At 70.9% G+C, this 55,971-nt stretch carries 53 protein-coding genes (2 of these 53 cut by a window edge); 13 read left to right on the top strand and 40 right to left on the bottom strand.

Annotation, left to right across the window (positions count from 1 at the left end; genetic code table 11):
• The 3 genes from VGB24_RS12310 to VGB24_RS12300 form a co-directional block, all read right to left on the bottom strand.
• A protein-coding gene (locus tag VGB24_RS12310) for an amidohydrolase family protein (protein ID WP_331073242.1) crosses the window boundary here: on the bottom strand, positions 1–1,240 show its 5' portion. It extends 155 nt beyond the left edge of the window; only the first 1,240 of its 1,395 coding nucleotides appear in the window; it begins with the start codon at positions 1,238–1,240; the stop codon falls past the left edge of the window.
• A gap of 234 nt (positions 1,241–1,474) precedes the next feature.
• Positions 1,475–3,085 carry a M56 family metallopeptidase gene (locus tag VGB24_RS12305; protein ID WP_331073241.1) on the bottom strand — a complete coding sequence of 537 codons (1,611 nt, stop codon included), beginning with the start codon at positions 3,083–3,085 and terminating at the stop codon, positions 1,475–1,477.
• Positions 3,082–3,480 (bottom strand): BlaI/MecI/CopY family transcriptional regulator, encoded by a 399-nt coding sequence (locus tag VGB24_RS12300; RefSeq protein WP_331073240.1) that lies wholly within the window; start codon positions 3,478–3,480, stop codon positions 3,082–3,084. The genes VGB24_RS12305 and VGB24_RS12300 overlap by 4 nt, the downstream gene beginning before the upstream one ends.
• A gap of 215 nt (positions 3,481–3,695) precedes the next feature.
• On the opposite strand from VGB24_RS12300, the gene VGB24_RS12295 reads away from it, so the two are divergent.
• From VGB24_RS12295 to VGB24_RS12285, 3 genes are read left to right on the top strand one after another with little or no spacing between them, the layout of a single operon-like run.
• Positions 3,696–4,667: an ABC transporter ATP-binding protein gene (locus VGB24_RS12295; protein ID WP_331073239.1), complete on the top strand. Its 972-nt coding sequence runs from the start codon at positions 3,696–3,698 to the stop codon at positions 4,665–4,667.
• The gene (locus tag VGB24_RS12290; protein ID WP_331073238.1) at positions 4,657–6,375 is read left to right on the top strand and encodes an ABC transporter permease; all 1,719 of its coding nucleotides are present in this window, start codon (positions 4,657–4,659) and stop codon (positions 6,373–6,375) included. The genes VGB24_RS12295 and VGB24_RS12290 overlap by 11 nt, the downstream gene beginning before the upstream one ends.
• Positions 6,376–6,432: 57 nt before the next feature.
• Positions 6,433–8,247 (top strand): hypothetical protein, encoded by a 1,815-nt coding sequence (locus VGB24_RS12285; protein ID WP_331073260.1) that lies wholly within the window; start codon positions 6,433–6,435, stop codon positions 8,245–8,247.
• Between the two features lie 623 nt (positions 8,248–8,870).
• Here the strand turns inward: VGB24_RS12285 and VGB24_RS12280 are convergent.
• The 5 genes from VGB24_RS12280 to VGB24_RS12260 all read right to left on the bottom strand — a co-directional run bounded on the left by VGB24_RS12280 (position 8,871) and on the right by VGB24_RS12260 (position 13,000).
• The gene (locus tag VGB24_RS12280; protein WP_331073237.1) at positions 8,871–9,656 is read right to left on the bottom strand and encodes a hypothetical protein; all 786 of its coding nucleotides are present in this window, start codon (positions 9,654–9,656) and stop codon (positions 8,871–8,873) included.
• Positions 9,643–10,566 carry an ABC transporter ATP-binding protein gene (locus tag VGB24_RS12275; RefSeq protein WP_331073236.1) on the bottom strand — a complete coding sequence of 308 codons (924 nt, stop codon included), beginning with the start codon at positions 10,564–10,566 and terminating at the stop codon, positions 9,643–9,645. Before VGB24_RS12275 ends, VGB24_RS12280 begins: the two co-directional genes overlap by 14 nt.
• Positions 10,563–10,979, bottom strand: a complete 417-nt coding sequence (locus tag VGB24_RS12270; protein WP_331073235.1) for a GntR family transcriptional regulator — start codon at positions 10,977–10,979, stop codon at positions 10,563–10,565. The genes VGB24_RS12275 and VGB24_RS12270 overlap by 4 nt, the downstream gene beginning before the upstream one ends.
• A gap of 99 nt (positions 10,980–11,078) precedes the next feature.
• A complete protein-coding gene (locus tag VGB24_RS12265; RefSeq protein WP_331073234.1) occupies positions 11,079–11,864 on the bottom strand; it encodes a LytTR family DNA-binding domain-containing protein in 786 nt (261 codons plus the stop codon).
• Positions 11,861–13,000, bottom strand: coding sequence for a sensor histidine kinase (locus VGB24_RS12260; RefSeq protein ID WP_331073233.1), 1,140 nt, complete (start codon positions 12,998–13,000; stop codon positions 11,861–11,863). The genes VGB24_RS12265 and VGB24_RS12260 overlap by 4 nt, the downstream gene beginning before the upstream one ends.
• A 233-nt stretch (positions 13,001–13,233) precedes the next feature.
• On the opposite strand from VGB24_RS12260, the gene VGB24_RS12255 reads away from it, so the two are divergent.
• Together VGB24_RS12255 and VGB24_RS12250 are read left to right on the top strand one after the other, a co-directional pair.
• Complete coding sequence (locus VGB24_RS12255; RefSeq protein WP_331073232.1) at positions 13,234–14,175, top strand: retropepsin-like aspartic protease; 942 nt, start codon at positions 13,234–13,236, stop codon at positions 14,173–14,175.
• The gene (locus VGB24_RS12250; protein WP_331073231.1) at positions 14,172–15,350 is read left to right on the top strand and encodes a PDZ domain-containing protein; all 1,179 of its coding nucleotides are present in this window, start codon (positions 14,172–14,174) and stop codon (positions 15,348–15,350) included. Before VGB24_RS12255 ends, VGB24_RS12250 begins: the two co-directional genes overlap by 4 nt.
• Before the next feature lie 476 nt (positions 15,351–15,826).
• Here VGB24_RS12250 and VGB24_RS12245 read toward each other — a convergent pair whose 3' ends face one another.
• The 4 genes from VGB24_RS12245 to VGB24_RS12230 form a co-directional block, all read right to left on the bottom strand.
• Positions 15,827–17,947, bottom strand: coding sequence for an ABC transporter ATP-binding protein (locus tag VGB24_RS12245; RefSeq protein WP_331073230.1), 2,121 nt, complete (start codon positions 17,945–17,947; stop codon positions 15,827–15,829).
• Positions 17,944–20,628, bottom strand: coding sequence for an ATP-binding cassette domain-containing protein (locus VGB24_RS12240; protein WP_331073229.1), 2,685 nt, complete (start codon positions 20,626–20,628; stop codon positions 17,944–17,946). Before VGB24_RS12240 ends, VGB24_RS12245 begins: the two co-directional genes overlap by 4 nt.
• A complete protein-coding gene (locus VGB24_RS12235) occupies positions 20,625–21,803 on the bottom strand; it encodes an HlyD family secretion protein (RefSeq protein WP_331073228.1) in 1,179 nt (392 codons plus the stop codon). The genes VGB24_RS12240 and VGB24_RS12235 overlap by 4 nt, the downstream gene beginning before the upstream one ends.
• Before the next feature lie 1,170 nt (positions 21,804–22,973).
• Positions 22,974–24,134, bottom strand: a complete 1,161-nt coding sequence (locus VGB24_RS12230; RefSeq protein ID WP_331073227.1) for a serine hydrolase domain-containing protein — start codon at positions 24,132–24,134, stop codon at positions 22,974–22,976.
• A 203-nt stretch (positions 24,135–24,337) separates the two neighbouring features.
• On the opposite strand from VGB24_RS12230, the gene VGB24_RS12225 reads away from it, so the two are divergent.
• Positions 24,338–25,453, top strand: coding sequence for a S41 family peptidase (locus tag VGB24_RS12225; RefSeq protein WP_331073226.1), 1,116 nt, complete (start codon positions 24,338–24,340; stop codon positions 25,451–25,453).
• A 45-nt stretch (positions 25,454–25,498) separates the two neighbouring features.
• Here VGB24_RS12225 and VGB24_RS12220 read toward each other — a convergent pair whose 3' ends face one another.
• The 7 genes from VGB24_RS12220 to VGB24_RS12190 all read right to left on the bottom strand — a co-directional run bounded on the left by VGB24_RS12220 (position 25,499) and on the right by VGB24_RS12190 (position 33,944).
• The gene (locus tag VGB24_RS12220) at positions 25,499–26,794 is read right to left on the bottom strand and encodes a M23 family metallopeptidase (protein ID WP_331073225.1); all 1,296 of its coding nucleotides are present in this window, start codon (positions 26,792–26,794) and stop codon (positions 25,499–25,501) included.
• Between the two features lie 220 nt (positions 26,795–27,014).
• Positions 27,015–27,644 (bottom strand): class I SAM-dependent methyltransferase, encoded by a 630-nt coding sequence (locus VGB24_RS12215; RefSeq protein ID WP_331073224.1) that lies wholly within the window; start codon positions 27,642–27,644, stop codon positions 27,015–27,017.
• 197 nt (positions 27,645–27,841) lie between these two features.
• Positions 27,842–29,044, bottom strand: coding sequence for a type II secretion system F family protein (locus tag VGB24_RS12210; RefSeq protein ID WP_331073223.1), 1,203 nt, complete (start codon positions 29,042–29,044; stop codon positions 27,842–27,844).
• A gap of 130 nt (positions 29,045–29,174) precedes the next feature.
• Complete coding sequence (locus VGB24_RS12205) at positions 29,175–30,299, bottom strand: type IV pilus twitching motility protein PilT (RefSeq protein ID WP_331020800.1); 1,125 nt, start codon at positions 30,297–30,299, stop codon at positions 29,175–29,177.
• A gap of 200 nt (positions 30,300–30,499) precedes the next feature.
• Positions 30,500–32,209, bottom strand: a complete 1,710-nt coding sequence (gene pilB, locus VGB24_RS12200; RefSeq protein WP_331073222.1) for a type IV-A pilus assembly ATPase PilB — start codon at positions 32,207–32,209, stop codon at positions 30,500–30,502.
• A 109-nt stretch (positions 32,210–32,318) separates the two neighbouring features.
• Positions 32,319–33,002, bottom strand: a complete 684-nt coding sequence (locus tag VGB24_RS12195) for a helix-hairpin-helix domain-containing protein (RefSeq protein WP_331073221.1) — start codon at positions 33,000–33,002, stop codon at positions 32,319–32,321.
• 3 nt (positions 33,003–33,005) lie between these two features.
• Complete coding sequence (locus VGB24_RS12190) at positions 33,006–33,944, bottom strand: M28 family peptidase (RefSeq protein ID WP_331073220.1); 939 nt, start codon at positions 33,942–33,944, stop codon at positions 33,006–33,008.
• A 117-nt stretch (positions 33,945–34,061) separates the two neighbouring features.
• On the opposite strand from VGB24_RS12190, the gene VGB24_RS12185 reads away from it, so the two are divergent.
• Both VGB24_RS12185 and VGB24_RS12180 read left to right on the top strand, forming a co-directional pair.
• Positions 34,062–35,459, top strand: a complete 1,398-nt coding sequence (locus tag VGB24_RS12185) for an LptF/LptG family permease (RefSeq protein WP_331073219.1) — start codon at positions 34,062–34,064, stop codon at positions 35,457–35,459.
• Positions 35,456–36,529 (top strand): LptF/LptG family permease, encoded by a 1,074-nt coding sequence (locus tag VGB24_RS12180; protein WP_331073218.1) that lies wholly within the window; start codon positions 35,456–35,458, stop codon positions 36,527–36,529. Before VGB24_RS12185 ends, VGB24_RS12180 begins: the two co-directional genes overlap by 4 nt.
• 62 nt (positions 36,530–36,591) lie before the next feature.
• Here VGB24_RS12180 and VGB24_RS12175 read toward each other — a convergent pair whose 3' ends face one another.
• The 3 genes from VGB24_RS12175 to VGB24_RS12165 are packed head-to-tail and all read right to left on the bottom strand — an operon-like array spanning position 36,592 to position 37,821.
• Positions 36,592–36,921: a hypothetical protein gene (locus VGB24_RS12175; protein WP_331073217.1), complete on the bottom strand. Its 330-nt coding sequence runs from the start codon at positions 36,919–36,921 to the stop codon at positions 36,592–36,594.
• Positions 36,894–37,562, bottom strand: a complete 669-nt coding sequence (locus tag VGB24_RS12170) for a hypothetical protein (protein ID WP_331073216.1) — start codon at positions 37,560–37,562, stop codon at positions 36,894–36,896. The genes VGB24_RS12175 and VGB24_RS12170 overlap by 28 nt, the downstream gene beginning before the upstream one ends.
• Positions 37,540–37,821 (bottom strand): BrnT family toxin, encoded by a 282-nt coding sequence (locus VGB24_RS12165; RefSeq protein WP_331073215.1) that lies wholly within the window; start codon positions 37,819–37,821, stop codon positions 37,540–37,542. The genes VGB24_RS12170 and VGB24_RS12165 overlap by 23 nt, the downstream gene beginning before the upstream one ends.
• A gap of 288 nt (positions 37,822–38,109) precedes the next feature.
• Here VGB24_RS12165 and VGB24_RS12160 point away from each other — a divergent pair, with 288 nt between their 5' ends.
• The gene (locus tag VGB24_RS12160; RefSeq protein WP_414676726.1) at positions 38,110–39,894 is read left to right on the top strand and encodes a gamma-glutamyltransferase family protein; all 1,785 of its coding nucleotides are present in this window, start codon (positions 38,110–38,112) and stop codon (positions 39,892–39,894) included.
• 11 nt (positions 39,895–39,905) lie between these two features.
• A complete protein-coding gene (locus tag VGB24_RS12155; RefSeq protein ID WP_331073213.1) occupies positions 39,906–40,349 on the top strand; it encodes an MOSC domain-containing protein in 444 nt (147 codons plus the stop codon).
• Between the two features lie 374 nt (positions 40,350–40,723).
• Here VGB24_RS12155 and VGB24_RS12150 read toward each other — a convergent pair whose 3' ends face one another.
• Together VGB24_RS12150 and VGB24_RS12145 are read right to left on the bottom strand one after the other, a co-directional pair.
• Positions 40,724–41,563, bottom strand: coding sequence for a hypothetical protein (locus tag VGB24_RS12150; RefSeq protein ID WP_331073212.1), 840 nt, complete (start codon positions 41,561–41,563; stop codon positions 40,724–40,726).
• Positions 41,560–41,958 (bottom strand): hypothetical protein, encoded by a 399-nt coding sequence (locus tag VGB24_RS12145; RefSeq protein WP_331073211.1) that lies wholly within the window; start codon positions 41,956–41,958, stop codon positions 41,560–41,562. Before VGB24_RS12145 ends, VGB24_RS12150 begins: the two co-directional genes overlap by 4 nt.
• Positions 41,959–41,978: 20 nt before the next feature.
• On the opposite strand from VGB24_RS12145, the gene VGB24_RS12140 reads away from it, so the two are divergent.
• A complete protein-coding gene (locus VGB24_RS12140; RefSeq protein WP_331073210.1) occupies positions 41,979–42,149 on the top strand; it encodes a hypothetical protein in 171 nt (56 codons plus the stop codon).
• On the opposite strand, the gene VGB24_RS12135 is transcribed toward VGB24_RS12140, so the two are convergent.
• The 3 genes from VGB24_RS12135 to VGB24_RS12125 all read right to left on the bottom strand — a co-directional run bounded on the left by VGB24_RS12135 (position 42,121) and on the right by VGB24_RS12125 (position 43,977).
• Positions 42,121–42,705: a hypothetical protein gene (locus VGB24_RS12135; RefSeq protein ID WP_331073209.1), complete on the bottom strand. Its 585-nt coding sequence runs from the start codon at positions 42,703–42,705 to the stop codon at positions 42,121–42,123. The two genes, VGB24_RS12140 and VGB24_RS12135, sit on opposite strands and share 29 nt — an antisense overlap.
• The gene (locus tag VGB24_RS12130) at positions 42,702–43,229 is read right to left on the bottom strand and encodes a restriction endonuclease (protein WP_331073208.1); all 528 of its coding nucleotides are present in this window, start codon (positions 43,227–43,229) and stop codon (positions 42,702–42,704) included. The genes VGB24_RS12135 and VGB24_RS12130 overlap by 4 nt, the downstream gene beginning before the upstream one ends.
• 274 nt (positions 43,230–43,503) lie before the next feature.
• Positions 43,504–43,977, bottom strand: coding sequence for a hypothetical protein (locus VGB24_RS12125; RefSeq protein WP_331073207.1), 474 nt, complete (start codon positions 43,975–43,977; stop codon positions 43,504–43,506).
• A 236-nt stretch (positions 43,978–44,213) separates the two neighbouring features.
• Here VGB24_RS12125 and VGB24_RS12120 point away from each other — a divergent pair, with 236 nt between their 5' ends.
• Entirely contained in the window at positions 44,214–45,497 is a 1,284-nt protein-coding gene (locus VGB24_RS12120; RefSeq protein ID WP_331073206.1) for a tetratricopeptide repeat protein, read from the top strand.
• Between the two features lie 5 nt (positions 45,498–45,502).
• On the opposite strand, the gene VGB24_RS12115 is transcribed toward VGB24_RS12120, so the two are convergent.
• A complete protein-coding gene (locus tag VGB24_RS12115) occupies positions 45,503–45,760 on the bottom strand; it encodes a hypothetical protein (RefSeq protein WP_331073205.1) in 258 nt (85 codons plus the stop codon).
• 91 nt (positions 45,761–45,851) lie between these two features.
• Between VGB24_RS12115 and VGB24_RS12110 the strand changes: the two genes are divergently transcribed.
• Positions 45,852–46,715 (top strand): helix-turn-helix domain-containing protein, encoded by an 864-nt coding sequence (locus VGB24_RS12110; protein ID WP_331073204.1) that lies wholly within the window; start codon positions 45,852–45,854, stop codon positions 46,713–46,715.
• Positions 46,716–46,800: 85 nt separating this feature from the next.
• Here the strand turns inward: VGB24_RS12110 and VGB24_RS12105 are convergent, their stop codons facing one another.
• The 12 genes from VGB24_RS12105 to VGB24_RS12050 all read right to left on the bottom strand — a co-directional run.
• Positions 46,801–47,160 (bottom strand): hypothetical protein, encoded by a 360-nt coding sequence (locus VGB24_RS12105; RefSeq protein ID WP_331020819.1) that lies wholly within the window; start codon positions 47,158–47,160, stop codon positions 46,801–46,803.
• Between the two features lie 167 nt (positions 47,161–47,327).
• Positions 47,328–47,738 (bottom strand): peptide-methionine (R)-S-oxide reductase MsrB, encoded by a 411-nt coding sequence (gene msrB / locus VGB24_RS12100; protein ID WP_331073203.1) that lies wholly within the window; start codon positions 47,736–47,738, stop codon positions 47,328–47,330.
• 76 nt (positions 47,739–47,814) lie between these two features.
• Positions 47,815–48,159, bottom strand: coding sequence for a TfoX/Sxy family protein (locus tag VGB24_RS12095; RefSeq protein ID WP_331073202.1), 345 nt, complete (start codon positions 48,157–48,159; stop codon positions 47,815–47,817).
• A gap of 16 nt (positions 48,160–48,175) precedes the next feature.
• Complete coding sequence (locus VGB24_RS12090; RefSeq protein WP_331073201.1) at positions 48,176–48,703, bottom strand: hypothetical protein; 528 nt, start codon at positions 48,701–48,703, stop codon at positions 48,176–48,178.
• A 166-nt stretch (positions 48,704–48,869) separates the two neighbouring features.
• Positions 48,870–49,232, bottom strand: coding sequence for a hypothetical protein (locus VGB24_RS12085; protein ID WP_331073200.1), 363 nt, complete (start codon positions 49,230–49,232; stop codon positions 48,870–48,872).
• Between the two features lie 145 nt (positions 49,233–49,377).
• Positions 49,378–49,962 carry a hypothetical protein gene (locus tag VGB24_RS12080; RefSeq protein ID WP_331073199.1) on the bottom strand — a complete coding sequence of 195 codons (585 nt, stop codon included), beginning with the start codon at positions 49,960–49,962 and terminating at the stop codon, positions 49,378–49,380.
• A 244-nt stretch (positions 49,963–50,206) separates the two neighbouring features.
• Positions 50,207–50,956, bottom strand: coding sequence for an SDR family oxidoreductase (locus VGB24_RS12075; protein WP_331073198.1), 750 nt, complete (start codon positions 50,954–50,956; stop codon positions 50,207–50,209).
• Between the two features lie 81 nt (positions 50,957–51,037).
• Positions 51,038–53,095, bottom strand: a complete 2,058-nt coding sequence (locus tag VGB24_RS12070; protein ID WP_331073197.1) for an NAD(+) synthase — start codon at positions 53,093–53,095, stop codon at positions 51,038–51,040.
• 190 nt (positions 53,096–53,285) lie between these two features.
• The gene (locus VGB24_RS12065) at positions 53,286–54,602 is read right to left on the bottom strand and encodes a HipA domain-containing protein (RefSeq protein ID WP_331073196.1); all 1,317 of its coding nucleotides are present in this window, start codon (positions 54,600–54,602) and stop codon (positions 53,286–53,288) included.
• Positions 54,599–54,826 carry a helix-turn-helix transcriptional regulator gene (locus VGB24_RS12060; protein WP_331073195.1) on the bottom strand — a complete coding sequence of 76 codons (228 nt, stop codon included), beginning with the start codon at positions 54,824–54,826 and terminating at the stop codon, positions 54,599–54,601. Before VGB24_RS12060 ends, VGB24_RS12065 begins: the two co-directional genes overlap by 4 nt.
• A gap of 164 nt (positions 54,827–54,990) precedes the next feature.
• On the bottom strand, positions 54,991–55,443 hold the full coding sequence (locus VGB24_RS12055; protein ID WP_331073194.1) for a c-type cytochrome: 453 nt from the start codon (positions 55,441–55,443) through the stop codon (positions 54,991–54,993).
• A gap of 76 nt (positions 55,444–55,519) precedes the next feature.
• Positions 55,520–55,971: the 3' portion of a zinc ribbon domain-containing protein gene (locus VGB24_RS12050; RefSeq protein WP_331073193.1), read on the bottom strand. It continues 211 nt past the right edge of the window; the window shows 452 of its 663 coding nt (coding positions 212–663); its start codon lies off the right edge, out of view; the stop codon is at positions 55,520–55,522.

The raw sequence follows: 55,971 nt of genomic DNA, 5'->3' as shown, positions 1-55,971 counted from the left end.
CCACTTTTCCGGGCTCCACCGTGCCATGGTCCCGTTCCATCCCCAGCACGGCCGCGTTCACCGACGTCGCCGAGCGGATCGCCTGCAGGGGGCTGAGCCGCGCGCGGGTGACCAGGAGCTCCAGCTCGTCGTGCAGGTAGGGGAGCGAATCGGTCGCGGGCCAGCCCATCAGGTCGGTGCCCGCGACGATGGGGATGCCCATTTCGTGTGCGCGCCGGATGAGCGCGTAGCTCCATTCCCGCATCTTCCACAGGTGCCGCCTGGCCGAGTCCTGCTCTACCCGCCGGCCGGTCTTTTCCGTCCAGTACAGGGTGGGCTCGAAGGTGGTCCCGGCCGCCAGCATGGCGGCCAGGAGCCGGGTGATCTCGCCCGCGTCCACCGAAAGCGAAGAAAAATCGAGCGACCTCGGGGCCGCCGCGTAGGTGAGGGGGAACGGCGACGCGGGTTCCAGCCCGAGCAGGTGCACGTGCGACAGCCCGTCGACACCCGCGGCAACCGCGTCCATCGCCTGCGCGGGAAAGATCTCGGCGTGCCCCCATACCTTCATTCCCTGCCGGTGCGCCTCGCGGGTGATGCCCGCAACGAGATCGGGACCGAGGTCCGCGTACAGCTTCAGCCCGGTCGCGCCGGTCCACCGGGCGGCCTCGACCGCCAGCCGGAGGTCGGTTTCTCCGGAGATGGTGCGGATCCAGGGCGCCTGCCCCGGGGTGAGTCCGTGTGCGATCGACGCCAGCCTGGGGTCGGCCTCGATGAAGCTGGCCCCCGCCATCATCGCCGAGAAGCGGATGCGGGGCGAGGGCACGGTGGCGTTCTCCGCGGCCCCCGCCCGGCGGCTCAACACCACTGCGTCGCCCGCCATGTCGCGAACGGCGGTGACCCCGCCCTGGAAGAGCAGCGCCGAGATCGAGTCCTGCTGGGCCGCGGAGACGAACGGGTTGGTGAGGTGCACGTGCGCGTCGATCAGCCCGGGGATCACGTAGTGCCCCGGCAGATCGAGGACGTACGCCCCCCGCGGGATCGCCGACGACGACGGAGTGATGCTGGCGACCCGGCCCCCGGCGATCAGGACGCTGCGGTCCGCCATCGGGGGAGCGCCTGTCCCGTCGATCACCGTGACGTGGCGCAGCACCAGCGGCACGTCGCCGGCCGGCTGCTGGGCCGAGAGTGTTCCACGCGTGCAGAGCGCCATGAGGGCGCAGGCCACCAGCCGAAGTCCGGCCCATCGTGTCATCGTTTTCATCACTTCTCGATATCCTTGGTCCTGGTTGCGGCGTAGTCATCCGACTCCGCCGGTGGAGGCCGGGGTACCCGGCTCCGATTCGTGTTGCAATGTCAAAAAAATGACATGCTTCGGCGCGCATTGCGGCGCGCAGCAGGCGCTCCACGCCTCTCCGGGGTGACGTACCGGCCGGCTGGATATGTCATTTTTTTGACACACCAGGGCGGCCCCAACGGCCGGCCCAGGTGGTCCGGCCTATCGTTTCGTCGCGAGGAACGACGAGGCAGCGTGGCGAACGGCGACGTGGCGGTCGTTCAGGAACGGCCGCACCAGCTTGCGTCCTTCGCCGCCGCCCCAGTGCCCCATGTACTCCACCGCGCCCACCCGCACCTGCCAGGCGGGATCACGAAGCGCCCGGGCCATGGCGGCGAACGCGCGCGGGTCGCCCAGCCTGGAAAGCGCCGTGCCGGCGATCGCGCGCAGCCGCCAGTTCGGGTCGTCCGCGGCCGCCAGCAGGGCCGGCACGGCCCGCGGGTCGCCGGCGCGCCCGAGGGCCCAGGCGGCATACGCCCGGACCCGCCAGTCGGGCGAGGCCATGTGGGCGATCAGCGGCTCGACGAGACGGCCGCCGTCCGCCTGCGCCAGCGCCCATCGCGCCCGTTCCGGAACCAGGTCCGTCTCGTGCCGGGACGGCCGCGCCGCGGCGTCGGCCAGCATCCGCGCCAGGGCCGAGTCCGGCCCCGCCAGCAGCGTTCGCGACGCCGCGGCGCCCGGCGGCACGTCCGCCAGGCGCTCGCTCTCCGGGCGGGCCAGCAGGTCGCCGGCCAGGCCCGGCTCCGGCGGGAGCGGAGCGGGCCCGCTCCCCACCTGCGCCCCGGCCACCGTGGCCAGGAGCGCGGCTGCCACCACGTACGAGAGCGCGCGAAGGCGCGGCATGCGGCGGGCAAAGCGGCGGCCGGCGCTCGCGGCCAGGATGCGGCGCACCCGGCGCTCCAGCCCGGACGACTGGGCCATGCTCACGAGGGCGGCGGAGGGCCGGATGCGGCTGGCCTGGCGAACGGCCTCCAGCAGGATCGTGGCGTAGGCGGTGGGCGGAGTACCGGCGGCAAGCACCACGTCGTCGCAGGCCACCTCGCACTCCTCCCCCATCCGCCGCAGGGCCAGGTGCACCAGGGGGTTGAACCAGTACACCGCGCGGGAAAGCTCGCCCAGAAGCGCCGTCAGGCAGTCCCCGCGGCGAACGTGGGCGAGCTCGTGCGCCAGGATGGCCCGCGCCTCCACCGGCCCGTACCGCTCCGGGCCGGCGGGAAGGACGATCGCGGGACGGAAGACGCCGTACACCGCGGGAGAGTTCACCTCGGGGCTCTCGACCAGCGCGACGCGCGCCTTGACGGGGCGCATCCGCTCGAACTCCACGCGGATCGCGGACGGGCCCACCACCGTGCCGCGGCGAACCGCTTTCCATGCGCTCGCATGGGCGCGCGCCGTCCGCGCGGCGAGCAGCAGGGCCCCCGCCAGCCAGGCGGCGACGAGCGCGCCGGGGCCCGGCCGCGGCCACCCCCGCCGCGCGGCTCCGGCCTGCGTCCCGGCGAGCGGGTCCGCGGACGGCTCCCCCGCGGTGACGGCGCCCGCATGCGCCGGTTGCGGGGGAACGGCGGCCGGCGCCAGGCGGGGCACCCGCAGCGTCACTCCGGGGAGCGTGGCTCCCAGCAGCGGGAGCGCCAGCGCGCCGATCACCCCCCAGGCCAGGATGGCGTGGCGCATCGCGGGCCTCGGCGCGAGCCGCGCGGCCACCAGGGCCGCGCCCAGGATCAGGGTGGCCTTCGCCGCGCAGACCACCACGGCGTACAGGATGGCGCCGCTCACGGCCCCTCCTCCCCGGCGCCCCGGCGCGCCCGCTCGATCAGCGCGGCGATCCGGTCCAGCTCGGCACCGCTCGCCACTTCGCCCCGCCCGATCAGCGCCGCCACCGCACGCGAGGGAGACCCGTCGAAGAAGGTGCGAATCACGTGCGAAAGGTGGGAGCCGCCCGCCTCGTCGGGCTGCGTGGAGGGGTAATAGACGAAGCGCGGGCCATCCTCCTCGTGACGCAGGTGGCCCTTTGCCTCCAGCACCCGCAGCAGCCCGCGCACGGTGGTGTGCGTCGGCGCGTCCTCCAGCCGCTCGTGGACCTCGAGCGAAGTGGCGCATCCCAGGTGGTAGACCACGTCCATGATCTGCCGCTCACGGCGGGACAGGGGAGGCGGGGCGGAGCGGCTCATCGTTTCGTCCTGCAAGGGCCCGGCGGTGCGCGATGTCAAATTTCTGACATGTCAATTTTATGACACACGCCCGGGAGTGTCAAGTCCGCCGAAGGACATCGGCCCGGCCGGAAACTCCGGCTCGCGGGGCGACGTATCTCCTGCATCCCGTACACGCATTCGCCGTCCGCGGCCGGTCGCGCGCCGGCGCTCCTCTCCCCCGCACCCCCCCGGACATGACTGTCGCCGTACCGCACGCGCAGGCGGACACGCCGCGCCCGCACGCACCGCCGGCACTCACCCTGGCCGCGGTGACGTACCGGTACCCCGGCTCGCGTTCCGGCGTGAGCGACATCGACCTGCAGGTTCCCGGCGGAACCATCTACGGGCTCCTGGGCGCCAACGGCGCGGGCAAGACCACCCTCATGCGGCTGATGCTGGGGCTGCTGCCTCCCGACCGCGGCCAGGTGAGGTGCTTCGGCGAGGAGATCACGCGCGGATCGCGCGCCGTGCTCGCGCGGGTGGGAAGCCTGATCGAAACCCCGTCGCTGTACCAGCACCTTACCGCGCGGGAGCACCTGGGGGTGTTCTGCGCCTATACCGGCGCGCCCGCCGCCCGCGTCGGCGAGGTCCTGGGAATCGTCGGCCTGTCGGAATCCGCGGCGATCGTGGTCAACCGCTTCTCCCTGGGGATGAAGCAGCGCCTTTCGCTGGCCACGGCGCTCCTGCACGATCCCGCGCTCCTGGTGCTCGACGAGCCCACCAACGGGCTGGACCCCGTCGGCATCGTGGGGATGCGGGAGCTCCTGGTTCGCCTGTGCCGGGAGCACGGGAAAACCGTGATCGTCTCCAGCCACCTGCTGGCGGAGGTGGAAAAGACGGTCACCCACGTGGCCGTGGTTCACCAGGGCCGCATCCGCTTCGACGGCCCCGCCTCGGATCTCTCGTCCGCGGCCGGGGGCGCGGGGCGGGTGCGGCTCAGGGTCGCTTCGCCGCCGCGGGCCCTCGGGGTGCTGGCCGGGGAGGCGCATGCGGTGGACGACGCGGAAGGGTGGATCGAGCTCGCGCAGGGCGCCGACGCCGACGTGGCGCGGGCGATCCGCTCCCTCGCCACCTCGGGGGTGGACGTGTACGAAACCGCCCGCCGCGGCGGCACCCTGGAAGACGACTTTCTCCACCTTCTCGAGGAGGGCGGCGATGCGCGCTAGCCTGCTCGCGGAATGGCGGAAGGTCCGGCGCCTTCACCTGGCGCTGATCTCCGTGGCGTGCGGCGTCGCGTTCTCGGCGCTGGTGTGGATGAGCGTACGGGGGGCGCTGGTGCGCCTCGCGAACGAGCGCCGGGTGGAGATGCGGTGGCAGGACGGCGTCGTCGGCGACGCCACGGTGCTGGTTTCGCTCGCCTTCCCCACGCTGGTCATCATGATCACCGCCATGGTGTTCTTCGTGGAGCACCGGACCGACATGTGGAAGCAGCTGCGCGCCCTCCTCCGCCCCATCTCCAGCGTCTACGCCGCCAAGTTCCTCGTGGTGCAGCTTTGCGTGGCGCTCGCGGTGGCCGCGGCGCTGGCGGCGGGGCTCGTCGGGTGGGAGCTGATGCCGGCCGACGCCCACACGGTGTGGCCGGTGGCCGACGCCACCGTGAGGGCGACGCTGTCGCGGCTGGCGCTGCTGACCTACCTGGCGCTGGTCCCCGCGTCGCTGGTGCAGTTCGCGGTGTCGGCCCGCTTCCGGAACGTCCTCGTGCCCGTCGGCGTGGGGCTGCTGGCCACCTTCGCCTGCCTGCTGATGATGGGGCCGGGCCGCAACCGGTGGCTTCCGTACGCCTACCCCGGAGGCGTGGTCATGGCCGAGTTCACGGCCCCGCGCGCCGGCGGCGGAGACCACGTCACCGACGCACGGTACCGTCCGCCGGCCGGCGCGTTCGGCGAGGTGGCCACCCGCCCCACCACCATCCTGGTAGACGAGGCGCACGGGAACCGCCACGGGCTGGGCAACGTCGCGGAACCGGGAACGCTCCGCTGGATCGTGCAGCCCGCCGAAGAAGCGCGAATCCAGGTCTACGGGTCGTACGTCGCCCTGCGGCCCCAGGCGCTGGCCGACGTACGGCTCCTGGTGATCGCCGGGGCCACCACCGACCTGGACGGAAAGGGTGCGTTCTCGGACGCCGAGATCCGCGTGGTCCAGGCGTGGGTGCGCGCGGGGGGATCCCTGCTGCTGCTGACGGACCACGAGCCGTTCGCCGGGCGTGTCCGGCGGCTGGCCGAAGCCTTCGGCGTCCGCTCCAGCCTGGACGTGGTGGCAGACCCGGCGCACGGAGATCCCCGCGCGCCGAACAAGGTGCGCACCCTGTTCGGGACGGGGGGCGTTCCGCTGGGAGCCCATGCCATCACCACCGGCGTGGGGCGGGTGGTCACGTACGGAGGGCAGGCGCTTGCCCGGCCGGACCCCAGTACCACCGTGCTCCTTCCGCTGGCTCCGTCGGCGCGCCTGCTCACCGGACGCCCGCTCTTCCCCGGCGTACCGCGCGAGCGCCAGGGGCAGCTCCTGGCCTTTCCGTACGGCCGGGGGCGGGTGGTGGCCAGCGGAGAGACGGCGCTGTTCACCGCGCAGCGCAAGCTGAGCGACGGCACCATCTTCGGCGTGGGAGACGCCGGGACCGACAACGCCCGGCTGGCCCTGAACGTGTTTTCCTGGCTGCTGGGCCGCCCCGTCGCGGGAGCGAAGATCGACGGCACTCGGCCCCAGGCCACCGCCGCACGCCCGGGCGTCGGGCGCCGCGAACCCGTCCGGGGAGGCCGCAGCCTGGTGCACCGGGGATCCCGCACGGTTGGCGCGGGCCCGTCCGGCCACGGCGCCTCGCCGCCGGGCCAGCACGTCGCCGGTGCCTCTTGCGCCGCCGCGGCCCCGGCGGAATAGTGCAGCATCCCACGTGCAGCCCGGCGCGCAGTCCCTCCCAGGGGAGATCCCGTGACCATGATGGCCCTCCTGCTCGGCCTTGCCCTGCCGGCGCAGCTGCCCGCGATCGAGTACCAGCTCGAGGTCGTGGATGATTCGACCATCGAGGTCCGTGTTTCCTTCGAGCCGCGGGGCCGCGAGAGCACGCTCTCCATATCGGCGGAGTGGGACGGCCACGCCAACCTCGGGGCCGGCATCTCGTCGCTGCGCGTGGACCCCGGCGCGGCGGACGTGCAGCGGAGCATGGACGGGGCGCGGGTACGGATCGCCGCGCCTCCTGGCCAGCGCGTGCACCTCACCTATCGGCTGAAATCGACCGCGGCCGGCACCCCCGGTGAGGGCATGGGACGCCCGCTGATCACGCCCGAGTACACCTTCCTCCTCGCCAACACGGCCCTGCTGGTACCGGACTGGGGGGATACGACCACCATCCGGGCGTCCGTGCAGTGGGGCCGGCGGCCGGCCGCGTGGGTGGCCGATGGAAGCCTGGGCCCGGACGGCACCGGCACCCTGACGATCGCGGAGCTGCGCGCCGCCCTGTTCATCTCCGGCGACTGGTCGCTCACCCCCGCGGCAGGCGGCGGGGTGATGGTGGCCACGCGGTCCCTGTGGACGTTTCCGGTGGAGCGGTGGGCCAACCTGGTATCGCGGATCACCGCCGTGCAGACGGCCACCTGGGGCCAGCCCGCCGCGGACCGCGTTCTCGCCGTGGTGCTGCCGCTGCCCGCGGGCTCCAACCAGGGCGGCGAGGGCCGTACACGCGCGGTGGTGGCGTACGCGCCGGTGACGATCGACGGCCCCGAAGCGGCCGCGCATTCCCTGGCGCACGAGATGTTTCACGGCTGGCTGCCGGGCCGCACGGGGGGAAGCGAAGAGCTGTACTGGTTCACCGAAGGGGTGACGGACTTCTACGCGGCGCTGTCGCTGCTGCGCACCGGAGTCGTCGATTGGGAGGGGTTCGTCTCGCGCCTCAACGAGGTCCTGCGGAGCTATTCCACCTCCCCCGACCGCGAATTGAGCGTCGCCGCCGCGCTCGCCGCGCGGGCGGAACGGCAGAGCGCGCAGCGTCTTCCGTACGAGCAGGGATACCTTTTGGCCGCTTCGTGGTACGGGCAGGGGGGCCGACCCCGGGGTGCCCTGGACCGGGCGCTACGCCAGCTGGCTTTCGGCGGCCCTGCCGCGGCCCTCACCCGCGAACGAATCGTCGCGGCACTCGTCGAAGCCGGAATCCACACGGGCGAGGCCGACGTCCGGCGCGTGTTCCAGGGGCGCACCATCACGCTCCCCGCCGGGGTTTTCGGCGGGTGCGCCGTGGAGCGGCGCCTGACGGTGAAGATCTTCGACGCCGGCTTCGACGTCCGGGAATCGTTCGCCCAGGACCGCGTCACCGGACTCGTGGCGGGGAGCGCCGCCGCCCGCGCGGGGCTGAGGAACGGGCAGCGGGTTCTGGGTGGGGGAATGGTCGCCGACCCGGATGCGCCGGCCGAGCTCGTCGTCGACCGCGGGCACGGCCCCGACACGATCCGCTATTTCCCCGCGCGGAGCATCCCCGGCGTGCCGCAGTTCGAGCCCGCGGGCCGCACCTGCCCGGGGTGGGAGGATACGCGCCCTCCGGGTCCGCCGGACGAGCGGCGCCTCCCACCGCGGCAGGGTTCGTCACTCGCGTGCGCAGAGCCTGGCCCCCCCGGCCTCAGAAGTCCTGCGCCTCCGCGAGCACGGCGGCGCTCCCCAGCATGGCCGCGGCCGCGAGGGTGCTCAGGCCCAGGGCAAGCCATGGAAAGCCGGATTCGAACAGGAGGGTGCCTGGGTTCAGGTACCCGGCCCCGCTCATGAGGTCGAACACGTTCAGCCAGCGCATCGCCGGGATCTCGCCGACGAAGAACCAGGCGCCGGCGACCGCGAACCCCACCGCGGCCGCCGTGTACGCCCCCTCGAAGAAGTGGGGGAGAAGCGCCCCGACCCCCAGGAACACCAGCCCTCCTCCGACCGTGGTGACGGAGAAGAGGAGCGACTGCCCGAACGGGTAGCGTTCTCCTCCGAGCGGGCTGAGGGTGGAGAGGAGGATGGCCGGAATCAGCGCCAAAATGCCCAGTTCGGCGACGCAAACCGCCGAGCGGGTGAGCAGGACCTGGAAGCGGCGCACGGGGAGCGACAGCGTGTGCGCCGCGGTCCCGGCGGCCCGCTCGCGCGGAAGCCCCCCGTTTCCCAGGATCAGCGCGCTGAAGATCCAGACCGCCTGCGAATATCCGGAGTGAAGCTGGAGCCAGATGTACTCGCCGTACGTCAGCCCGCTCGCGGGGTGCGCGAGCGCGTACTCCCGGACCGTCTCCGGTCCGCCGACGACGGTAAAGGTCACCAGGGCCGTGAGCAGCGCGGCTCCGGCCAGGAAGCGGGCCCGCGTCTCGAGCCACGCCTTGTAGATCAGCATGCGGGTTGCTCTTTCAGCCATCACCGCCTCAGTAGTCCCGGGTCAGGGTCAGGTGAAACGAGGCGCCGAGCAGGAGGGTGGCAGCGGCCAGGCTGAGAAGGAGGCCGGCCCACGGCACGTCGCCGGGAGAGGCCAGGTCGGGCGGCCCCGCCATCAGCCCCGGCAGGTCGAGAATGCGCGCCCAGAGCGGGGCCCTGACGGCGTCGTCGGCGTAGGTCTGGAGCACGAAGTACAGGAGCGCGGCGGCCGAGACTCCGATCAGCATCGGCGTATGCTCGTCGCGCAGCACCGACGCAAGCAGAACCGTCAGGCCGAAGAAGCCGAGGCCCCCGCCCACCATGAGCGCGGAGTGCGCGAGGCCCGAACCCAGGGGGTAGGTTCGTCCGGCGAGGGCGGACCCCAGGGGAAGGAGGAACGCGGGCAGAAATCCCAGCACCACGAGTTCCGCGCCCGCCACCACCGTGCGCACGGCCAGCAGCCTGCGGCGGCTGACCGGGAGCGAGAGCGTGAACCCCGCCGTCCCCTGCACCGCTTCCTGGGCGATGCCGCCCAGCCCCAGGAGAACGGCCGAGAGCACCCAGGCGTTCTGCAGCAGCTCCGCGAAGAGGAAGTGCCAGAGGAAGTAGGGGTAGTCGGCCAGCGCGCGGCGAAACCAGTGCGGCTCGGGCCAGTCGGGGTGCAGAACCAGGTCCGACTGCCACTGCCGGATCATGAACGGGTGGGCGGCCACGAAGAAGAGGGTAACCGCGCCGACCAGGACGACGCCCAGCAGGAACCGCGAGCGCGTCTCGAGCCAGGCCTTATACCAGAGCATCGGTCCTCCTCGCCGTCTTCAGGCTTTCGAGAAAGATGTCCTTCAGCCCGATGGGGAGCACGTCCACGGCCGTGGCGTGCAGCGCGCGGCTGCGGTGGACCACGTGGTCCACGTTCCGGCTCACGAACAGCCTCGCGGTCCGCCCCGAAACGCTGACCCGCTCCACGCCCGGCACGGCCAGGCCCGTCCGGATGTCGTCGGGGACGGCGGTGTCGAAGACGAGGTCCACCCGCCGGTACTCCTCCCGCATGCTCTCCAGCGATCCGTCCACCAGCAGGCGGCCGCCGTCGATGATGAACACGTGCTCGGCGATCTGCTCGACCTCGGCGATCTGGTGCGACGAGAAGAAGATGGCGGTGCCGTCCGCCGCGAGCCCCACCAGGACCTCCAGGAGCCGCTCCGCCATGATCGGATCCAGCCCTTCGGTCGGCTCGTCCAGGATCAGGAGCTCGCCCCCGCGGCAGATGGCCAGGAGCAGCGCCAGCTGCGTACGCATTCCCTTCGAGAACTTCTTGATCCGGCGGTCGAGCGGCAGGCGGAAGTCGGAAAGGAGCCGGCGTTCCAGGTCGAGCCGCCAGCCGGGAAAGAACGACCGGGTGAAGCGGATGATCTGCGCGGCCGTCATGTAGTCGTACAGCCGCTTGTCTTCGCCCGCGTAGCCCACGCGCCTGCGGATCTCGAGGCTTTCGCGGGGATCGTCCACCCTGAAGCCGAGGACGGTCGCCGTTCCGCCGGAAGGGCGGACCATCCCCAGCAGCATCCGGATGGTCGTGCTCTTTCCCGCGCCGTTCGGGCCGAGGAAGCCGCTGATGGTGCCGGACGGCACGGAGAGGTTCATGTCCGTCACGGCCGCGAAGCTCCCGTACCGCTTGGCAAGGCCGCGTGTCGCGATCACCGGTGGGGTGTTCATCGATTCCTCGTGGGGCGGGAAAGGGAGGTTCCTACGCCGAACCGCCGGGCCAGCTCCGCTTCCACGAGGCGCCGGATCTCCGCCTCGGCGAAGCCGCGCGACGCGAGCTCGTCGATCAATTCGCGCACGGCTGGCTGAACGATCGCGACGAGGCTGGTGTTCACCGCGTGGGGCGTGGACTCGGCGACGAACGCGCCGGCTCCATGGCGAAGCTCGAGCACGCCCTCGTGCTCCAGCTCGCGGTACGCCTTGGCCACCGTGTTCGCGTTGATGACGAGGGCCTCGGCCAGCACCCGGATGCCCGGCAGCTGGTCGCCGGCCCGCAGTGCCCCCGTTTCGAGCGCGTGCCGGACCTGCTGCATCAGCTGCAGGTAGATCGGAACGCCGGAGCCGGGGGCGGGACGGGTGAACATTCAACGGCCTCGGCGGCGGAGCGATTCAACTGTGTGCTGTGATAGTACAGCAGACACCGTGGGCCGGCAAGGGCTCCGTCCCCCGCGGATCCTCCGGGGTCAGGTTCCCGCGGTGGGAAACCGCTGGATGACGGACTCGCGATACGTCCGGCTCAGCTTGAGATCGGTGCCATCGGCCATCCTCACGTGGTAGTCGCCCCCGAACCACGGACGGAGGTGCCGGACGTGCTGGAAATTTACGATCGTGGAGCGATGGATCCGTACGAACCACTCCGGGTCCAGCTGGGCCTGCATCGCGGCCAGGCCCCCCCGCGAAAGCAGGCGCTCCTGCGCGGTCTGGATGCGGAGGTAGTGGCCGTCGGCTTCGACCCAGAGGATCTCGTCGGCGCGCAGCACCCGCATCTCCTCCCCCACGCGGACCAGCAGGCGCTCCCTGGCCATCGACGGCTCCCGGAGGCCCGGTGCGCCGAGGAGGGAGGAGAGCCGCTCCGCCAGGGCTTCGGCTCGCCCGGACGCGGCACGCGCGCGCACCCGCCGGAGCGCCTCCCGCAGCCGGGGGGCATCGTACGGCTTGACGAGGTAGTCGACGGCGTGCAGCTCGAACGCGGCAACCGCGTGCTGGTCGAACGCCGTTACGAAGACGACCGGCGGCATCCGGTGAGCTCCCACCTCACGGATGACCTCGAAGCCGTCCATCTCGGGCATTGCGACGTCCAGCAGCACCACGTCGGGCTCCAGCTCGCGGATGGCGTCGACCGCCTCGCGGCCGTCGCGGCATTCGCCCACGACGGTGGCGGGACCGGCATCCCGCAGCAGATCGACGGCGCGGCGCCGGGCGATGGCCTCGTCGTCCACCACGAGCACACGGAGGGCCGCGTCCGTCACCCGTCCCCCACCGGTGCATGCAGCGGGATCCGCACGGTCGTACGCGCTCCCCGCTCCTGGCCCTCCAGGCGCAGGTCGCAGTTGGCGCCGTAAAGCTGCCGGAGGCGCATCTCCAGGTTCTCCAGCCCCACGCCGCTTGCTTCCCCGCGGCCCGGGGGGCGCCCGCTGAGTCCCATTCCGTCGTCTTCCACCTGGATTTCCAGGAACCGGCCCTCCGACCGCGCGCCGACACGAACGCGGGTGTTGCGCGACACGCGTTCCGCACCGTGGCGGATCGCGTTCTCCACCAGGGGCTGAAGGATCATCGGAGGCACGAGGCACCTTCGCTCGTCCGCGCCTACTTCCACCTCCACCCGGAGCCGGTCGCCAAAGCGGATGGTCTGGATTTCCAGGTACGCGGAGAGGAACTCCAGCTCCTCCGAAAGGGGAATCTCCGCGCCCGGATCGCCGTAGGTCGCGCGGCGGAGCAGCTCGCCGAGCCGCACGGCCATCGCCTCGGCCTTCGGGGGAGAGTCGCGGATCAGCTGGGCGATGGTGTTCAGCGTGTTGAAGAGGAAGTGGGGCTGCACCTGCCGGCTCAGTGCTTCCAGCCGGGCGTGCGCCAGGTCGGCGCGCAGCTCGGCCCGCGCGGTTTCGCCGGCGCGAACCTCGTCGTAGAACGCCCAGGCGAACCACGCGAAGAGCACCACGCTCAGGATGATCGCGTTGGAGGCGAAGCCGTAGAGGAAGCTCATCCGGAGCGACTCCAGGACGCCGGTGTCCGGCGGGTGCCAGGGACGGAGCATGCGAAGCGCGCCGCCCACGACGCTCTGCAGGACGAGCAGGAGTCCGCCGGCCAGGGCCAGTGCCCTCCAGGTGGGCCCGCGCCCGGGATGTCTCGCGAGCCAGCGGACCAGCACGTTCCCGAGCACGGCCCAGGTACCCCACTCAATGGCGTTGTCCGTCGCGATTCGCCGCAGCGGCACGGCCCCGCCCGTCTCCACCTGGATCATCACCTCCTGCACCGTCGCCAGCGCGAAGAGGGCGAGCCACGGGGCGAATACGGAGGGGGATGCCGCCCACCCGGTGGGTGCAGGCGGCCGCTCCGACGCCCGGCCCATTCGCGCGGGCGCTTCCACGATCGGATGTGCGCTCATCTGCTCTGGTGTGGGGAGCCATTCCCCCGGGAGATAACACTTCGGCAACCGTTTCGCCAACGGCCCGGGATTGCACCCCCGGGCCCGCCGGCGCGGGCCGCTCGCCCCGCGCCGCGAAACGAACGGCCCGCGCCGCGCACGCTCGGATGGTACCATCCGCTGCGGCGGCGGGGAGCGGCGCCGCTATCCTCCTGCGCTCGCATCGATGGGTTTTCACGTTCCCGCGGAGGGTCATGATCCGTTCTTTTGCCTGGGGCGCCCTGATGCTCTCCGGGGCATGCGCGCCGCGCCCGCAGGGGGCGCCCGCCCCGCTCCCCGCGGCGCCGGCGTTCACCGCTCCCCTCACCGTGGACTCTCTGCACATCCCTTTCGTCCGCGGATCCCTGAACGGTACCGAGGCGGGGTGGTGGGTGGTGGACAGCGGGGCGGCGCCGTGTGTGGTGGACAAGGGACGAGCCGAGGACCTGGGCCTGGACGTTCGTGGGCGTACACAGGTGCGCGGCGCGGGCGCGGGACCGGTGGCCGCGGACTCGGTGCGTTCGCGTACGGTGATCCAGGTGGAGGACGTCGAAACGTTCGAGTGCGAGCACCTGCTCGCGCTGGACCTCGCCGGGCTCACTTCCCTGGGCAGGCGCGTGGAGGGGATCCTGGGGTTCGATTTCTTCCGCCGCTGGGTCGTGGAGTTCGACTACGCGGGCGGACGGATGCGCCTGTACGAGCCCCAGGGGTTCCGCTACCAGGGTACGGGGCGCCGCATCCCGCTCCAGTTTCGCGGACGGCGGCCCTACATCACGGTGCGCATGGACCCGGGAGACGGCGGCGGGGCGGTGGAGCGGACGCTTCTCGTCGACACGGGCTCCGGCGACGCGGTCGACGACAGCGTGGTCCTCCGCTCGCCCGCGGCGAAGTCGCGAGCCGAGGGCGGCGTCGGCCTGGGCGCGCGCTACCCCGTCGTGCTCGGGCGGGTGTCCTCCGTCGAGTTGGGCGGGTACGTCCTGCGCGACGTGCCCGGCGTGGCGCCCGGCGTGGCACTGATCGGCGGAAACGCCCTGCGGAGGTTTCGTGTGATCCTGGATTACGGCCGCCAGGAGATGATCCTCGAGCCGGGTCCCGCGTTCGGCGAGCCGTTCGCGGGTTCGGCTCCACCCCCCGCTCCGCGGGAGCCGAAGCCATGAAGGGACCGCTGCGCCGGAGGTGGCGAGCGCTGGTTCCGGCGGTGCTCGCCGCGATGCCCGTGGTTCCGCCGGCGCTCTGCGCGCAAGCGGCGGGAAACGTTCCCGGCCCGCCGAACGGCCTGGTGGCGACCCTTCCCTTCGAGGAGCACCAGTTCTCGCTCGTATTCCTTCGCCTCGACACCGGCGGCGGCAACCTCGCCTGGTTCCTCGTCGACACGGGTACGCGGGGCTGTGTGGTCGACGTGCGCCAGGAGAACGCGCTGCACCCGGCGGGTGATCCCGCGCCGCATTCGGGGCAGCGCGCGGACGGCGCGGCTCGCGAAAAACAGCTTTCCGTGTTCTTCCCGGGGGGCGGGGCCTTGCTGTGCCGGCCGGTTACCATGGGCGACCTGGCTCCGGCGACCGACATCGTCGGCCATCCGGTGGAGGGGGTGCTCGGCTCTGCCCTGTTCGAACGGTACGTCGTGCGGATCGACTACGCGGCCCGGGTGGTCCGGTTGTACGAGCCGGCCCAGTTCGCCTATGGCGGGAACGGGCACGCGGCACGGCTCACCCTGGACGGCGGCATCCCCGCCATCGAAGCGGAGATCCGCGACGGCCCCGGACGGCCGGTCCGGCGGCGGTTCGTGGTGCAGACCGGGTCGGGCGACGCGGTCAACGACAGCGCGGTCCTTGTCTCCACGACGCTCCCCCGGTACCGGGCCGCCGCCGGCACACCTCATTCACGCGACTCCATCCTGATCGGGACCCTCGACACGGTGCGGGTGGGCGGCGTGGTGCTTACGCGCCTTCCCAGCGTCGCGGGGCCCAGCACCATCGGCGGGGCCGTCCTGCGCCGCTTCACGTGCATCTTCGATTACCGCGGCCACAAGCTGATCCTGGAGCCGAACCGCCACGTGGGCGACACGTTCAGCCGCGGCCTTCGGCAATCCAGTGGAATGAGCCTGTACGCTTCGTCCCACCGGGCGCAGCCCACGGTCAACGAGGTCACACCCGGGATGCCTGCCGCGCGCGCGGGCCTGGAACGCGGAGACGTGATCGTCGCCGTCGACGGCGTCCCGGCATCGCACCTTGGGGTCGAACGCCTGGCCGAGATGTTCGACCGGAGTGGAGAGCGGTACCGCGTGGCGGTTCAGCGCGGCCCGGCGGTGATCACCCTGGACCTCGTGCCCTGAGAATCCCCGGGCACCGTCCCTTACCCGATGGCCATGAACGGGTCGCGTTCCGAATCGCTCGCCCTGCGCGCCGTGGCTACGGCTCGGGGCGGAGCGGTGGACAGCCCGCGGGGCTGCCCGCCATCGTTACCCCGGGCAGGCGGCCTTTCCGCTCTCCTGTCCGTTCACCCGAACACGGAGAACGACCATGCGCGTGAAGTCTAGCGTCAAGGCCGGCGGCATCATCTACCCGTGGTGACACCGCGCCCCGTCCATTCGGGGCAGCGGCCACTCCCCTGCCTGCACGCCTCCACCCGCACACGGAGAACGACCATGCGGGTGAAGTGCGGCGTACAGGCCGGCGGGATTCTACACACCGGCTGACCCGGGCGCCTCGGCGTCGGCAGCCGAGCCGAAGCACGGATCGGGGGGTGGGCCCAACGGCTCACTCCCCGCGTTTCGTCGACGGCGCGGCACTCCAAGGCCGCCGCCGTTCGTCACGGATGCGCGATGAGCAGCACCGCCGCGTCACCCTTCAGCAGGTAGTCGACCGAAGACCGGAAGAGCTCCGGGTCCAGCGCCGCCAGGCTCTCGTCCAGGATCAGCAGGTCGGGCTTCTGCAGCACCGCCCGCGCGATGAAGATGCGGCTGCGCTCGCCGTGGCTGAGCTGCCAGCCGGTGTCGCCCACCATCTGGAAGAGCCCGCCCGGCATCCGCTCCAGCAGCGGGCCCAGCCCCAGCCCGCGGCAGACGGCCTCGGCCTCCCGCAGGTCCCCGGGAGCAGGCGGCCAGCCGCGGCCCAGGAGAAGGTTGAAGGCCAGCGAGCCCATCAGCACGTGGTTCTCGTGGAACTGCGGCACCAGCACCACCCGGCGGCGCCAGGCCCGGTGGCCCAGGGTGGGCGCATCCAGCCCGTCCAGCAGAAGGAGCCCCCCCTGGATGGGCCGGCACGAAGCGAGCAGGCCGCCCAGGGTGGACTTGCCCCCGCCCGAGGGCCCCTCCAGCAGGATGCGGTCGCGCCGCAGGATGGTGAGTTCCACGTCGAAGAGGGTGGGATCCGCGCGGCCCGGGTGCCGGTACGTCACCCGGGCCATCTCCACCAGCGGTCCCGGGGCGTGGAGCGCCTCTCCCGCCGGGACCATCGCCGGCGACCCGGGGGCTTCCGGAACGCCCTCCGCGGCCCGGAAGGGGGCGAGGCGCTTCCAGGCCACCAGCGCCCCCGCCAGCTGCTCGGTGCTGGTCACCAGGATCCGGAAGGCGCGGTACGCGACGATCACCCCGCCCACCGCCGCGACGGCCTTCCCCCCCGCGGCCCCCCCCTGCACGAACGCCGGGAGCAGCGCCAGCAGGCCCACCGCGAACCAGCCGCGGGGCACGCCGGTGCCCACGGCCACCTCCAGCCGGTTGAGCCGGCGGGAGCGATGGTCGTAGCGCTCCAGCATGGCTTCGTCGCGGCCGGCCACCCGGCCGGGTCCCTCCTGCGCCACGCGGGTGCGGTGCCCCACGAGCTGCTCCACCAGCGCATCGGTGAGGCCGATGCGCTCGTCCGTCCAGCGCAGCCGCTCGCGGCAGTACGCGGCGCCGGTCACCGCCGCCACCGCGATCCACCCCAGCAGCAGCAGCGCGTGCGCGGTTCCGCCGGAGCCCATCGCCAGCACCACCCCGGCGAACCCGAGCTCCGTGACGCCCATCACCAGGTACATCGCCCCCATGAACGAGAACGTCTCGATCGCCTCCACCTCCAGCGTCCGCCCCAGCAGCTGTCCGGCCCCCAGCCGCCGCACCCGGTCCGGATCGAGCCTGAAGGCGCCCTCCAGCAGGTGGCGCTTGAGGTGCGCGCCCACTTCGATGGAGATGGAGCCCATCGCCGCGTAGATGTGCATCCGCAGGGCGATGAAGGTGGCCAGCAGCAGGAGCCACAGGAAGAGCCAGCCGCGGCCGAAGCGGTCCGTCAGCGCAAGCGTCCCCATCACCCACCACGAGAGGAGGAAGACGGAGTACTGCGTGAGCTGCACCGCCAGGAGCCCCGCCAGGCGCGCCTGGAACCGCCTCCCCCCCAGCCGGTCCAGGAGCGAGCTGCCCGCCCCCGGGCGCAGCACCCACACGCCCGAGACGGCCTGCCGCCCCAGCAGCTGCGCAAGCAGCAGCCGGCGGGAGCGGGGCCGGCCCCGCGCGGGCACCCCCGCCGCTCCCAGGAGCGCCTCCACGGCCTGGGCGTGCGGCTCTTCCAGCGGCCCGCACACCGCGGCCTGCACCTCGCCCAGCGCGACGGCCCCCGTGCGGCCGCCGGGAGTCAGCACCGTGAGCGACCGGCGGCGCCCGCCGCGCACCACCAGGAACCCCGGCCCGCCCGGGGCCGGAACGTGCACGATCGCGGGGCCGCAGCCGCGGAGCATGCCCTCGTGCTCGCCGTACCGCGCCTCGACCGGCTCCGCCTGCAGCCCCAGCCCCCGCGCGGCGAGGTCGATGCACCGGCCCGGCTCGCGGCCGTCCGGGGCGCCGCCCTCCGGCCGCTGGAACCCGGGGCCGCCGGGCCGCCACCCCGCCGCCGCGGCGAGCGCGCCCACCGCCTCCTCCAGCCGCGCCTCGGGCCAGAGCGCCTCGCCCAGCGCGGTCACCGTACCCGCTCCCCGGGGAGCTCCGCGAGGCGCCCCCCCGCCAGGCGCAACCGCCGCCAGACCGGGTTGCTCCACACCGAGCCGTGCGCGTCCCCTTCCGCGCGCAGCAGCGCATGGTACCGCGAGCCCGGCTGCTGCCGGAGCGACCGCGGCGCGCCGTCCTCCACGATGCGCCCGGCCTCGAGCACCACCACCCGGTCGAAGTCGAGCGTCTGGGCGAGGTCGTGGGTCACGCAGACCACCGTGGCGCCCGCCCAGCGCTGGCGTACGGCGGCCATCAGGCGGCGGCGCTGCTCGCCGTCGAGCCCCCGGAACGGCTCGTCCAGGAGAACGAGCCGCGCCGGCCCGCGCAGCATTCCGCGGCCCAGGCGCACCCGCTGCCCCTCGCCTCCCGAGAGCAGGCCGCCCCCCTCTCCCAGCGGGGCCTGGAGCCCGTCCGGCAGCCCCTCGAGCACCGTGTGCAGCTCGGCCGTGCGCAGCGTTTCCCCCAGCGCGCCCGGGGCGGGGGCCGGAGCGCCGTAGCACAGGTTCTCGAGAAGGGGACGGTTCCAGAGCTGGACCGACGGGTCTATCCAGACGGTTTCCGCCCGGAGCGGCTCCAGCATCCCGGGTCCCACGTCGCGCCCGTCCACGACGACCCTGCCGGCCGCCGGCACGTGCCATCCCAGGAAGAGCCCCAGCAGGGTGGATTTCCCCGCCCCCGAGGCGCCGACGACCGCCACGTGCGCTCCCGGCTCCACGTGCAGGTCGATTCCATCGAGGATCGTGTGCCCCGCGGCGGCGACGGACACGCGCCGCAGGGTGAGCGCGGCGCCGGCCGCCGGGGCGGAGAGCGCGGCGGAGCCCGCCGCCGCGTCCGGTGCGGCGGGCGTTCCGAGCGGCTCGAACACGCGCAGCGCGATGTTTCGGAAGGCGGGATACCCCTGCAGCAGGAACACCAGCTCGATCCCGCCGGCCTGCAGCTGGATGGCCCAGTAGGCCACGAGCAGCGCACCTCCCGCGTCGTCGGGCAGCCCCGCCTGCCGCAGGAGGAGCAGGGCCATCACGGTGGTCGTCACCACCGCGTTCACCGTCAGGAAGAGGGTCACGACGGCGAGGCGCTGCCTTGCCGTCCGCACCGTCTCCACGAGAAGCGCCTCATGCTCCCGCCGCACCGCGTCGGTGCCCTCGTGCGAACGCACCGGAAGCAGGCCGAGGAGCGCGTCGAGGTAGAACCGGCCGAGCGCCCCGTTGTGCGTGCGCAGCCGCAGGTCCTGCTCCTGCAGAGGGGGGAGGAACAGCAGCGGAACCCCGAGCGACGTCACGAACATCGCCACCGGCAGCCAGGGTGCGCCCGGCGACAGCCAGAGCAGCGCCGCCACCGTGATCACCATCTGCGCGGCGAGCTGGATGCAGGCCGCGCCCATCCGGGGAAGAAGGCGCAGCTGGTGCATGGCGTGGCAGCGGTCCGCCATGTCCGAGGCGGGCCGGCTCTGGAGGTAGCGGTCATCCAGCCGCGCGATGGCGCCCCCGAACACGTGCCGGAGCCGCACCTCGGCCCTGCGGCCCAGGCGCAGCACGCTCTCCCCCAGCGACCACTCCAGCGCCAGCAGGATGCCGATGAACAGGGCGAAAACGGCGGCCGCCGCCAGCCGCTGCTCCCACAGCCCCAGGGTGCGTCCCAGCCCGGCGATGCCGCGCAGCACGAGCGCCTCCATCGCCACGGTGGAGGCCGCGGCGACCGTGGCCGCGGCCGCCAGCGCCACGTGCCGGAGGCGATCGGCCGCGAGCAGGCGAAGGTAGCCGCGCAGCGCCGACGTTTCGCGCCCGGCCGCCGCCGCGGCGACCTCGCGGCCGGGCGGGGCCGCCTCGCCGCTCCCCGGCTCGCCGGCCGCGGCGCCGGGGCGGGCGCGGACCAGCACCACCCCCTCCACCCGCAGCTCCTCGTCCTCCCGCGGGCCCGCGACGACCGGCCGCACCGACCAGTACGAAGCGGGGATCACCTCGGACTCGTGCCCGGCACTCGCGCCCTCCATCGCACGCCGCAGGAAGCGCTCGGCCTGGCCGCCCCGCCGCACCGCGCGCGCGGCCAGGACCGCCGTCGTCAGGCGCACGCCGGCATCCAGCGTGGCGAGCGCCTTCCATCCGGGATCGGCGCACGCGGCGGCGATCAGCCCCGGGGCCTGCGCCGCCATGCCCAGCTCCCCGATCCTGCGTGCCAGGACCGTGGTGAAATCCGCCGACCCGGCCCACTCCCGCCACGCCCGTGCCGGCACGCGGGCGGCGTGGACGTATGCGTCGCCCGCGAGGCGCTCGCACGAGATCCATCGCCTGCCGACCGCGGGATCCATCACCTGCACCCAGCGGCCGTGGCGGCGCCACGCCACCACGAAGTGCGTGAAGCCGTTGGGGAGCCGCACCACCACGATGGCGGGGAGCGCCCGGGCCTCCGGCAGCAGGAAGGTGTCGGCGGGCACCATGATCTGCTCCGCCGGAAGCCCCAGCTGCCCCGCCACCACCTCCAGCGCGTCGATGGAGGTGCCGTCCACGTCGGTGTGGCAGGCCTCGCGCAGGCGCCCGTAGCTGGCGGGAATGCCGAACCCCGTCACCAGGGCCGCGAGGCACGCCGGCCCGCAGTCCATCCCGGAGGTCTGCACCACCTCGGGAACCAGCCAGCGACGGCTTCCCGGGCCGGGCCTCACGGCTCCCCCCGCGCCGGGCCGGGTGGGCTCCGCCTGCGGGGCGCCCCCGCCGTGCGCAGCAGCAGGGTCGCAGGCGTGACGCGCTCCACCTCCACGTCCACCGACCCGGGGAGCGCATGCACGAGTGGAACCGAGGTCTCGGCGCCGGGCGCGAGGAGGATCTCCACCCGGATCAGGTTGCCGCGCGGCTCCCGCGCCACCCGCGCCACCCGGCCACGGATGCGCCCGTACTCCGTCCACGGGAAGGCGTCGAGGCGCATTCGCGCCCGCTGGTTCGGCCGCAGCCGTCCGAGCGCTGTGGCGGGAAACTCGGCGGTGACCCGCAGCCGCCCCTCCGGCACGATGGAGGCGAGCGTATCGCCGGCCCGCACCACCATCCCGGGGTTGAGGGGGCCGGCGTCGGCCACGCGGCCGGCGACCGGCGCGCGGACGCGCCGCAGCTCGCCGGCGTGCTCCAGGCTGCGGGCCACGGCGCGCTCCACCGCCGCCTGGCCCAGCCCCTCGGCGATCTGGCGGTCCAGCTCCGCCACCCGCGTCCCGCGGTCGTCGCCCTGCACCCGCCCCTCGGCCACCGCACGGCTCGCCGCCAGGGCGAGCGCCTGCGCCGAGGCGCGGCGGGCGCGGGCTTCGGTCTCGGCGCGCTCCCACTCGGCGCGCGATACGCTTCCGTGGGCCATGAGCTGCCGGAGCGTGGCCGCCTCGCGTTCGGCCGCCGCCGCGCGCAGCTGGGCCTCCTCGGCCGTGGAGCGCGCCTGCGCCGCCCCGATGTCGGCCGCGCGCGCCTGCTCCCGCAGCGCCTCGGCCGCATTCCGCCGCTCCACGCGCAGCGCGGCAATGCGTTGCTCCACTCCGCGCAGCCGGGCCCGGCTCTCGGCCAAGGACAAACGCTGTGGCTCGGCGTCGATCTCCACCAGCACGTCGCCCCGCGCCACGACGGTCCCCAGGGCCAGGGCGCTGCGTACGACGCGCCCCTCCACGGTGGAGGAGACCGGGTACGCCGCGGCCTGCACCTCCACGCGCGCCGCGTCGGTAGACTCGTACAGGGGGACGCTCCCGGCGAACAGCCAGGCGGTCCACCCCGCGAGCAGCGCCAGCGCCACCACCAGCGTGACGGTGAGGCCGCGCGCGTCGGGGGCCTCGAGCGACCGCAGCGTGCGGTCGAAGTTCATGGGCATGGACGATTTCGGAACGGCGTGCGAAACGAGGGCGGAACGGGACGCCGCCGTACGCGCGCGGCGGCGGGGAGCGGCCGGGAGATCGTGCCGGGACCGGGAGCGAGAAGGCGGGGCGCCTGTCCGCCGCACCGCCCGGAAAGCAATCGGGGAGTGAGCCAATGGCTCACTCCCCGGCCCCGCCTCCGTCTGGTCGTCACAGTGGCGGGGTTGGTACCGCGGCGTGTCAATCGCCGAAAGCGATGCCGCCGGCCTTGACGCTGGACTTCACGCGCATGGTCGTTCTCCGTCTGGGGGTGGGGGTCGTGGGCAGGGGAGAGGCCCCCTGGCGGCACCATAGTGCAGCGCGCACGGCTGGCCGCAAACCATGGAGACCCGAGACGTAGCGCTGGCGGCGCCAGACGAGCGATTGAGACCCTGCCGCGTTTCGCCGCTCGCGCCATGCCGCCACTCGGGTCCACGTGCAATCCGGTCCGGCTCCGATGCCCCCCGCCGGGCGTCGGCTCCGCATGCCGGAACGCGAAGGGGGAGCGGGCCGATGGCCCGCTCCCCCGATTCCGGCTCCGGCTGCCGCGTACGGCCGCGGGGCTGGTCCCGCGGAGGTTCAGTCGCCGTAGATGATGCCGCCGGCCTTCACGCTCGACTTCACGCGCATGGTCGTTCTCCGTCTGGAGGTGGGGGGCCTGGGCAGGGGAGAGGTCCCCTGGCGGTACCATAGTGCGGCGCGCATGGCTGGCCGCAAAGCATGGAGACCCGAGACGTAGCGGTGGCGGCGCCAGACGAGCGAGCGAGGTCATGCGGCGTTTTGGCGCGAGCGCGTGCCGCCGCGCGGGGCGCCGTTCGGGCGTGCGAACGGGGAGCGGACCAATGGCCCGCTCCCCGCGTCGCAACGATCGCCGAGGGCAACGCCGCCGGCCTGATGCTGCACACCAAGGCAGATGGTCGTACTCAGCCTCGGTGAAGGCGGTACCGGTCAGTCGCCGACCAGGACGCCGCCAGCCTTGACACTGGACTTCACGCGCATTGTTCGTTCTCCGGGTTGGATGGGGGAGGTACTGCAGGGGGGACGCACCATAATCGCCCCCCGCCGCCCCGCCGCACACCATGCAGTCCCGAGACGTGTCGCAGACGACGTGATACGTGCGCCTGCATCGCGAGCCGGTTCCCGCCGGATCAGTTCCCCGGCCCTGGCGGACCGGTCCGGCGGCGAACCATCCTGAACATCCGCCCCGCGAGGCGGCCGGCACTCGCCTCTCCACCCGCCGCGCTCCGAAGCACGATCACGCCGAATTTCAGCGCCGGGTCGTACAGCACCTGCGCGGTATATCCGGCCAGGTTTCCCGAGTGGCCCACCGCGGTCGTGTCGCCCCAGCGGTATACCTGGATACCGAGCCCGTAGCCGTAGTCCAGCGTGGACGACGAGGCGACGGGCACGCGCTGGCGGAGCGCCAGGGCCTCGGGCCCGAGCACCCCAGCCGGACCGTGCCCGATCTCGAGCGCCACGAGGCGGGCCAGGTCTCCCACCGTGGAGTAGAGACCGCCCCCGGGCACACGGAAGCCGACACCCGACCGGTGATCGGTGGCGGCGTCTTCGTAGTTCAGCGTGTCGCGGTACAGCTCGTCCCAGTCCACCCCCACGGCGAGCGCCTGCTCCAGCGCGGGGGTGAGCACGAACCCGGACGAGCGCATTCCGAGCGGCCCCAGGATCCGGCGCTCGACGTACGACAGGTACGGCTCGCCGGCCGCCCGGGCGAGGGCGGCACCGAGGACGCCATAGCCGATGTTGGAGTACTGGTAGGCCGTTCCGGGCGGGGCCGCGAACGTGGTGTGTGCGAGCCCGTGTTCCAGCGCTGCCTCCCATTCACGGGGGTCCCCCGTCTGTGAGCGGCGCTGGTCGTCCGGATCCCGTACGAGTCCGGAGGTCATGGTCGCCAGCTGCACCAGGGTCGGCGAGTGCCGCCGGCCGTTCGCGTCCACGAGCTGGCCCGCCGCCGCAAACCAGCGGTCCGCCGGGTCGTCGAGCCGGACCGTTCCCGCGTCAACGAGCTGAAGGAGCATCACCGCGGTGACCTGCTTGGTGATCGATGCAACGCGGTACACCGTCGCGGCCGACGCGGGCCGGCTCCGGGCTCGATCCGCGAAGCCGTAGCTCCTGGTCCATGCGAGCGACGGCCCGGAGACGATCGCCACGGTGATGCTGCCGAGGCTGTCGCGGGCGAACTCCGCCGCCGCGATGGAGTCTGCCAGCCGGGTGATTTCCGGGGTGATCTCCGGCGGACGTGCGGTGTCCTGTGCGAGCACGAGGGCCACCGTGAACAGCGACAGCAGAGTCATCGATCGCCTGACGCGAAGGGGCGTAGCGGGATACGAGAGCCCAGGTAGGATGCGGGATGCGACGCAAACGTTTATACGGGCGGCCACGGGACGGGGAGGACGGGACGCCCGGGGCGCGGAGCCCGCCAGGTAAACACAATCCCCCCGGCACTCGTCTCATGGCTGTTCACGCTGCTTCGACCCTCCTCGCACCGCGAGCGATCATGTTCATCCAGCCTTGCTCCTCCGCACTCCGCATCCCCGCCCTCGCCCTCGCCCTGGTGGCGGCGGCCTGGTCCTTCACGCCCGCCAGCGGGCAGGAGCGGCGCGCCGACATGCCGGTCACGCCGGCTACGCGCGACTCGGTGGCGCTCGCCGCCGCCGAAACCGTGGAAGCGCGATATGTCTTTGCCGACAAGGGCGCCGCCGCCGCCCGGGCAGTGCGCCAGGGTGTACGCGCCGGACGCTATCGCCGCCTCGAAACCGCTTCGGCGCTGTCGGACTCGCTGACCGCCGATCTGCGCCGCGGGACCGGCGACAAGCACCTGCAGGTGCAATTCAGCGCGACCCCGCGCACGGCGGCCCCCGACGCGGGACTCACCGCCGCCGACTCGGCGCGCGACCTCGAGAATGCGCAGTGGCGCAACTTCGGCTTCCATGCGGTCGAACGGCTCGACGGCAACGTGGGCTACGTTGAGATGGGGCGCTTCGACAATCCGGAGCTGGCCGCGGGCGCGCTCGCCACGGCGATGTCGTTCCTGGCGCAGACGGACGCATTGATAATCGATCTGCGGAATACCGGGGGCGGGTTCGCGGCGATGGAAGCCCTGGTCACCTCGTACTTCATCGCCGAGCCGAGGCTGCTGAGCACGCTCCACCGCCGCGGCGGCGACACGGCGCACCTGTGGACGCCGGCACGGGTGGCGGGGCCGCGCTACCTCGACAAGCCCGTGTACGTGCTGGTCAGCGGGCGCACCTTCTCGGCGCCCGAGGCGTTAGCGTACGACCTTCAGGCGCTGGGTCGCGCCGTCGTCGTGGGTGAGCAGACGCGGGGAGGGGCCAACCCGGGCGGGTGGGTGATGCTGGGGTCCCACTTCGCGGTGGGGGTCCCCACCGCCCGGCTGGAGAGCGCGATCACGCATGGCAACTGGGAGGGAGTCGGCGTGCGCCCGGACATGCCCGTCGCCGCGGCCGGCGCCAAGAAGGCGGCGCACCGCGCAGCCCTGCAACGGCTGGTGGCCGAGAACGCCTCGGCCGTGCGCGCGCCGCGCTGGAGCGAGGCGCTGGCGGAGCTGCGTGCCGACGACGCACGGAGCGCCAGCGCCACCGCGCCACAATGAGACGGCGCTGGAACTCCGGGGCGCGCGGAGATCCAGGGCGTTCCCTCAGGGCGTTGGAAAGGAGAGGACGGCCCCGTCCAGTGGTACGGTCATCGCCTGCTCCGAAGGCCTCTCGTTCGGGTTCGGCTGGCCGCGGCCGAGGACTGAGTAGCGGTCGAACACGTACGGCTGGCCCTCCGTTCCGTTGAGCGACGGCGTGTCACCTACGTGAAAGTGCAGGTGCGGTCCCACGCTGTTGCCGGAGTTGCCGAGCCTGCCGAGCACGCTCCCGCGCAGCACGCGCTCGCCCGGACGGACGCGAATGGACCCGGCGACGAGGTGCGCGTAGAATGCGTAGCGGCCGTTGCCCAGGTCCAGCGCCAGCCAGTTTCCCGGGTTGGTCCGGTTGGTCAGCGGCACCGGCATGAAGGTCCGGCCGTCGGCCTGCGGCACGTTGTCGGGAATGCCGTCCTGCACCGAAACGATCACGCCATCGGCGACCGCGAGTACCTCGGCGCCGTACCCGTAGAACATCTCGTTCGTGATGTCGTTCGGAAACGGGTTGGGCAGAATGCTTCCGGCAGAATCGACACGCTGGAAGTCGCAGCCGTACCGCTGCGGCACGCGAAGGCGCAGGTTCTGGATCACCAGCGCCGCGTGCGAGTTGCTCAGCGCCTGCCCGTTGCTGCATCGCCAGTTGCTGCCGCGAAGCGGGGGCGACAGCACCGGGGGAGGGCTCCGGTCCACGTGGAGCGGCTCCGAGGTGGCGATCAGGGATTCCGTGGGGGTTCCGCTTTCCGTTTGAAGCCGGATCGTGGGGACGGTGTCGAAGGTGATGCGGTGAAGAAGCGCGGCGGGTGGCGCATCTGCGGCGGCGAGCGAGATCCCCACGGCGATCGTCGAGGTGCGGCCGGCCGGAAGCGCCAGGTTCGCGGGCGAGATCGAGTCGCTCTCGATCCACCGGGTCACACGCTGCCGCCGCGGGTCGGCAAGCGCGCCGGCATCGTAGCTGGCCAGCGCGCGCCCGGTGGCGGCGTCCAGCACCTCCACGGAGCGAAAGCGCAGGTCCACGTCCAGCCAGCTGGTGACGTACAGCCGGTACAGCAGGTAGCGCCGCCCGTCCTCGCCGGCGACGAGCTGAGGGACCGGCCGCGCCGCCACGTCGAGGGGAAGGTTCAGATACGTGGTCGGCTGTGGGGCCGCGGCTGCCGTCTGGGCGAATGCGGGGCGGGCACTCGTCGCGATGCTCCACGACAGGAGGCCCCAGGCGAGATGACGGCGGGTGCCGCGGCCCCAGGCACCGCGGCCGGGCCGCCGTCCCGGGTGGGGCATCCAGCGGCGAGCGGTCGTGGGCTCTCTCATCGTGCGCGCTCTCCGGGGTTGAAAGTGTTGCTGCCGTGAGATCCACCCGTCCCCGGCTAGCGTCACTCGGATGCCCCAAGCGTTACGATGGTTTGAACCATTCCGCACCGGCCAGGCATTCGGTCGGCTCTGGCCGGCGCGCATCCCCTAGGCCGCTGGTGAAGTTCCGCGTGGCCCGTCGGCTCGCCCGGCAAACCCGGGCCGCGCGCGGGCGGAGCGCTCACGCGTTTCGTGCCGCCAGCACCCAGAAGAAGGGGACCGGCACGCCGTCCTCGTCCTCGGTGCGGACCTGCGCGTCGATGACGCGCAGTCCGGCGTCGCGCACCAGCCGAACGGTGGCTTCGGGGGGATGGCTGCTGGAGAACATGCGCACACCGAGCCAGTCATCCTCCATGCCTTCGGCCATGTCGCGTGTTCCAAACGCCGCCGCGAGCAGCCCTCCCGGCTTCAGCCAGCCGGCGATCGACGACAGGAGCGGCCCGTGTTCCGCCCGGGGGAGATGGAAGATGGAATAGAATGCGACGACGGCGTCGAAGCTGGCCGCGCGGAACGAAACTTCACCCATGTCGGCCTGAACGAACGCCGCCGCGGGAGCGTTGCGGCGCGCCAGCTCGAGGTTGCTCCACGCCAGGTCGAGCCCAACCACCCGGTGGGCCGAGGCGAGCATCCGGGTCGAAACGCCAGCGGCCCCGCAACCCACGTCCAGAATGGTGGAGCCTGGTGCGAGCCAGGCAAGAACGCGTGAAGCGTACTCGACGCGCTCGCCCACGCGCGTGCGACCGGCCCACTCCGCATGACGCTCCGCCGCCTCTTCGTATCCCGCCGCGACCCACTGCTTCGCCTCCTTCATTTCTCACCCCCTGGCGGCCCTCGGGACATCGTCACCGTGCGGAAGGAGGCCCGAATGATGAGCGAAGGGCTCCGCGAGGCGGTTGCCTTGCGGAGCCCTTCTGTCTATCGAACCTTGTAATCTCTTGTCACTCCACGGCGTAGTGAGATTGCGACAGACTGTGTGCTTCTACAGGCATGGCGCTCTACAGCAGATCCCTACCCCTGCGCCGTCTGGATCATGTCGAACATGGGCATGTACATGGCCACCACCATCCCGCCGATCACCACGCCCATCACCACGATCATGATGGGCTCCAGGATGGAGGTGAGCGCGCTGACCGCCGCATCCACTTCGTCGTCGTAGAAGTCGGCGATCTTGGAAAGCATGTCGTCCAGGCCGCCCGTCTGCTCGCCCACGTTGATCATCTGCACCACCATGGGCGGAAACACGCCGGAGGCCTTGAGCGGCTCGGCGATGGTGGCGCCGCTGGCGATGCTGGCGCGCGAGGCCATCACCGCGTCGTGGATCACGCGGTTGCCCGACGTGCGCGCGGTGATCTGCAGCCCTTCCAGGATGCTCACGCCCGAGCTCACCAGCGTGCCCAGGGTGCGGGTGAAGCGCGACACCGCCGACTTTCGCAGCATGTCGCCCAGCACGGGCATGTGCAGCAGGAAGCGGTCGATGGCAAGCTGCCCCGTGTCGGTCTTGTACCAGCGCCGGATGGCGAACACCGACGCCACGATGCCCACCACGATGAAGAAGATGTAGTTCTGCAGGAACGCGCTGATGGCCAGCACGAAGCGGGTGGGGGCGGGCAGGTCCAGCCCGGCCTCCAGGAAGATGGTGGCGAACACCGGCACCACCTTCCACAACAGGATGGTGGTGGCCAGGATCACCACGGTCAGCATGACGGCGGGGTAGGTCATGGCGCCCTTGATCTTGCGGACCAGGGCGTCGTTCTTTTCCATGAACTGCGCCAGGCGCAGCAGGATGATGTCCAGGATGCCGCCCGCCTCGCCGGCGGCCACCATGTTCACGTACAGCTCGGTGAACACCTTGGGGTGCTTGCGCATGCCGTCGGCCAGCGTCATGCCGGCCTGGATGTCGTTGAGCACCGCGCTGATGACGGCCCGGAAGTTCTTGTTCTCGGTCTGCTCCGCCAAAATGGTCAGGCTCTGCACCAGCGGCAGCCCCGAGTTGATCATGGTGGCGAACTGGCGCGTGAAGATCACCACCTCACGGGTCTTGATCCCCGTGCCGAAGGTGATGTTGATCTCCTTGGCCTTGGCGTTCACCGAGACCGGCTTCAGCCGCTGCCGCACCAGGAAGCCCACCACCTCGTCGCGGGTGGGCAGGTCGATCTCGCCGGTCGTAATCTCGCCGCTGGCCGCGCGGGCGCTGTACGCAAAAACGGGCATTGGGGCACCCCAGGGAATAGGGAATGGGGAATAGGGAACAGGTGGCCGGCCGCACGGCTCCACCCTTCCCTCCGCTCCCGAACTTCAGTTACTCACGCACTTCCGCACTCACGCACTCACGCACCGCCGTTCAGTTCGGCACCGGCTCGCCCACCATGCGCAGGAACTCGGTGGGGTCCGACGTGCGCTTCACGCACTCCTCCAGCGACACCTCGCGCTGCACGTACAGCTGGTACAGGGCGTCGTTCAGCGTCTGCATCCCGTGCTTCTTGCCGGCCTGCATGGCCGAGTAGATCTGGTGGATCTTGTCGTCGCGGATGCAGGCGCGCACGGCCTGCGTGCACACCATGATCTCGCAGGCCATCGACCGGCCGCGGCCGCGCGCCTTGGGGAGCAGCTGCTGGGTGACCACGCCCTCCAGCACGAACGCCAGCTGCGCGCGGATCTGCGGCTGCTGGTGCGAGGGGAACACGTCGATCACGCGGTTGATGGTCTCGGCCGCGGAGTTGGTGTGCAGCGTGGCCAGGCACAGGTGGCCCGTTTCGGCGATGGTCAGCGCGGCCTGCACCGTTTCCAGGTCGCGAAGCTCGCCCACCAGGATCACGTCGGGGTCCTGGCGAAGCGCGTACTTCAGCGCCCGCCCGAAGCTCTGCGTGTCGCTGCCCACCTCGCGCTGGTTCACCATGCACCCCTGGTGGCGGTGGATGAACTCGATGGGGTCTTCGATCGTCAGGATGTGGCCGCGCCGCTCCTTGTTGATCTTGTCGACCATGGCGGCCAGCGTGGTGCTCTTCCCTGAGCCCGTGGGGCCCGTCACCAGCACCAGCCCGCGCGGCTTCTCGGCCAGCTTCTGGATGATGGGAGGCAGCCGCAGCTCCTCGAACGTCTGGATCTTGAAGGGGATCTGGCGGATGGCCAGCGCCACGCACCCGCGCTGGCGGTACACGTTGCCGCGGAAGCGCGCCAGGTTCTGGATGCCGAAGCTGAAGTCCAGCTCGTCCTCGGTCTCGAACCGCTTCTTCTGGTTCTCGGTAAGGATGCTGTACGTCAGCTGCAGGCAGTCCTTGGGGGTGAGGATGTAGTCCACCCCGCTGTCGGTGATGTGCCCGTCCACCCGCAGCTTGGGGCGCTCGCCCGCCGTCACGTGAAGGTCCGACGCGCCGCGCTCGATCATCTCTTCCAGCAGGGCGCGCAGGTTCAGGCTGCGGGCGGCCTCGGGGGCGGCGGCGCGCGGTGCCTCGGTGGCGATGCTCATGGGATTGCCTTTCAGGTACTTCCGTGGAGGGTCGCTCGGGCCGGTCCGGCGAGGCCGCCCGGCCGGGGCGATCCGCACGAAACCGTGCAACGTGCAAGGCGCCTCCCCCGACAAAAGCCAGTGGCGGCGCGGATTTTCGTTCGCTTGCCCCACGAAGGAGCCAAGAACCGTGCCGCCGCAAACGGATGGTGCGCCGCGGCTTACGCCGCCGTTTCCTTGATCACCTCTTCCAGCGTGGTGACGCCCTTCCTCATCTTCAGCAGCCCGTCCATGCGCAGCGTGAGCATCCCCTCGCTGATCGCCTGCTTCTGCAGGTCGGCGGTGGAGGCGCCCTGCAGCACCATGCGGCGCAGCGCCGCCGACATGGCCATCACCTCGTACAGCCCCGCGCGCCCCTTGTAGCCGGTGCCGCCGCAGGTTTCGCAGCCGGCGCCCTTGAAGAAGCTGGCCTCGTCGATCTCCTGGTCGGTCAGCCCGGCGCCCCGCAGGAACTCCTCGGGATAGGTCGTGGACTCCTTGCAGTTGCCGCAGATGCGCCGCAGCAGGCGCTGCGCCGTGATCAGGTTCACGGCGCTGGCCACGTTGAACGGCTCGATGCCCATGTCGATCATGCGGGTGATGGTCGACGGGGCATCGTTGGTGTGCAGCGTGCTCAGCACCAGGTGGCCGGTGAGCGCGGCCTTGATGGCGATGGACCCGGTTTCCAGGTCGCGGATCTCGCCCACCATGATGATGTTGGGGTCCTGCCGCAGGAACGCCTTGAGCGCCGCGGCGAAGGTCATCCCGATGTCCGTCCGCACCTGCACCTGGTTGATGCCGTGCAGGTTGTACTCCACCGGGTCTTCCGCGGTCATGATGTTGACCTCGGGAGAGTTGATCTTGGAAAGCGCGCTGTACAGCGTGGTCGTCTTTCCCGAACCCGTGGGCCCGGTGACCAGCACCATGCCGTACGGGTTCATGATGGCGCGCATGAAGTTCTTTTCCGCGCGCTCCTCCATGCCGAACTTCTCGAGGTCCAGGGTCAGGTTGCCCTTGTCGAGAATACGCAGCACGATCTTTTCGCCGAACAGCGTGGGGAGCGTGCTCACGCGGAAGTCGATCACCCGCTTGCCCAGCCGCAGCTTGATGCGCCCGTCCTGCGGCACGCGGCGCTCGGCGATGTTCAGGTCGCTGAGGATCTTGAAGCGCGAGATGAGCGCCGCCTTCATCTTGGGCGGCGGCCGCATGATCTCGTGCAGCACGCCGTCGATGCGGTAGCGCACCCGCACGTCCTTCTCGTAGCACTCGAAGTGGATGTCCGAGGCGCCGCGCTGCACCGCGTCGGTGAGAATGCCGTTGATCAGCTTCACCACCGGCGCCTCGTCCACCGCCGCCGCCAAGGCCGAAACGTTCAGCTCCTCCTCGCGGTCGTCGACGACCTCGATCTCCTCCTGCTCGATCTGCTTGAGAAGGTCGTTGATGCGCTCGTCGGAGGCCTCGTACTCCTTCTCGATGATCTTGCGCAGCGAAAAGTCGCCCGCGATCACCGGCTCGATGTCCAGCCGGGTGACGAACTTCAGGTCGTCGAGCACCCCCAGGTCGGTGGGGTTGGCCATCGCCACGGTAAGGGTGCGTCCCACGCGCCGCAGGGGAAGCACCTGGTGCTTCACCGCGATCTCGGGGGGCACCAGCTTCAGGATGCGCGGGTCCAGCTTCACCCGCTCCAGGTCTACCGCGGGAATCCGGTGCTGGCGCGCCAGGGCGCGAACCAGGTCCTGCTCGCTCAAAAAGCCGAGCTTGACCAGGCTGAAGCCCAGGCGGTTGCCGCCGTTGCGGGCGTCGTCCAGCGCCTTGCTCAGCTGTTCGCGGGTAACCAGGCCTTCGTGGATCAGCTGGTCGCCGATCCGGTCCGCGGGAGCGCTTACGGCCATGTGGGCCCAGAGTGTCGGGCGAATGCCCTGGCCGGCGTACCATCGCCCGGCCAGGAGAGATTTCGGGGAATGCGAGGTGGCTCTAGCTTCGCCGCAAGTGCCTGCCCTGTCAAGGGGAAGCGCGGATCCGCGGGCGCAGGCGCGACACCGTCGACGGCCCGATCCCCGGCACCTCCTCCAGCGCCTCGGGCGAGCGGAACCGGCCGTTCCTCTCCCGCCAGGCGACGATCCGCCCGGCCAGCGAGGGCCCGATGCCGGGAAGCACCGCCAGCTCGTCCGCCGACGCCGTATTGACGTCCACGATCCCGCCCGCGTCGCTCGTTCGCCCTCCGCCCGTCTTCCCCGGGGACCGGGTCGACACGGTACGAGGCGAAGCGGCGGCCGGCGCGGGCCGCAGCGCCAGGTGGGGCGCCGCCTGCCGCAGCAGCGCCGGGCCTACGCCGGGCACCGAGTCCAGGTCGGCGAGCGAGCGGAAGCGGCCCCGTTCCGCCCGCCAGGCGACGATGCGCCCGGCCAGCGACGGGCCGACGCCGGCAAGCCGGTCCAGCTCGTCCGCGGTCGCGGTGTTCGGGTCCAGCCGCTCGCCTTCCGACAGCGGGGCGCGGCGGCGCTCCGCGCGGGCGACGGAGTCCGCCACCTCGCCCACCAGGCGCGACGCCGCGCCGCTTTCCACCGCGGACACGCCCGCCAGCGGCGCCGGCCCGTCCGACGCGGCCACGCGTGCCACCGCGCCGGCGGCCAGCAGCAGCGCGGCCACGCCCAGTGCCAGGCGCTCCTGCGAGGTGGCCGCCATCCCTCAGTTCTCCCCGGCGGCCGGCTGCTCGCCGAACACGGCCGTCCCCAGCACCCGGCCCACCAGCCCCAGCGTTTCGCGCGAAAGGAACTCCGGCCTGTCGGCGATGGCGTGCCAGCGCGCGTTGTCGGGCCCGTACTCGCGGTCGGCGACGATCACCGTGGGGATCCCCGCCGCGGCCAGCACCCGCCCCGCGTTCCTCATGGGGGGAGCCGTCCGCTGCACGAACACGCTGTCCGCGCGCGCCGCTTTCGCCGCGTCCCACACCCGCGCGGTCGCCTCGGCCGCCGTGGCGACGGAAAGCGAGTCGCGCGGAAACTCGGCCAGCTTGTCGCCCACGCCCTGCAGGACCACGGCGTAGCGGGGGCGGTACCCGGGCATCTGCGCCAGGAAGTGGCGGGTGCCCGCGAAGTCGGCCTCGTCGCGGAAGTCGTCGCCGTCCGCGAACAGGATGTCGACGCCGACGGACGCGGGCTGCTCCTTCAGCAGCTGCGCCATCTCCACCAGCACCGCCACCCCCGACGCGTTCACGTTGGCGCCGGGCGTGGGATAGCGGCGATCCAGCGGCTCGGGCGAGCCGTCGGCGCGGCGGCGGGTGTCGCGGTGGGCCACCAGGAGAACGCGGTCCCGGAGCCCGGGGCGAAAGCGGGCCAGCACGTTGGTCAGCTTCACCGGCCGCCCGCCCTCGCCCGGCGCGGTGAACGGCTGCTGGATGACGGTGTCGGCGCGGAACTTCAGCTCGTCCACCAGCCACGCCAACTGCCGCCGGCTCCCCTTGTCGCCCGGGTACCGCGGCCCGAAGCCCACCTGCGCCGTCAGGTGCGTCCACGCCCGCGCCGCGCTGAACTCCGGCGGGGGCGGGGTGGGCGGCGAGCAGGAAGCCAGCAGCAGCGTGAGAGCCGCGGCCGCCGCGGAACGGGCGCGCCCGCGCGTTGGTATCAAGGAAACTCGCCAGGCCGGGGGAGAGGGGCGAAAGGCCGGCGGCGGCTTGGCGCCGCCCCTTCCGCGGGCGTATACTAGGAGCCGTTCCCTTTCAGGGGCAAGGCCCGGATTCAGCGGATGAAGATCCTTACGCGGTACCTGATGCGGGCGCACCTGGGCCCGTTTCTTTTTTCGTTCTGCGCGCTCACCGGGGTGATCCTGATCAACACCCTGGCCAAGCGCCTTGCCGACCTGGCCGGCAAGGGGCTGCCCGTGCGCGTGATCCTGGAGTTCTTTGCCCTGGCGCTCCCCGCCACCATCGCCCTCACCTTTCCCATGGCGGTGCTGGTGGCCGTGCTGTACACGTTTTCCACCCTGGTGGCGGAGAACGAGATCACGGCCCTCAAGGCCAGCGGGGTGGACCTCCGCCGCCTGCTGGCCCCCCTGCTGGTGGCCGCCGGGGTGATCGCCGGCGCCATGGTGGTGTTCAACGACCGGGTGCTCCCCGAGGCCAACCACCGCTGGAGCCAGCTGATCGTGGACATCGGCCGCAAGACGCCCACCTTTCTGCTGCAGGAGCAGACGCTCAACCGCATCTCGCCGCAGACGGGCGGCAGCGTGCTGTACCTGCGCGCGGGGCGCATCGAGCCGGGCACCAACCGCATGTGGGACGTGCAGATCTACGACGTCACCAACGCCACGCGCATGCGCACCATCTTCGCCGACTCGGGCCGGGCCATGTTCAGCGCCAACGGCAGCGACATGATCATGCAGCTGTACGACGGGCACACCCGCGAGGTGGCGTCCGACGACCCGGCCAGCTTCCGGCGGGTGTACTTCCAGCGACAGGTGTTCGGCATCCCGGGGATCAGCAACCAGCTCACGCGCAACGACCGGCCCGACGGCTACCGCGGCGACCGCGAGATGACGGTGGGCATGCTGCAGTCGCAGATCGACACCCTGGCCCGCCAGCGCCGCGACGCCGTGAAGGAGCTGCGCCAGACCGCCCTGGCGGACCTGGAGTTCGCCGTCACCGGCAAGGCCGCCCCCCCCGGTACGGCCCTGGCGCTGGACAGCTACGTGCCGGAGAGCACGGTGGCGTCGCGCACCCGCCGCACCGCCGACGCGCTGGCCAACCTGCGCCGCCAGGTGGAGCAGGTGGAGGAAAGCATGCGCAACTACGAGGTGGAGATTCACAAGAAGTACTCCATCGCGCTCGCCTCGCTGGTGTTCGTGATCGTGGGCGCCCCGCTGGCGCTGCGTTTCGGCGGCGGCGGCATCGGCATGGTGATCGCCACCAGCATGGTGGTGTTCTCGCTGTACTACGTGGGGCTCATCGGCGGCGAGTCGCTGGCCGGGCGCGGCTACGTGACCCCGCTCTTCGCCATGTGGGTGATGAACGCGCTGATGACCGTGGTGGGGCTCATGGGGCTGGCCACCATGGGGCGCGAATCGTCGACGGCACGCAGCGGCATGTGGGACGGCGTGCGGCAGGCGCTGCGCGGACTGCGCCCGCGCCGGGGGGCCGGCCGATGACCAGGCTGCTGGACCGCTACATCCTGCGGCAGTTCATCTTCACCTTCATCCCGCTGGCGACGGGGCTGCCGCTGCTGTTCATCATCGCCGACATCACCGACAACATCGACACGTACATGGACCGCGGCATCGCCATGAAGAACCTGGCGCTGTCGTACGCCTACCAGTTCCCGCTGTTCGTGCTGTACGCCTTTCCCATCGCCGCCCTGGTGGCCACGGTGTTCACCATCGGCGGGATGACGCGCCACCAGGAGATCACGGCGGCCAAGGCGGGTGGCATCAGCTTCTACCGCATCTTCCTTCCCATCGGCGTGCTATCCGTGGTGATCGCCGCGGGGGCGCTGGCGCTGGGCGAGCTGGTGCCGGTAACGCTGCGCAAGCGCGCCGCGCTCATCGAGCCGGGCCGCGCGACCAACACGGGGCCGCGCATCAACTTCGTCTTCCAGACGGAGCGCGAGGGGGTGCTCAGCGCGCGGCGGCTGGAGCCCAGGGCCGGCGAGATCACCGAGCTGGTGCTGGAGCGCAACGCCACCGCCAAGGCGCCGGGCATGCACCTGCTGGCGCGCCGCGCGGTGTGGCGCACCCGCGGCGGGTGGCGGCTGGAAGACGGGTGGAAGCGCGAGCTGCTCGCCGACGGCACCGAAAAGGCCACCCGCTTCGACACACTGGGCGTGCCGGGGCTGGTGGAAACGCCCGAGGACCTGCTGGCCGAGCCACGCGAGCCCGAAGAGATGCGCTACGCCGAGATGACGCGGTTCATCGGCGCCATCGAGCGCTCCGGCGGCGACGCGCGGCCGTTGCGGGTGGAGCGGGCGCAGAAGCTGGCCATTCCCATGGCGGTGGTGGTGATCGTGCTGTTCGGCGCGCCGCTGGTCACCTCGTCGCAGCGCGGCGGCACGGCGTACGGCGTGGGCGTAAGCCTGGGAATCACCATCGTCTACATGCTGCTCTTCCGCGTGGGCAAGGCGCTGGGCAGCAGCGGAGCCATCGACCCGCTGGTCGCCGCCTGGGGGCCCAACGCCATCCTGCTGGTGGCGGGCCTCGTCCTGATGGCCCGCGTCCGCACGTAAGCGTCGGCACCGCCGAGTTCCCCGACCGCCCGCCGGGACCTTTCTGGCGGGCCGTCGCTGTTTCAGGCCGCCGCGGCCCAGAGCGCCGCCGTCTCCATCCGCCGCCGCTCGATGACGTCGCCGTGGTTCCCGCGCGACGCGAGGTGCGCCTCGATCATGGCGTTGTACTCGTCCTTCAACGCCTCGGCGCGCTTGAACGCGTGCCACAGCTCGTCGCCCTTGTCCAGCTCCAGCACCTCGGGGAACTCGGGGCTGTTCACCCACTCCAGCCACTCGCCGAGCGGCTTTGGATTGCCGGCGCCGCCGCCGTAGAACCCGGCCCGCACCCGCTCGGCCGCAACCCCCACGTCGTCGCCGTGAACGATCACCCGGTAGCCGAAGAAGGCCTCCATGGCGCCGCGGAATCCTGCGCAGCCATGTCCCGCCGCATGATCGCGTCCAGCCGGAGCGACTCCTCCCGGAACTTCTCCCGCTCCTGGTATGAGTCGGGCACCTCGTAACGGACGAAGTGCGCCTCGTCGGGATCGGGTTCCCCCCAGGTGACCCTCGCCCGCCGACGGCCGTACAGTGCCACCTCCCGCCGCTCGGCGAACTCCTCGTCCGACCAGCCCTGGGCCGTCGCGTGGTCCCTGACGGTGGCGTCCAGCCGTGCGGCGAGCGCCTGCGCCCGCTCCATGATCTCGCGAGCGCGCTGGACTTCCTTGACGGTCAGCGTCTTTTTCCTGGCGTAGCGTTCGCCGCAGAACCATGCGCGGCCGTCCGCGATTTCGTCGTACTCCGGGGCGTCGTACCACGATTCGCCCTCCGGGGGGGCCCCGTCGTGCCTCACGAGCGTCCAATGGGCAATGATGGCTTGCTCGGCGGCACGGATCTGCTCGCCGGCCAACGCGCGCCACGCCCTGGCATCGCCGCGGTGCGCTTTCCCGCGGAGATATTCGCGGTCATCTTCGGTCAGCGGGATGGCGTGGCGGCTGGGCCGAAGATTCCTCAGCTCGTATTCGTGGCGCATCTCAATCTCGGCGTCTTCGGCCATACCTCTTCTTCTCCCTCCTCGTCGCGCGACGGGCGCTGATGATCCGCGTCCAAGGCCCGCGTTCCGTGTAGATGACGGTGAGCACTCGTAAATGATCGGACATCCCGACCAGGATCATCCGAGCTTCCTCGAGTGAGTGGTCAAGATCCGGTTCATCACTGGCCTCCTCATCGTAGAACACCGTCCTCGCTTCATCGAAGGAGATGCGGTGCTTCAGCAGGTTGCTCGCCGCCTTTGCGGGATCCCAGTCGAACTGCAAAGCTCACTCCGTCTCCTCGGCCTGTCAACCAGCGAAGTGGACCGAAGGTACAGGCGAAGTGAACGGAGTGGAACCCCTCGCAGAAAACTGGTACCACCTATGTCGGGAAGCGATTTTGCTGGTGTTTTCAGCCGGTGGCCCGAATGATGAGGCGAGATCCATGAGGCGCCACCGTCCGCTCGATTCCGATCACCCCAGCCCGTCGTCCCGATGCTCTCGCAGATGCTGAAACGCGCCTCGCTGCCGCTGCTGGCAGCCGTGCTGGCCGCCGCCTCGGCGGAGGCGCAGATGCGCACCGCCAAGCCCGTGCTGCACGGCCGCCACTGGATGGCGATCACCGGCAAGCCGCTGGCGGCCACGGCGGGCGCCATGACCTTTCAGCGGGGCGGCAACGCGGTGGACGCCGCGTGCGCCATGCTGGCCGCCACCTCCACCATGTGGGACGTGCTGAGCTGGGGGGGCGAAACCCAGGCGCTGATCTACAACCCGCACACGGGCCAGGTGATCGGCATCAACGCCCTGGGCGTGGCGCCGACGGGAGCGACGCCGGAGTTCTTCCGCTCACGGGGCATGCAGTATCCGCCGGAGTACGGACCCCTTGCCGCCGTCACCCCCGGAACGCCCGGCGGCCTGCTGGTGATGCTGGCGGAGTACGGCAAGCTGTCGCTGAAGGAGGTGCTGGAACCGGCCATCCAGATGGCCGACGGCTACCCCATCGAGGCGCAGACGGCCAACAGCATCGAGCGCAACAAGGACCGCATCCGCGAGTGGCCCTACTCGCGCGCCGTCTTCCTCACCCACCCCGGCGAGGACCGCGAGGCGCCGCGCCCGGGCGAGATCTTCCGCCAGCCGGACCTGGCGCGCACCCTCCGCCAGCTGGTGGAGGCCGAGCAGCAGGCGCTGGCGGCGGGGCGCAGCCGGCGCCAGGCCATCATGGCGGCGTACGAGCGCTTCTACCGCGGCGACATCGCGCGCGAGTTCGTCCGCGGCGTGCAGGAGCAGGGCGGCCTGATCACGCTGGACGACCTGGCGCGCTGGGAGGTGAAGGTCGAGCAGCCCCTGTCGGTGGACTACAAGGGCATTCGCGTCTACAAGCTCAGCCAGTGGACGCAGGGCCCGGCCATGCTGCAGGCGCTGAACATCCTGGAGAACTTCGACCTCAAGTCGATGGGCTACAACAGCTCGCGCTACATCCACACGCTGTACCAGTCGATGAGCCTGGCCTTCGCCGACCGCGACTTCTACTACGGCGACCCGTACTTCGCGCCCGAAGAGCCCATCCGCGGCCTGCTTTCCGACGAATACGCCCGCCAGCGCGCCGCGCTGATCAACCTGGAGCGCAACGATCCCACGATCGCCCCCGGCGACCCGTACCCGTTCCAGGGGCAGAGCAATCCCTTCGCCGCACTGCTGCGCAACTGGAACCGCGCCCGCGCCGACAGCGTCTCGGCCCCGCCGCGCGCCGGGCTGACGTTCGAGCAGGGCTTCTACCTGGGAACCACGTCGGTGGAAACGGCGGACGCCGAGGGGTGGGTGGTTTCCATCACCCCCAGCGGCGGGTGGGTGCCGGCGGTGATCGCGGGGCGCACCGGCGTGGGCCTCAGCCAGCGGCTGCAGAGCTTCGTGCTGGACGCGGCCGAGAACCCGTTCAACGTGCTTCGTCCCGGCCAGCGGCCGCGCGTGACGCTCACGCCCACGATGGCGCTCCAGGACGGCAAGCCGTTCCTGTCGTTCGCCGTGCAGGGAGGCGACTCGCAGGACCAGAACCTCCTGCAGTTCTTTCTGAACGTGGTGGAATTCGGAATGAACGTCCAGGAGGCGGCGGAAGCGCCCAACATCAACAGCTTCCAGATGCGCAGCTCGTTCGGGGGACACGAGACGCAGCCGGGGCGCATTCTGCTGGCCGAGTCGATGCCCGCCTGGGTGCGGAGCGACCTGCGCCGCATGGGCTACGAGCTGACGTTCGAGGAGCGCACCTCCGGCCCCATCAACGCCATCTGGTTCGACCGCCAGCACGGCACGTTCTGGGGTGGCAGCAGCCACCACGGCGAAGACTACGGGATCGCGTGGTGAGGGGGAGTTCGATGGGTGAACTGGGGGCGATCTGGATCAAGCGGGCCAAGCGCGGGCCCATGGACGCGGTGGATGCCGGCCCGCTGGTGGCCGGGCGCGGGCTGGTGGGCAACGCCGACCAGGGGCGCCGCCGCCAGGTGACGCTGATCGAGCAGGAGGTGTGGGACGAGCTGATGACGCGCCTGGGCGGCGACGCCCCGCCCTGGCGCCGGCGCGCCAACCTGATGCTGCGCGGCATCCGGCTGCGGAACTCACGCGGACGCATCCTGCGCATCGGCGGCTGCCGCGTGCGCATCGCGGGCGAAACGAAGCCGTGCGAGCGGATGGACGAAGTGCTTCCCGGGCTTCAGGAGGCCATGCGTCCGGACTGGGGCGGCGGCGCCTTCGCCGAGGTGCTGGACGACGGCGAGATCCGCGTGGGCGACCCCGTCACGTGGGAGGACGCAGGCACGTAGGCTCGCTCCCGCGCCAGGAATAGCAGAGGGGCGACGCTGCAGTTCCAGCGTCGCCCCTCTTGAAACATCGCCCCTCGCCTGTCAGGCGGCGGCGCTTCCAGTCCTCTGGTCGTGCTCGGGGGGGCTGGCCGGCTCAGGGCGCTCTTCGGTCACGAAGAACGCGGGCCCGGAGCGGCGGTACCGGATAACACCCTGCCCCAGCGCACCGGAGCGGAGGTCGTCGAGCATCCGCGGGCATCCGCCGCCGTATAATCGCGGTTGCTGGTGATGATCTTGGGGTTCGGCATACCGGTTTCCTTGGGCGCGGGGCTCCGTTCAAGCTGCTCGGCCTTCCGGCTCGTGTCAAGCCCTATGTACCAATGTACTACGGCAAGTCACGGTCCCGGTTCCAGCGCGGGGTGCTGCACGTCACGCGCGTCGCTGTCGTGCAGTTCCACGAGATCGCGAACGACTCCGAGCAGCGGCACGATCACTGGATGAAACAGCAGGAGGCGCTCGTCCGTGCACGCCATCCGGCCCTGGTCCCGATGGATGTTCACGACGCCCGCCGCCAGTTGATCGGGCCTGAGGAGCGTCACGCGATCGCCCGAGGGGCGCGACCACACCCACCCGGCGGGAGCTGCCTCGTGCACACGCGGTAGTGGAAGGGATACCAGGCTGCGTACGCGCGGGCTCGTCGCGGGCTCGAAGTACGCGGTCATCTCGTCGCTCGCGCCGGGGGGAAGATCGCAGTCCCCTACGGCGGTGCGACCGAGCTCCAGCGTATCCGGGTAACCGGCCGGGCGGTTCGCGCACAGCGCATACGGGGCTCCCGGCAGAACGCGCAGCAACCGAAGGCTGTCGGTAAGCGGCTGCGCGGGAACTGGCAGCGCCATCGGCCGCAACCCTGGATCCGGGCTTTCTCTCGTGGCGCCGTCTCCGAACGTGATGGCGAACGAGAGATCCTGCCGAAGCCACAGCACGCCCGCGAGTTGCCCGCGGTCGAAGGAGAGGCGCTTGTACGGGCATGCCGCCGCATACTCCGCCAGGGCGGAATCTTCAATGGCCTCGATCGGCACGAACACCATCACGTTCGCGGCCCAGCGGCCGGGACGCCTCTCCGGCTGCTCGAACATCGTGGCGAGTTCCACGCAGCCCTCGAGCGCAGCACGAATCTCGCCCAACAGCACGTCCTGCGACTCCAAGCCCGCACGCAACAGGCTTCTCTTTTTCATGCATACCGGTATTCACGATCTGCGAATGCTGAAGGAACTGTTCGGGCGGCAGTGAGCGTCCGCGCCAGGACCCATTCGCGCCAGCCGAACAAAGCCGACCCGAGGAACGCGAATAGCCAGAACAGCAGCGCCTGGATTACGACCCCCATCTCCCAGAACCAGCGAGTATGCCCCGCGACCGTGTACCGCCAGTCGACCGGGAACGCGGAACGGATTTCGGCGCTCCAGACGCTTCCAAGCAGGCCCGCGACGAGCAGGATCAGGGTGGCCGCTGGAGGTGCGGCCGGAGAGCGTGCCCCACGGTCCAGCGGGCCCGTCAGCCAGTGCAGCCACACCGGACCCGGTGGTACGAGCACCGGCATCTCGAGCTTCTCGGTAGATTCAGGATCAGCCATCGTAAGCGCGTCCGAGACGCGTGAGGATCGCGGGCGAAACGAAGCCGTGCGAGCGGATGGACGAAGTGCTTCCCGGGCTTCAGGACGCCATGCGTCCGGACTGGGGCGGCGGCGCCTTCGCCGAGGTGCTCGACGACGGCGAGATCCGCGTGGGCGACCCCGTCACGTGGGAAGAAGCTCCACTTCCGTAAAGTAGTCCATTTCGGCCGGCACCCGCGGCGCTGCGAGGGCGCGCTCCAGAGAGCAGGCGACGTCGCGCATCAGTGGGTGCTCGCGCATGCGGCTGGCGTACTCGGTACCGACCTGCTCGACCAGTTCACTGATGCTGCGCACGCGCGGGCTGCGCTCGATCAGCGCATTGAGAATCTCGCCAGGAACGTACTCCGCTCGAATTCGGTCTTCCTGCGTCACGTCCACGTCCAGGATCGCCGCCAAGTGGTCGGGACTTTGAAACAGGACCGCCGCCACCTCCGGCAGGGCCATGTGGATCGTCACGTACGGCGGATGCGAGACCAGGAACCAGAGATCTTCCTGGATGCCGTGCGCAATGGTGGGGTTGGTGGACTCGGCATCGACAACGCAGATCGCGCGGGCCCGGTCGTCGCGCACGGCCCAGTATGCCGCAGACGGCACGGTCGAGCGATCTTCCACGCCGCGCACACAGACGTCGGTCGACGAACATAGCCCGAGGGCTCGGCGCACGATGGGTGCGCTGGACGCGGGATGAACCGCGATTACCACTTTCACGATACCCCCTTGAGGATGTTGACTTCCGGCGTGCCCTCTTCGACACAGAGCCGGTATTTCCTCTCCAGCATTGCGCAGGGATTCTCGCGCTTCAGCGCCTCTTCGATCTCCTGCCGGTGCCACAGGAGAATCGGCTGCTGTGCCGAATAGCGGGTGAGGACCGTTGCGGACTCGTGATACCCGCTCAAGCTGAACATCAGCCCTACGCTTCCCGCGGGGCGCCTCAGCAGCTGATTCCGGAGCTTGGCGATCGCGTCCGCTCTCAGCGGGTCGCGCCTGTCCTTGCACTCCACCAGGCAGTGCAGGCCCGCGGCATAGACAGCGCCGTCCAGCTGCTCGATCGGGCTGCCCTCCAGCCGCACGTTGAAGGGTCTCCTCACCACGGCTCCGTCCAGCTCGAAGGCCCGGATCACGAGGTGCTCCAGTGCACGGCCCGGAGGCCATCCGGTCGCGCGGCGATGGAGGATCTCGGCCCAGAGCTGGCGAAGTTCCGCCCAGCCGGCATTCGGATTCGGTTCGCTCATCGCGCGGCGGTGGCCGGCTGAGGGTTCGTGGTCCCGTGTGGCAACTGGACCCAAGCTACGCACGAACCTCACACTCCGGAAGCCCCGCCCAAAAACTCGTACCAGCTGTGGCGGCAACGGGTTAGGGCCGGCACTTTGCCGCCGCTCACGCGCAAAACAGACGATCTACGCACGTGCTTCCGGGCGTTCCGGCGCCGTGCCCGGTCAGGTGAACGCGGCGCAGCCGGAACCGCAGCGGAATGCGGCCTCCGGCTGTTTTTGCGCTTTCGAAGGCTCAGGCCGCTCCCGCCGCGGCGGAGTGCCCGCCGTCGTCGTCCTCCAGCGCGGGGCGGGCGCGGGGCACGTCGTCTTCGTGGAAGGCGGTGCCATCCTCGGCCATGCTGGCAAGCTGCCCCAGCCAGGGCGGCGCGGTGTCGGGCTGAGCGCCGTAGACGTCGCGCAGGGTGCCCAGCAGCGTGTGCAGCGCCCCTTCGCGCCGGTCGGGAGCAAGGTCGCGCACCAGGGCGCCCAGCGCCGCCGCCATGCCGTCGGCGGTAAGATCGGAGTGCAGGTTGTGGCGCTCGCGGTGAAGCCAGTCGAAGAGCTTGCGCCGGCTCTTGGTGTACGGCGTGCCGCCGGACAGGAACTTGTCGAGCCCGCTGGGGCTCATCCCCACCTGCCGCGCCACCGCGCGCAGCGAGGTGGCCTGCACCCGCAGGACAATCGCGTTGCGTAGCCGGTCGATGGACGGCTGCGGCCGGACGGACATCGTTCTTTCCCCCGAGCTTCTGGTGGACAAAGTAGACGAAACAGCATTAGTCTACTTCGTCCACTTGATCCGCACAAGTCCCGAGTTTGTGCGGTCGGTGGCACATGGGGGGCGGTCCTGTACGCTTGTAGACGGCAGTTCGGGTCAGGCTTAAAATGGGCCGGGAAAGATGATGCGCGGGCGCCGCGGCGCGGCCCCGCCGTCCACGTTCGCCAGCACGCAGCCAGGAGCGCCCGATGAAGCCAAACGCCGCCCGCCCCGGCGGGCACCCGCGCACCGCCGAGTTCACCGGGCCGCTGAGCATTCCCGGCGGCGAGGTGGCGGGCGCGGAAATCGTGCGCGAGCTGGGCCCCGAAGTGTCGCTTGCAGTGTGGCAGACGCTTCGCGGCGTGCTGATGTGGGCCGCCGAAACGCCCGAGGCACGCCCCGCCCTCTTCGACTCCGAGGCCATGCGCGCGTGGGAGTGCGAACTGCTGGTAGCCTCGTGGGAGCCTGAGCTGCGCTATCCCCTGGCCGTGCTGGTGGGCGAGCTGGCCGGCGATCCCACGCCGGAGCCCATCGCGCGCGCGTGCCTTTGCGTGACCGACTGGGCGCTCACGCGCGAGGCGTGGTCCACGGCGCTGGCTTTCGCCGAGGCCGCCGCGCTCGCCTGGCCCGAGCACCCGCGCTACGCATGGACGGTCGGGCGGCTCCTTCGAACGCGCGGCCGCCTGCGCGAAGCAGAGCAGTGGGCTCAGCGTTGCGTTCGGGTGTCAGTTGCTACAGGAGACTGGGAGGCCCAGGGTGCAGGACTGACCGCCTTGGGAAACGTCCGCTTCCAGATGGGGAAGTACCGCGAAGCAGGTCAGGCCCACACTGACGCCCTTCGATGTGCACGGAGGCACAAACTGCATGATAGAGAAGGCGAGGCGCTTCACGATCTGGTCGGCCTGAGCACCGCCACGGGAGACTTCTCGGCCGCCGAAAAATACGCGCGGGCAGCATTCGACATATACCAGGAAGGCCATCCCCGCCTTCCTGCCCTCGCGCATGATGTAACGCAATTGTGGATGATGCGGGGACAGTTCGCGCGTGCTCTTCCTGTGTTGCGACAATTGCTCGCCTGCTTCACAGAGAGTCCCGAACGACTGACGGTTCTTGCGTCGGGCGCTCGTGCCGCCAGCGGTTGCGGCGAGTACGACCTCTACTCTCAATTTTTCCGAGAGGCGCAATCTCTGGTTCAAACCACCACGATCTCGAACGCAGCCGCGCTGATCGACTTGGCCGTTGCGGCGTCGAATGCCCGCGAGTGGCGGGATGCCGAAGAGATGTTGCTGAACGCCCGTGACACTGCGACCGCACATAACCAATCGGATGCTCGGCTCAGGGCCGAGGCCGCTCTCGAGTGCGTTCGGCAACATCGCTCCGCCGAAGAGGTTTACATCACCCCCGAGCGAACCTCCGACGATCCGCTGTTCGTGAAGGTCCTCACGTCATTGGCATCGGCCGAGACTCACGTGGGTTGCTCGGGGGCGATCTAAGCGCTTCAGCCCCCCGAGCCCAGCGTGTTGATCCCCCGACCGTCGACCGCGCCAGTGGAGTCCGCCGAGGTGGTGGTTTCGGCATCATTACCCGAGCCCATCATGCCGCCGCCATCCTCACCCGTGGCGTTTCCGGAGCCCATCGTATTCCCGCCGTCGAAGCTGGGGCTATCGGCGTGGGTGGCGGCGGGCTCGGTGGCGGACGACGAGCAGGCGGCGAGCACAAGGAACGCGGCGGCGGCGGCGAGACGCATGGACTTCATCGGTTGAACTCCTGAACTGGTGGGTGAGTGATGCACGTCCGGCAATTCTGTCGTCCACTTTGACCACTAGTCAACGAGCTACCCAGCGCAGATGACCGCCCCTGTTCCGCCAGATGCGCGCAGCAACTCGCGCAAGCGGTTGCTGCTGATGGTGATGGAGCCTTCCCTGCGAAGCCTGTTCACGAACGTGCCACCGCGCTACGACGTCGTCGAGCCCGGGTGGGACGAGTTGGACGACACGCTGCGAGGGGCGTCGCCATCGAGCATCGTGGTGGTGGATCCGTACGCCGGCGAACCCAGCGGAGCGCGCCTGCCGCTCGTGCGCGACCTGCTGAAGCGGTTTCCGTCGGTGCCGGTGCTGGCCGTGATGGATCTGAGCCCGCAGGTAGCGGGCGACGTGCAGATGCTGCTGGACTGGGGGGTATCGGAGGTGGCGCCGCTGGGGCCGTTCCGCACGCCCGGCGTGCTGCGGCACGTGCTGTGGCAGGCGCACGCGCGGCCGTTCAAACGCAGGCTGGAAGCGGTGCTGAACGGCTACGTGGGGTCCGACGCGCGCGGACTGCTGCGGGCGGCGGCGGAGGTGGCGGTGGAGGGAGGGCAGGCGCCGGAGCTGGCGCAGCGGCTGGGCGTGAGCGCGCGCACGCTCACCGCGCGCTGCCTGCGGGCGGGGCTCCCCGCGCCCCGGCACACGCAGGCGTGGATTCGCCTGCTGCTGGGGTGCATGCTCCTGGACGACCCCGGCCGCACCGTGTACAGCGCGGCCTATGCCAGCGGCTACGCCAGCGAGCGGTCGCTGCGCCGGGCCATCACCACCTCGCTGGGCGTCGACAGCACCGCCCTGCGCCGGGCGGGGGCATTCGCCACGGCGGGCGCGGCGTTCAACCACGCGCTGCACCAGGCCCGCGAGGCCGCCCGCGAGCGCCGGCGCCCCGGGCCGCACCGCAAGCCGGAATGAGCCCGGGCGACGCGGGTTTCAGGAATGCCGAACGGGGGACCCTTCACAATGGAATGGTCCCCCCGTACGACACCGAGAGATGGTGCTACTCGGAGTACTGCGTGCGGAGCGCCGGAATCCAGGCGGGGATGGGTGTCTGCGTCGAAACGCAGCGCCCCTCCACCACCTGCAGCACGTCGAGCACCGCGCCGCGGCCCTGCTCGGGGGCAAAGTGCCCCACCAGCAGTTTCAGCGCGTTGTTCGCGGCCTCTGGCGAAACCGCCTGGACGTTGCGTTGGGCATCGCGCAGATACCACGCGCGAAGCTTGCGTTCCGTCTTCACGTACGGATCGGCTCCATCCAGGAACCCACGCAGGCCCGTGGGGCTCATGCCGATGTCGCGCGCCGCCTGGCGCAGCGACGTGGCATCCACGAAGGTACGCGCGGCTTCCCGAAGCGTCTCCACGGACGCGGTATCTTTACGCGGCGGCACCCGTCACCGTCCCGTCCTCTGGGTGTGAAATCCCGGCCAGCCAATCTGGCCGCTTTCGCTGCACAGGTTACAGCGTGGACCGCGATGGGACAAGAGGCAATGTGCCTTTTTCCGTCACAAGCGGGCTTTCGCGACCGAAATCAGGGCTTTTCGCCCTGTTTCGGCTCCAGCGAGAGCGAAGCCGAGTTGATGCAGTAGCGCAGCCGGGTGGGCGCGGGGCCGTCGTTGAACACGTGCCCCAGGTGTGCTCCGCAACGGTTGCACACCACCTCGGTACGCCGCGTGAAGAACGAGTAGTCCGCGTGCTCGCCCACCACCTCGGGCGAGGCCGGGGCGGTAAAGCTGGGCCATCCGCAGCCGGAATCGAACTTCTCGTCGCTGCGGAACAGCTCCTCGTTGCAGCAGATGCAGCGGTACACGCCCTCGTCCTTGGTATCCCAGTACGCCCCGGTGAACGCGCGTTCCGTGCCCTTCAGCCGCGCCACCTCGTACTGCTCGGGCGTCAGCTGCGCCCGCCACTCGGCATCGGTCTTCTGGATCTTCTCGGCCATGCTCTCTCTCTCGTTTCCGTCCCCGGTGCCTTCGTCGAGCCATGATACACCCGCCGCAGCGGACTGAGCCGTTCGTCTACTTCTTTTTCTTGCCCTTTCGCGCGCGGCGGGCCACGTCGAGGGCCGCGTCCATCCACGGGCGCAGCAGGTCGGGAGATTCCAGCAGGTCGGCGGGAAGCTCGTAGTACTTCATCACCTGCTGGCCGTCGCCGAACGGATCGAACTGGCTCATGCCGGCGTCCACGAACATCGCGCGGTTGGTGTCGTCCACCTTCAGGTACACCGCGCCGTCGTCCATCAGGGCAAAGAACAGCCCGTCGGAGTAGATGCCCACGCCGCCGAACATGGCCCGGCCGCTGACCGGCGCCACTCGCCCCATCTGCTCCAGCACGTACTCGCGGTAGTCGGCGCTCACGGCCATGGTCGTCGGGCTCCGGTCAGCGGCTCCAGAAGAACGCGTGGTTCGTCCGCGGATCGGCGGCCAGGTAGCCCCGGTCGGGGCCGGAGGCGATCTCCCACACCAGCAGGCGCTCGCCCTGGCTGCCGGACAGGGTGCGCGAGGTGATGGGCCACCAGCGGCTCCACCCCGGCGTGGGAACCAGCACCCGCTCCACCTCGGCCAGGGGCAGCTGGCGCATCCGCGCGGTGAGCGCCTTCAACTCCGCGCTGTCCGCATAGGTGAAGCGCACGAACCGCTGGTCGGTGTCGCGGTTGTGGCGGGTGTGGATCTCCGTCGCGGTCGCGGGCACGAAGCGCGGGAGCAGCCCCCGCTCCACGGCCTTGGCGTCGGTGGCTTCCCGGTACACCTCGAAGCGCTCCTCCGGCTGCTGAAAGCGCTTGAGCGTGGCGGGAATGAAGCCGGCGCCGATCAGCACGGCGGCAACGATCAGCAGCGTGCGGACGTTCCTGCGGCGAACGGCCGGATCGTACGGATCGGGGCCCAGGTTCGACGGATCTGCATTCATCAGCTCGTTCAGGTACGGCGTAGGTCCATCGGACGGAAAGTCGCTCCGGGGAGCGGGCGGAAAATACTCCGCCGCCTTCGATTGCGCGACTGGCGGACGCAGTGAGGCCGGCGGGGAGAGCTCCCGGCCGGCCTTGCGGGTCCTGCGGTGGCGATGAAGCCGCGCGTCAGTCCGCCTCGTTCCTCGCGCGGCAGTCGTCGCGGGTGGCGGCGCGGGCTTCCACCACCTCGCGGATGGCCACGGCGCGCCGGTACATCCCCATGTGGCCGAACATTCCCGGCCCCGTCACGTCGGCGCGCACGGTGACGTAGATGGTGCCGTACTCGCCCTCCACCAACTCGCGGTAGGGCTCCAGCACCGGGCCGGGGTTGGACACCCACCAGGGCCCGCGCTCGCCGCACACGCGCAGCGACTGCTCTTCCCACTTGACCGTGTAGTAGCCGGAAAGCGTCACCAGCTCGGATCGGGGAGCCACCGCGGCGATCAGCGGCAGCGGGAGCAGGGCGGCGAACAGGGTGCGGAGGCGCATCTTTCCTTGCGGCAACGAGTTGTGGCGTGCCTGTCGTACACCCCGATTCGACCCCGGGTCCGCCCGGATGGTTGCCTGGCGCCACAACGCGAAAGGCCCCGGCGCGCGGAAGGCGAGCCGGGGCCTTGGAACCGCCGGGAACCGATCAGCCGCGGCGGCGTTCCAGCAGCAGCAGCATCAGCAGGCTCAGCACCGACAGCCCCTCCTCCTCGGGGGTCAGCTCGGTCAGCCGGTCCACCGCGTACTTGCCCTCCCACAGCGCCGCCTGCTTGGTGGCGCGAATGGCGGGGGTGCCGTCGGGGCGCGACACCAGATACTTGGGATGGAAGACGTAGCCCGCGAGCATGCCCAACACGGGGATCTGCCCGAACAGCGCGTCGCCCACCTTGGCCAGGGGGTTCTCTTCGCGAAGGTTGAAGATGACGTGGCCGTCGCGGACGATCTCGTAGTGCGCGCGCCACAGCGAGCGCATTCCCTTCCGGCGCACCGCCCCGATCTGCGTTCCGTCGGGCGTGCTGAAGTTGTACTGCGCGGACCAGTCGATCACCTTGTTGGCCGCGATGTGGTACAGCGGCTGGGTCTGGCGCTCGTCCGCGAAGACGGTGACCTGCTCCTTCAGCTTCATCAGCTTCTGCTTGACGTACATCCGCACCTGCCCGCTTGCGTCGCGCACGTAGATCTGCGGCGCGAGGGCAAGCAGCTTGAACGAGAGCTGAAGCGGATACTGCATCGTTGGGTCTCCGGGATTCGGGATGGGCCGGGAAGGGTACCGCGGAAGGCGTGAATAGCGTAGCGCCCGCGTGCCCGCCGCGCCAGACCCGCGCAGGGGATTGCACCTGTCATCCCGATGGAGGAGCGGCCCCGGCGAACCTGCCGCGTGCGCCGTCGGTGGCAGCGACTGAGGGATCCGCCACACATGACCGAAGGACACCGACTGCCGTGGCGTGCCCCCCTCCCTGAGCGGGTGAACCCGGCTAGATCACCTGCAGGTGAGGGCGGACCTGGATGCCGACGATGTCGCAGCGGTCCGGCTGGGTGAGCGCGAAGTAGACGCAGGCGGCGATGTCTTCGGGGCGCAGCAGCTTGCCCCTTTCCTCCAGCCGCTGCTTCTCGCGGTCGGGCTTGTCGATCATGTCGGTAGACACCTTGCCCGGCTCGATGAGCGTCACCTTGACGCCCTCCTCGTTGGCCGCCTTGCGGAACGCCTCGCTGAACGCCTGGATGCCGGCCTTGGTGGATGCGTACGTGGGCCCCTTCGCCTCGCGCTGGTCGGCGCTCATGGAGCCCACGTTCACCACGTGGCCGCCGGCGCCCTTCAGCCGGCCGAACGCCTCGTGCGCGCAGGCCACGTAGCCCACCAGGTTGGTGCGGATGGCGTACTCGGCCTCTTCCAGCGACTCCTCGCCCCACTCGCCGCCGAACACGGCCGCGTTGTTCACCAGCACGTCCAGACCGCCCAGCTGCTCGTCGGCCTCGCGGAACACGCGGCGCACGGCGTCCAGCTGCGAGAGGTCGGCGGCGCATCCGTAGGCCTCGCCCCCCGCGGACCGGATGTCGCCCAGCGCCTCCTGCACCCCTTCGTCGTCGCGGCCCACGATCAGCACGCGCGCGCCGCGGGCGACCAGCAGCCGCGCCGTCGCCCGCCCGATGCCGCTCGTTCCCCCGGTGACGACGATCCGCTTTCCCGCTACCGCCTGCGCCTCGTACCAGTTGGCATCCGCCATCGCCGCCACTCTCCATCCGGGTTCCCGTCCCGCGAACGCGGACGGCGCGCACGGCCAGAAGCGTGCCGGGCGAATGTCAGGTCAGGGCACGTTCCGGCGCAGCTCGTCCAGCCAGACGGTGGCCTCGGAGTCGCTGGGGGCGCGCCAGTCGCCGCGGGGGGAGAGCGAGCCGCCGGAGCCCACCTTGGGCCCGTTGGGCATCGCCGAGCGCTTGAACTGGCTGGTCTTGAAGAACCGCCACAGGAACACCTCCATCCACCGCTTGATGGTGGCCAGGTCGTACTGGTTGCGGCGCTCCTCGGGCAGCAGTTCCGGCCACGGGCCGCGCGCGCGGTCGCCCCAGGCGTGGTGCGCCAGGAAGGCCACCTTGCTGGGGCGGAAGCCGTAGCGCGTGATGTAGTAGAGGGTGAAGTCCTGCAGCTCGTACGGGCCGATCTTCTGCTGCGTGCTCTGCGCGGGGCCCTCGCCCGGCTCGCCTTCGCCCGCGGGCACCAGCTCGGGCGAGATCTCGGTGTCAAGGATGGACTGCAGCACCCGGTTGGTCCCGGCGTCGAACTGTTCCGTATCGATGACCCAGCGGATCAGGTACTGGATCATGGTCTTGGGCACCGACGCGTTGACGTTGTAGTGCGACATCTGGTCGCCCACGCCGTAGGTGGCCCAGCCCAGCGCCAGCTCGCTGAGGTCGCCCGTCCCGAGCACCAATCCGTCGTTGAAGTTGGCCAGGCGGAACAGGTGCGAGGTGCGCTCCCCCGCCTGCACGTTCTCGAACGTCACGTCGTACACCGCCTCGCCTTCGGCGTACGGGTGGCCGATGTCGCGCAGCATCTGCATGCAGCTGGGGCGGATGTCGATCTCGGCCGCGGTGATCCCCAGCCCCTTCATCAGCGCGTGGGCGTTGCCCCTCGTGGAGTCGCTGGTGGCGAACCCCGGCATGGTGTACCCCAGGATGTTGGTGCGCGGCAGCCCCAGCCGGTCCATCGTCCGCGCGGCCACGATCAGCGCCTGCGTGCTGTCGAGCCCCCCCGACACGCCGATGACGATCTTCTGGATCCCCGTCGCGGCCAGGCGCTTCATCAGCCCGTGCACCTGGATGTTGTACGCCTCGTAGCACCGGGCGTCGCGCTCGGCGGCGATGTCGGGCACGTACGGAAAGCGGCCGACGTCGCGCCGCAGCGGAATCTCGCCTTCCGGCACCTGGAAGTGGAACGGAACGCGGCGGATGCGCGACACCCGCTCGCCCGCGTCGCCCGCGGCCTCGCGAAAGGTGTTCATCCGCGACCGCTCCTGGGCCAGCCGGTCCAGGTCCACGTCGGCGATGATCACCTGCTCCTCGTCGTCGAAGCGCTGCGACTCGCGGAGGAGGTCGTTGTGCTCGTAGATCAGCGCGTGCCCGTCCCACGCCAGGTCGGTGGTGGATTCGCCGGGACCCGCGGCGGAATACAGGTATGCGCAGATGCAGCGGCCGCTCTGCGTGGCGCACAGGTCGCGGCGGTACTCGGCCTTCCCGACGGTGATGTTGCTGGCCGACAGATTGGCGACGACCGTGGCGCCGGCGAGCGCGGCGTAGCTGCTGGGGGGAATGGGCGTCCAGACGTCTTCGCACACCTCCACGTTCAGCACGAAGTTGGGGACGTTCCCGGCCTCGAACACCAGGTCGTTGCCGAAGGGCACCGTGTTGCCCGCGATCGTCACATGGTCGAAGTCGGCGTCGCGGGCCGCGCTGAACCAGCGGCGCTCGTAGAACTCGCGGTAGTTGGGCAGGTACGTCTTGGGGGCGATGCCAAGGACCTGCCCGCGGTAGATGACCACGCCGCAGTTGAAGATGCGCCCGTGGAAGCGCAGCGGCGCGCCGACGACCAGCACCGGGCTCATGCCGATGCTTTCCATCATCAGTTCGCGGATGGCGTCGTCCACCGCCTCGAGCAGCGCGTCCTGCTGAAAGAGGTCTTCGCAGCTGTAGGCCGAGATTCCCAGCTCGGGAAAGAGCGCCACCGCCGCGCCGGCATCCGACGCGCGCCACGCCAGCTCCAGCGTGTGCTCCAGGTTGAACGCGGGGTCTGCCACACGCACCGCCGGGACGCAGACGGCTACGCGGACGAACCCGTGGGAGTAGATGGAATGGAACGGTGCGCGCATTCGGTTCTCCGCGGTCGCAGGGACGGCTCTGCGCCACAGGATAGCCAACGGCGGGGGCGCAGGCGAGGGGAGGCCCCTCCCCCGGCCCTGCCCCTCCCCCGGCCCCTCCCCGCACAAACTGCGTGCGGAGAGGGGAGAACTTCGAATGCGACAGCAGAGGTGGCGCGGCCGCAGCGCCCCCCATCCCCAGTCAGCCCGGTGGGTGTCCGCGGGTGCCGAGCAGAGACCGGCAGCCGTTCGCCCGCGCCGCAATGTCGCGGGCGAGGCGATGGAGGAACTTTCCATCCAGACCCTCATCCTCAGCCAGCTGTTCGGCCAGGCGCGGCGCCGCGCCTGCGATCCTCTCCGCGAGGGCGGCTACGTCGTCCAGCACCCCGCGCGGCAGCCGGCTTCGGGCCAACTCCCGTACCCAGGCGTCTCGGCCGATCTCCTGCAGCTCGGTGGTACCCCCGATCGCCATCGCCATGCGGAGCGGGCGGCGAGGCCGGCCCCGGACGAGCCCCAGCGCACTCGCCACGTCGTACAACGGGGCGAGTTCCGCGTTTTCGCCTCCGGAGATCAGGAGCGAAAAATTGCGGAGGTGGGCGTCGGTCGTCGCGGTGATCCAGACGTAGCCCACGTACCCGACGAACGCGCCGACGTCGTCCGGATCGGCGTAGTCGCGGAGCAAGCGGACGATTTCGCGGATGCCGGCGCCGCCCTCGGCGGCATACTTCAGGGCCGGGTCCAGGCCCAGGGCCTGCGCCATGTCTTCCTGGTGCAGGCGCGAGAGCGTTCCATCCGGCCACCGTTCGCGATCGTACCGCTCGACCGCGATGGCGCCCTGTGACCCGTATCGCACCACCCTGGACTTCGCCGCCGAGAGGCCCACCGCCTGCGCAAGCCGCAGGCAGAAGTGCTCGTTCTCATTGTGGTTGGCCACCCCTGGCATGGGCGGCTTGAGGATGTGCGTGCTGGGTGCCTGGCCCGAGGGCCGTCCCCACCGTTCGCGCATGGGATCCCAGACGAGTGCGACCTTGCCCAACGCGCCGGGAAGGCTGAACTGGCCCGTTCGCACCGCGCGGCGGTCCGGCGCGGACCTCGCGGCGATCTCAGCGAGCAGGGTTTCCAGGCTCGTCTCGTCCAGCCACTCGATCGTCCCGCCGATGCGTCCGCCAGCGATTTCGGCGGCTCGTTCGGGCGCCGCGAACTGCACCGCGCCCACGCAGTCTTCGCCCACGTGAGCGAGCACGGCGTACGGGTCGTCGCGCGACACGCCGTACTCCGTCTCGATCTCCTGCAAGCGCGCCGGGTTGTCGGGGAGCAGGCCGCGAAGCCAGTTGCGGACCTGGACCCCTTCGTACTCCGGTGCGGCCAGCGGCAGCGAGAGAGAAACCGGGTAGGCGTACGGGTTCTTCCGCCAGTGGTCGGCGTACCGCAGGCGATAGACCCCGGTGCCGGCCACGGACGCGAGGGTGCCCACCTCGACCTGGTTCAGCAGGACGACGAGCTCCGGCGGCGGGGTCACGACCGTTCCTGCCCGGAAGAGGGGTGGGCGTCCAGGTGAATTCCCAGCACGGCGAGTGTCCGGAGCACCAGCGCCACCTCCAGGCGCTCGCCCCCGGCCTCGAGCGCGGCGACCCACTGGCGCGTACAGCCCGCGCGCTCCGCGACGGCCTGGAGCGAAACCCCCAGCCGCTTCCGCTCAGCGCGCGCCAGCAGCCCGATCTCGCGGATCGTCTTTACTTTCATCCGCCGGCCTGTCTGTAAGCGATCACTAACATTAGGCGATATGTTAACAATCGCTGACACATCGGCAAATGTCAATGATCACTAACATCAGGCCACCGGGAACGGCAAGGCCCCGCACCTCTGGTCGAAGTGCGGGGCCTCGTCCTCGGCGTTCGGTCCACGCGCTACGTGCCGCGCCGGGCCAGCGAGAACGTGTATGCCGAGACGGCGCGGATCTGCTCGTCGGTGAACTTGCCGTTGCCCTTGGGCGGCATGGGCACGCCGAACTGCTCCGTGGCGGGGGCGCCGCCGGTCACCGCGCGGATGATCTCCTCGTACGCGCCGGTGCCCTGGCTCCACTGGTCGTCCACCAGCGATGGGCCCAACTGCGTTCCCTGCCCCGTCTCGCCGTGGCACATCACGCAGGCGGAGCGGTACAGCGCGCGGCCCTGGCCGCCCTGCGCCGGGGTAACGCCCTGCGGCAGCTGCCCGGGCGGAGGGCCGGAATCTCCCGGCGCCACGTCCGCGGGCCCGCCCTTGGCTCCATCGCCGCTGCCCGCGCGGCGTGCTTCCCTGTCGCATCCCGAAACGGCGGCCAGCACCAGCGCCGCCGCCATCCATGTCCACTGCTTCCGCATCGGCTCCGTCCGAAACGTCATGACCGGACCGCCGCCGAACCGAAATGTCCCGGGCGGGGCCGCTTGTGGGCGTTCGCTACCGCAAGCGTTGTTCCGGGCGCGACGCGGGCGGGCTTCCCGCGCCCGCCGTACGCGGCGCGCCGCAGGTGGCGCAGAAGCCCCACTCGGGCTCCAGCATGGCGCTGCAGTCTGCGCAGGGCACGGGCACCAGCACCTTGCCGCAGAAGGGGCAGAAGCGCGCCTGCCGCTCCACCGGCAGGGGCGAGCGGCACGCCGGGCACGGCTTGGGACGCGGCCGGGGCGGATCGGCGGGGGCCGCGGCTTCCGCCGGCTTCTCCGCGGCGGGCGTGGATGCGGCCCGCGGCGCGGCGGACGCCGGGGCGGATGCGACGACCGGCGGCGCGGTGGGATCGGGCTGCGGCGGCTGCGCGAAGGGGTTGGGCTGCACCCCCACCTCGGCATAGTCGCGGTAGATGCCCAGGATGGGGTTGGGCGCCTGCAGCTCGCGCCGGAACTCGTCCATCACCT

Source organism: Longimicrobium sp., assembly GCF_036399935.1.
Classification (GTDB): domain Bacteria; phylum Gemmatimonadota; class Gemmatimonadetes; order Longimicrobiales; family Longimicrobiaceae; genus Longimicrobium.
Note: the sequence above shows the minus strand (reverse complement) of the source record. Positions and strands in the feature narration are given on the sequence as shown.

Coding starts and splice junctions, on each gene's coding strand:
- VGB24_RS12090 (WP_331073201.1), bottom strand. CDS start 48,703: ATGAATGCAGATCCGTCGAACCTGGGCCCCGATCCGTACGATCCGGCC.
- VGB24_RS12260 (WP_331073233.1), bottom strand. CDS start 13,000: ATGAGCGCACATCCGATCGTGGAAGCGCCCGCGCGAATGGGCCGGGCG.
- VGB24_RS12205 (WP_331020800.1), bottom strand. CDS start 30,299: ATGAGCATCGCCACCGAGGCACCGCGCGCCGCCGCCCCCGAGGCCGCC.
- VGB24_RS12145 (WP_331073211.1), bottom strand. CDS start 41,958: ATGGCTGATCCTGAATCTACCGAGAAGCTCGAGATGCCGGTGCTCGTA.
- VGB24_RS12285 (WP_331073260.1), top strand. CDS start 6,433: ATGATGGCCCTCCTGCTCGGCCTTGCCCTGCCGGCGCAGCTGCCCGCG.
- VGB24_RS12220 (WP_331073225.1), bottom strand. CDS start 26,794: ATGAGAGAGCCCACGACCGCTCGCCGCTGGATGCCCCACCCGGGACGG.
- VGB24_RS12275 (WP_331073236.1), bottom strand. CDS start 10,566: ATGAACACCCCACCGGTGATCGCGACACGCGGCCTTGCCAAGCGGTAC.
- VGB24_RS12060 (WP_331073195.1), bottom strand. CDS start 54,826: ATGAAAGTAAAGACGATCCGCGAGATCGGGCTGCTGGCGCGCGCTGAG.
- VGB24_RS12150 (WP_331073212.1), bottom strand. CDS start 41,563: ATGAAAAAGAGAAGCCTGTTGCGTGCGGGCTTGGAGTCGCAGGACGTG.
- VGB24_RS12235 (WP_331073228.1), bottom strand. CDS start 21,803: ATGCCCATGAACTTCGACCGCACGCTGCGGTCGCTCGAGGCCCCCGAC.
- VGB24_RS12300 (WP_331073240.1), bottom strand. CDS start 3,480: ATGAGCCGCTCCGCCCCGCCTCCCCTGTCCCGCCGTGAGCGGCAGATC.
- VGB24_RS12080 (WP_331073199.1), bottom strand. CDS start 49,962: ATGCAGTATCCGCTTCAGCTCTCGTTCAAGCTGCTTGCCCTCGCGCCG.
- VGB24_RS12210 (WP_331073223.1), bottom strand. CDS start 29,044: ATGCCCGTTTTTGCGTACAGCGCCCGCGCGGCCAGCGGCGAGATTACG.
- VGB24_RS12070 (WP_331073197.1), bottom strand. CDS start 53,095: ATGCGCGCACCGTTCCATTCCATCTACTCCCACGGGTTCGTCCGCGTA.
- VGB24_RS12120 (WP_331073206.1), top strand. CDS start 44,214: ATGAAGCCAAACGCCGCCCGCCCCGGCGGGCACCCGCGCACCGCCGAG.
- VGB24_RS12280 (WP_331073237.1), bottom strand. CDS start 9,656: ATGCTCTGGTATAAGGCCTGGCTCGAGACGCGCTCGCGGTTCCTGCTG.
- VGB24_RS12295 (WP_331073239.1), top strand. CDS start 3,696: ATGACTGTCGCCGTACCGCACGCGCAGGCGGACACGCCGCGCCCGCAC.
- VGB24_RS12255 (WP_331073232.1), top strand. CDS start 13,234: ATGATCCGTTCTTTTGCCTGGGGCGCCCTGATGCTCTCCGGGGCATGC.
- VGB24_RS12170 (WP_331073216.1), bottom strand. CDS start 37,562: ATGGCCGAAGACGCCGAGATTGAGATGCGCCACGAATACGAGCTGAGG.
- VGB24_RS12250 (WP_331073231.1), top strand. CDS start 14,172: ATGAAGGGACCGCTGCGCCGGAGGTGGCGAGCGCTGGTTCCGGCGGTG.
- VGB24_RS12110 (WP_331073204.1), top strand. CDS start 45,852: ATGACCGCCCCTGTTCCGCCAGATGCGCGCAGCAACTCGCGCAAGCGG.
- VGB24_RS12175 (WP_331073217.1), bottom strand. CDS start 36,921: ATGGAGGCCTTCTTCGGCTACCGGGTGATCGTTCACGGCGACGACGTG.
- VGB24_RS12195 (WP_331073221.1), bottom strand. CDS start 33,002: ATGGCGGCCACCTCGCAGGAGCGCCTGGCACTGGGCGTGGCCGCGCTG.
- VGB24_RS12115 (WP_331073205.1), bottom strand. CDS start 45,760: ATGAAGTCCATGCGTCTCGCCGCCGCCGCCGCGTTCCTTGTGCTCGCC.
- VGB24_RS12270 (WP_331073235.1), bottom strand. CDS start 10,979: ATGTTCACCCGTCCCGCCCCCGGCTCCGGCGTTCCGATCTACCTGCAG.
- VGB24_RS12180 (WP_331073218.1), top strand. CDS start 35,456: ATGACCAGGCTGCTGGACCGCTACATCCTGCGGCAGTTCATCTTCACC.
- VGB24_RS12225 (WP_331073226.1), top strand. CDS start 24,338: ATGTTCATCCAGCCTTGCTCCTCCGCACTCCGCATCCCCGCCCTCGCC.
- VGB24_RS12215 (WP_331073224.1), bottom strand. CDS start 27,644: ATGAAGGAGGCGAAGCAGTGGGTCGCGGCGGGATACGAAGAGGCGGCG.
- VGB24_RS12160 (WP_414676726.1), top strand. CDS start 38,110: ATGCGCACCGCCAAGCCCGTGCTGCACGGCCGCCACTGGATGGCGATC.
- msrB (WP_331073203.1), bottom strand. CDS start 47,738: ATGGCCGAGAAGATCCAGAAGACCGATGCCGAGTGGCGGGCGCAGCTG.
- VGB24_RS12075 (WP_331073198.1), bottom strand. CDS start 50,956: ATGGCGGATGCCAACTGGTACGAGGCGCAGGCGGTAGCGGGAAAGCGG.
- VGB24_RS12230 (WP_331073227.1), bottom strand. CDS start 24,134: ATGACTCTGCTGTCGCTGTTCACGGTGGCCCTCGTGCTCGCACAGGAC.
- VGB24_RS12095 (WP_331073202.1), bottom strand. CDS start 48,159: ATGGCCGTGAGCGCCGACTACCGCGAGTACGTGCTGGAGCAGATGGGG.
- VGB24_RS12085 (WP_331073200.1), bottom strand. CDS start 49,232: ATGCGCCTCCGCACCCTGTTCGCCGCCCTGCTCCCGCTGCCGCTGATC.
- VGB24_RS12125 (WP_331073207.1), bottom strand. CDS start 43,977: ATGTCCGTCCGGCCGCAGCCGTCCATCGACCGGCTACGCAACGCGATT.
- VGB24_RS12130 (WP_331073208.1), bottom strand. CDS start 43,229: ATGAGCGAACCGAATCCGAATGCCGGCTGGGCGGAACTTCGCCAGCTC.
- pilB (WP_331073222.1), bottom strand. CDS start 32,209: ATGGCCGTAAGCGCTCCCGCGGACCGGATCGGCGACCAGCTGATCCAC.
- VGB24_RS12055 (WP_331073194.1), bottom strand. CDS start 55,443: ATGCGGAAGCAGTGGACATGGATGGCGGCGGCGCTGGTGCTGGCCGCC.
- VGB24_RS12155 (WP_331073213.1), top strand. CDS start 39,906: ATGGGTGAACTGGGGGCGATCTGGATCAAGCGGGCCAAGCGCGGGCCC.
- VGB24_RS12185 (WP_331073219.1), top strand. CDS start 34,062: ATGAAGATCCTTACGCGGTACCTGATGCGGGCGCACCTGGGCCCGTTT.
- VGB24_RS12290 (WP_331073238.1), top strand. CDS start 4,657: ATGCGCGCTAGCCTGCTCGCGGAATGGCGGAAGGTCCGGCGCCTTCAC.